The 56,243-nt window shown below is 66.9% G+C and carries 49 protein-coding genes and 4 tRNA genes (1 of these 53 cut by a window edge); 22 read left to right on the top strand and 31 right to left on the bottom strand.

Annotation, left to right across the window (positions count from 1 at the left end):
- From ftsY to ACFONC_RS13230, 4 genes are all read left to right on the top strand, one after another.
- A protein-coding gene (gene ftsY, locus ACFONC_RS13245; RefSeq protein WP_386744834.1) for a signal recognition particle-docking protein FtsY crosses the window boundary here: on the top strand, positions 1-315 show its final stretch. It extends 960 nt beyond the left edge of the window; 315 of the gene's 1,275 nt are visible here — the last part of the coding sequence; its start codon lies beyond the left edge, outside the window; it ends in the stop codon at positions 313-315.
- Between the two features lie 455 nt (positions 316-770).
- Positions 771-2,018: a hypothetical protein gene (locus ACFONC_RS13240; protein WP_386744832.1), complete on the top strand. Its 1,248-nt coding sequence runs from the start codon at positions 771-773 to the stop codon at positions 2,016-2,018.
- Positions 2,015-3,100: an A/G-specific adenine glycosylase gene (gene mutY / locus ACFONC_RS13235; RefSeq protein ID WP_386744831.1), complete on the top strand. Its 1,086-nt coding sequence runs from the start codon at positions 2,015-2,017 to the stop codon at positions 3,098-3,100. Before ACFONC_RS13240 ends, mutY begins: the two co-directional genes overlap by 4 nt.
- Positions 3,097-3,375: an oxidative damage protection protein gene (locus tag ACFONC_RS13230; RefSeq protein ID WP_386744830.1), complete on the top strand. Its 279-nt coding sequence runs from the start codon at positions 3,097-3,099 to the stop codon at positions 3,373-3,375. Before mutY ends, ACFONC_RS13230 begins: the two co-directional genes overlap by 4 nt.
- On the opposite strand, the gene ACFONC_RS13225 is transcribed toward ACFONC_RS13230, so the two are convergent.
- On the bottom strand, positions 3,348-3,791 hold the full coding sequence (locus tag ACFONC_RS13225) for a DUF6491 family protein (RefSeq protein ID WP_386744828.1): 444 nt from the start codon (positions 3,789-3,791) through the stop codon (positions 3,348-3,350). The genes ACFONC_RS13230 and ACFONC_RS13225 overlap by 28 nt on opposite strands.
- A gap of 173 nt (positions 3,792-3,964) precedes the next feature.
- Between ACFONC_RS13225 and ACFONC_RS13220 the strand changes: the two genes are divergently transcribed.
- The 3 genes from ACFONC_RS13220 (at position 3,965) to ACFONC_RS13210 (ending at position 5,717) form a co-directional block, all read left to right on the top strand.
- Positions 3,965-4,040, top strand: a tRNA-Phe gene (locus ACFONC_RS13220).
- 233 nt (positions 4,041-4,273) lie between these two features.
- Positions 4,274-4,705, top strand: a complete 432-nt coding sequence (locus ACFONC_RS13215; RefSeq protein ID WP_386744827.1) for a Panacea domain-containing protein — start codon at positions 4,274-4,276, stop codon at positions 4,703-4,705.
- A gap of 550 nt (positions 4,706-5,255) precedes the next feature.
- Entirely contained in the window at positions 5,256-5,717 is a 462-nt protein-coding gene (locus tag ACFONC_RS13210) for a DUF4236 domain-containing protein (protein ID WP_386744825.1), read from the top strand.
- Between the two features lie 473 nt (positions 5,718-6,190).
- On the opposite strand, the gene ACFONC_RS13205 is transcribed toward ACFONC_RS13210, so the two are convergent.
- On the bottom strand, positions 6,191-6,601 hold the full coding sequence (locus tag ACFONC_RS13205) for a hypothetical protein (RefSeq protein ID WP_386744824.1): 411 nt from the start codon (positions 6,599-6,601) through the stop codon (positions 6,191-6,193).
- Positions 6,594-7,355, bottom strand: coding sequence for a hypothetical protein (locus tag ACFONC_RS13200; protein WP_386744822.1), 762 nt, complete (start codon positions 7,353-7,355; stop codon positions 6,594-6,596). Before ACFONC_RS13200 ends, ACFONC_RS13205 begins: the two co-directional genes overlap by 8 nt.
- A 553-nt stretch (positions 7,356-7,908) precedes the next feature.
- On the opposite strand from ACFONC_RS13200, the gene ACFONC_RS13195 reads away from it, so the two are divergent.
- The 7 genes from ACFONC_RS13195 (at position 7,909) to dxs (ending at position 15,221) form a co-directional block, all read left to right on the top strand.
- Entirely contained in the window at positions 7,909-8,172 is a 264-nt protein-coding gene (locus ACFONC_RS13195) for a hypothetical protein (RefSeq protein ID WP_386744820.1), read from the top strand.
- A 163-nt stretch (positions 8,173-8,335) separates the two neighbouring features.
- Entirely contained in the window at positions 8,336-8,617 is a 282-nt protein-coding gene (locus ACFONC_RS13190) for a hypothetical protein (protein WP_386744818.1), read from the top strand.
- 149 nt (positions 8,618-8,766) lie between these two features.
- Positions 8,767-9,249: an NDR1/HIN1-like protein gene (locus ACFONC_RS13185; protein WP_386744816.1), complete on the top strand. Its 483-nt coding sequence runs from the start codon at positions 8,767-8,769 to the stop codon at positions 9,247-9,249.
- A 63-nt stretch (positions 9,250-9,312) separates the two neighbouring features.
- On the top strand, positions 9,313-11,103 hold the full coding sequence (locus tag ACFONC_RS13180) for an acyl-CoA dehydrogenase C-terminal domain-containing protein (protein WP_386744815.1): 1,791 nt from the start codon (positions 9,313-9,315) through the stop codon (positions 11,101-11,103).
- 114 nt (positions 11,104-11,217) lie between these two features.
- Entirely contained in the window at positions 11,218-11,889 is a 672-nt protein-coding gene (locus ACFONC_RS13175; protein ID WP_386744814.1) for an HNH endonuclease, read from the top strand.
- Between the two features lie 186 nt (positions 11,890-12,075).
- A complete protein-coding gene (locus tag ACFONC_RS13170; RefSeq protein WP_386744812.1) occupies positions 12,076-13,173 on the top strand; it encodes a hypothetical protein in 1,098 nt (365 codons plus the stop codon).
- 131 nt (positions 13,174-13,304) lie between these two features.
- The gene (gene dxs / locus ACFONC_RS13165) at positions 13,305-15,221 is read left to right on the top strand and encodes a 1-deoxy-D-xylulose-5-phosphate synthase (protein WP_386744811.1); all 1,917 of its coding nucleotides are present in this window, start codon (positions 13,305-13,307) and stop codon (positions 15,219-15,221) included.
- Between the two features lie 49 nt (positions 15,222-15,270).
- Here dxs and ACFONC_RS13160 read toward each other — a convergent pair whose 3' ends face one another.
- The 15 genes from ACFONC_RS13160 to ACFONC_RS13090 all read right to left on the bottom strand — a co-directional run bounded on the left by ACFONC_RS13160 (position 15,271) and on the right by ACFONC_RS13090 (position 32,300).
- A complete protein-coding gene (locus ACFONC_RS13160; protein ID WP_386744809.1) occupies positions 15,271-16,332 on the bottom strand; it encodes a TraB/GumN family protein in 1,062 nt (353 codons plus the stop codon).
- A 138-nt stretch (positions 16,333-16,470) separates the two neighbouring features.
- A tRNA-Pro gene (locus tag ACFONC_RS13155) sits at positions 16,471-16,547 on the bottom strand.
- A 49-nt stretch (positions 16,548-16,596) separates the two neighbouring features.
- Positions 16,597-16,953, bottom strand: coding sequence for a MerR family transcriptional regulator (locus ACFONC_RS13150; RefSeq protein ID WP_386744808.1), 357 nt, complete (start codon positions 16,951-16,953; stop codon positions 16,597-16,599).
- A complete protein-coding gene (locus ACFONC_RS13145; protein ID WP_027080542.1) occupies positions 16,946-17,248 on the bottom strand; it encodes an integration host factor subunit alpha in 303 nt (100 codons plus the stop codon). Before ACFONC_RS13145 ends, ACFONC_RS13150 begins: the two co-directional genes overlap by 8 nt.
- Positions 17,249-17,260: 12 nt before the next feature.
- Positions 17,261-19,642: a phenylalanine--tRNA ligase subunit beta gene (pheT, locus tag ACFONC_RS13140; protein ID WP_386744806.1), complete on the bottom strand. Its 2,382-nt coding sequence runs from the start codon at positions 19,640-19,642 to the stop codon at positions 17,261-17,263.
- 127 nt (positions 19,643-19,769) lie between these two features.
- Positions 19,770-20,780, bottom strand: coding sequence for a phenylalanine--tRNA ligase subunit alpha (gene pheS / locus ACFONC_RS13135; protein ID WP_386744805.1), 1,011 nt, complete (start codon positions 20,778-20,780; stop codon positions 19,770-19,772).
- 238 nt (positions 20,781-21,018) lie between these two features.
- Complete coding sequence (rplT, locus tag ACFONC_RS13130) at positions 21,019-21,378, bottom strand: 50S ribosomal protein L20 (RefSeq protein WP_386744803.1); 360 nt, start codon at positions 21,376-21,378, stop codon at positions 21,019-21,021.
- A gap of 13 nt (positions 21,379-21,391) precedes the next feature.
- Positions 21,392-21,589: a 50S ribosomal protein L35 gene (rpmI, locus tag ACFONC_RS13125; RefSeq protein ID WP_024889803.1), complete on the bottom strand. Its 198-nt coding sequence runs from the start codon at positions 21,587-21,589 to the stop codon at positions 21,392-21,394.
- Positions 21,590-21,879: 290 nt separating this feature from the next.
- The gene (gene infC / locus ACFONC_RS13120; protein ID WP_386744802.1) at positions 21,880-22,437 is read right to left on the bottom strand and encodes a translation initiation factor IF-3; all 558 of its coding nucleotides are present in this window, start codon (positions 22,435-22,437) and stop codon (positions 21,880-21,882) included.
- Positions 22,438-22,489: 52 nt separating this feature from the next.
- Positions 22,490-24,397, bottom strand: a complete 1,908-nt coding sequence (gene thrS, locus ACFONC_RS13115; protein WP_386744801.1) for a threonine--tRNA ligase — start codon at positions 24,395-24,397, stop codon at positions 22,490-22,492.
- A gap of 322 nt (positions 24,398-24,719) precedes the next feature.
- Positions 24,720-26,201 carry an amidohydrolase gene (locus tag ACFONC_RS13110; RefSeq protein ID WP_386744799.1) on the bottom strand — a complete coding sequence of 494 codons (1,482 nt, stop codon included), beginning with the start codon at positions 26,199-26,201 and terminating at the stop codon, positions 24,720-24,722.
- Between the two features lie 13 nt (positions 26,202-26,214).
- Positions 26,215-29,376: a TonB-dependent receptor plug domain-containing protein gene (locus ACFONC_RS13105; protein ID WP_386744797.1), complete on the bottom strand. Its 3,162-nt coding sequence runs from the start codon at positions 29,374-29,376 to the stop codon at positions 26,215-26,217.
- Between the two features lie 98 nt (positions 29,377-29,474).
- Positions 29,475-30,440, bottom strand: a complete 966-nt coding sequence (locus ACFONC_RS13100; protein ID WP_386744795.1) for a FecR family protein — start codon at positions 30,438-30,440, stop codon at positions 29,475-29,477.
- A complete protein-coding gene (locus ACFONC_RS13095) occupies positions 30,412-31,017 on the bottom strand; it encodes an RNA polymerase sigma factor (protein WP_386744793.1) in 606 nt (201 codons plus the stop codon). The genes ACFONC_RS13100 and ACFONC_RS13095 overlap by 29 nt, the downstream gene beginning before the upstream one ends.
- Positions 31,014-32,300: a M14 family zinc carboxypeptidase gene (locus ACFONC_RS13090; RefSeq protein WP_386744791.1), complete on the bottom strand. Its 1,287-nt coding sequence runs from the start codon at positions 32,298-32,300 to the stop codon at positions 31,014-31,016. The genes ACFONC_RS13095 and ACFONC_RS13090 overlap by 4 nt, the downstream gene beginning before the upstream one ends.
- A 363-nt stretch (positions 32,301-32,663) precedes the next feature.
- Here ACFONC_RS13090 and ACFONC_RS13085 point away from each other — a divergent pair, with 363 nt between their 5' ends.
- From ACFONC_RS13085 to ACFONC_RS13070, 4 genes are read left to right on the top strand one after another with little or no spacing between them, the layout of a single operon-like run.
- The gene (locus ACFONC_RS13085; protein WP_386744790.1) at positions 32,664-34,793 is read left to right on the top strand and encodes a TonB-dependent siderophore receptor; all 2,130 of its coding nucleotides are present in this window, start codon (positions 32,664-32,666) and stop codon (positions 34,791-34,793) included.
- A gap of 43 nt (positions 34,794-34,836) precedes the next feature.
- Positions 34,837-35,097, top strand: coding sequence for a hypothetical protein (locus ACFONC_RS13080; RefSeq protein WP_386744789.1), 261 nt, complete (start codon positions 34,837-34,839; stop codon positions 35,095-35,097).
- Positions 35,094-35,360 carry a hypothetical protein gene (locus tag ACFONC_RS13075; RefSeq protein WP_386744788.1) on the top strand — a complete coding sequence of 89 codons (267 nt, stop codon included), beginning with the start codon at positions 35,094-35,096 and terminating at the stop codon, positions 35,358-35,360. Before ACFONC_RS13080 ends, ACFONC_RS13075 begins: the two co-directional genes overlap by 4 nt.
- Position 35,361: 1 nt before the next feature.
- Positions 35,362-36,936, top strand: coding sequence for a PepSY-associated TM helix domain-containing protein (locus ACFONC_RS13070; RefSeq protein ID WP_386744786.1), 1,575 nt, complete (start codon positions 35,362-35,364; stop codon positions 36,934-36,936).
- Between the two features lie 188 nt (positions 36,937-37,124).
- Here ACFONC_RS13070 and ACFONC_RS13065 read toward each other — a convergent pair.
- Both ACFONC_RS13065 and uvrB read right to left on the bottom strand, forming a co-directional pair.
- A tRNA-Val gene (locus ACFONC_RS13065) sits at positions 37,125-37,199 on the bottom strand.
- A gap of 200 nt (positions 37,200-37,399) precedes the next feature.
- Entirely contained in the window at positions 37,400-39,433 is a 2,034-nt protein-coding gene (uvrB, locus tag ACFONC_RS13060) for an excinuclease ABC subunit UvrB (protein ID WP_386744784.1), read from the bottom strand.
- 263 nt (positions 39,434-39,696) lie between these two features.
- Here uvrB and ACFONC_RS13055 point away from each other — a divergent pair, with 263 nt between their 5' ends.
- Positions 39,697-40,239, top strand: a complete 543-nt coding sequence (locus ACFONC_RS13055) for a GspH/FimT family pseudopilin (RefSeq protein ID WP_386744782.1) — start codon at positions 39,697-39,699, stop codon at positions 40,237-40,239.
- A gap of 68 nt (positions 40,240-40,307) precedes the next feature.
- Positions 40,308-40,384 (top strand) — tRNA-Asn (locus tag ACFONC_RS13050).
- Positions 40,385-40,643: 259 nt separating this feature from the next.
- On the opposite strand, the gene ACFONC_RS13045 is transcribed toward ACFONC_RS13050, so the two are convergent.
- Genes ACFONC_RS13045 through ACFONC_RS13020 form a run of 6 tightly spaced genes read right to left on the bottom strand, consistent with a single transcriptional unit; the run spans position 40,644 to position 47,273 of the window.
- Complete coding sequence (locus tag ACFONC_RS13045; RefSeq protein WP_386744780.1) at positions 40,644-41,027, bottom strand: type IV pilin protein; 384 nt, start codon at positions 41,025-41,027, stop codon at positions 40,644-40,646.
- A 32-nt stretch (positions 41,028-41,059) separates the two neighbouring features.
- Entirely contained in the window at positions 41,060-44,668 is a 3,609-nt protein-coding gene (locus tag ACFONC_RS13040; protein WP_386744778.1) for a pilus assembly protein, read from the bottom strand.
- A gap of 11 nt (positions 44,669-44,679) precedes the next feature.
- Complete coding sequence (locus tag ACFONC_RS13035) at positions 44,680-45,222, bottom strand: pilus assembly PilX family protein (protein WP_386744777.1); 543 nt, start codon at positions 45,220-45,222, stop codon at positions 44,680-44,682.
- Positions 45,219-46,262, bottom strand: a complete 1,044-nt coding sequence (locus ACFONC_RS13030) for a prepilin-type N-terminal cleavage/methylation domain-containing protein (RefSeq protein WP_386744775.1) — start codon at positions 46,260-46,262, stop codon at positions 45,219-45,221. The genes ACFONC_RS13035 and ACFONC_RS13030 overlap by 4 nt, the downstream gene beginning before the upstream one ends.
- On the bottom strand, positions 46,259-46,708 hold the full coding sequence (gene pilV, locus ACFONC_RS13025) for a type IV pilus modification protein PilV (protein WP_386744773.1): 450 nt from the start codon (positions 46,706-46,708) through the stop codon (positions 46,259-46,261). Before pilV ends, ACFONC_RS13030 begins: the two co-directional genes overlap by 4 nt.
- A gap of 1 nt (position 46,709) precedes the next feature.
- Entirely contained in the window at positions 46,710-47,273 is a 564-nt protein-coding gene (locus ACFONC_RS13020) for a GspH/FimT family pseudopilin (protein WP_386744771.1), read from the bottom strand.
- A 188-nt stretch (positions 47,274-47,461) separates the two neighbouring features.
- Between ACFONC_RS13020 and ACFONC_RS13015 the strand changes: the two genes are divergently transcribed.
- The gene (locus tag ACFONC_RS13015) at positions 47,462-48,472 is read left to right on the top strand and encodes a sensor histidine kinase (RefSeq protein ID WP_386744769.1); all 1,011 of its coding nucleotides are present in this window, start codon (positions 47,462-47,464) and stop codon (positions 48,470-48,472) included.
- A gap of 165 nt (positions 48,473-48,637) precedes the next feature.
- Here the strand turns inward: ACFONC_RS13015 and ppnN are convergent, their stop codons facing one another.
- From ppnN to grxD, 5 genes are all read right to left on the bottom strand, one after another.
- On the bottom strand, positions 48,638-50,041 hold the full coding sequence (ppnN, locus tag ACFONC_RS13010; protein ID WP_386744768.1) for a nucleotide 5'-monophosphate nucleosidase PpnN: 1,404 nt from the start codon (positions 50,039-50,041) through the stop codon (positions 48,638-48,640).
- A gap of 274 nt (positions 50,042-50,315) precedes the next feature.
- Positions 50,316-53,489, bottom strand: coding sequence for a TonB-dependent receptor (locus ACFONC_RS13005; RefSeq protein WP_386744766.1), 3,174 nt, complete (start codon positions 53,487-53,489; stop codon positions 50,316-50,318).
- A 241-nt stretch (positions 53,490-53,730) separates the two neighbouring features.
- On the bottom strand, positions 53,731-54,330 hold the full coding sequence (locus tag ACFONC_RS13000) for a YhgN family NAAT transporter (protein ID WP_386744765.1): 600 nt from the start codon (positions 54,328-54,330) through the stop codon (positions 53,731-53,733).
- A gap of 90 nt (positions 54,331-54,420) precedes the next feature.
- Entirely contained in the window at positions 54,421-55,170 is a 750-nt protein-coding gene (locus ACFONC_RS12995; protein ID WP_386745151.1) for an SDR family NAD(P)-dependent oxidoreductase, read from the bottom strand.
- A gap of 8 nt (positions 55,171-55,178) precedes the next feature.
- Positions 55,179-55,499, bottom strand: coding sequence for a Grx4 family monothiol glutaredoxin (gene grxD, locus ACFONC_RS12990; RefSeq protein WP_386744764.1), 321 nt, complete (start codon positions 55,497-55,499; stop codon positions 55,179-55,181).
- Between the two features lie 136 nt (positions 55,500-55,635).
- Here grxD and ACFONC_RS12985 point away from each other — a divergent pair, with 136 nt between their 5' ends.
- Positions 55,636-56,220, top strand: coding sequence for a superoxide dismutase (locus ACFONC_RS12985; protein WP_386744762.1), 585 nt, complete (start codon positions 55,636-55,638; stop codon positions 56,218-56,220).
- Positions 56,221-56,243: the final 23 nt, after the last annotated feature.

Raw genomic sequence — 56,243 nt, 5'->3', positions numbered from 1 at the left:
CTGGGCAAGATCAAGCGCGTGCTCGGCAAGCTCGACCCGACGGCGCCGCACGAAGTGCTGATGGTGATCGACGGCACCACCGGGCAGAACGCACTGTCGCAGCTGCGCCAGTTCCACGCCGCCGCCGGTGTCACCGGCCTGGTGGTCACCAAGCTCGACGGCAGCGCCAAGGGCGGCGTGGTGTTCGCGCTGGCGCGTGAATTCGGCATCCCGATCCGCTACGCCGGCATCGGCGAACGCCCGGAAGACCTGCGCGTGTTCGACGCCGAAGCCTTCGTCGACGCGCTGCTGCCCGATGAGCTTGGCAACGCCTAGCGTGGCGGCGCCACCGCCACCCTGTGGGAGCGGCTTCAGCCGCGGGCTTTTGACTTCGCGGCGACCTTTTGCAAAAGGCTCGCGGCTCAAGCCGCTCCCACAAACCCTTCAAGCTCTTGATCCTGCCGTTGCCGTTGATCTTGATCTCCGGGTCCCCTCCGTAGCGGCGGAGCCGGCGGACAAGACCCGCAGGGCGCCGCACAGGGATGTGCGGCGTTTTTCGCAGGGGCAGGATGCCCCTTCGAAAAATCCCGCCGGCTCCGCGGACCCGACGCGAAGCGTCGGGCGCGCAGGCGGGGTGTGTTTCTTTGCGCCAGGTTTCTTTGCACAAGCAAAGAAAGGTGGCTCGCGCCGTCACGGCGCGAAAGCTTTTGTCTTTGATCTCCACCGAACAGCAGGCGGGTCAAGACCCGCCCTACGACGGATCCCGCGGCGGCGCGACGACGGGGCGAGAGATGCGTAAGCCCGCCAAACTGCTGCTCGCCACAGCCGCCGTACTCCTGCTGCTCGCCCTCGCCCTGCACCTGCTCCTGCAGCCACAGCGCGTAACCGGCTTCGTGCTCGACACGCTCGGCGACGCACTCGGCCTGGAAATCACCGCAACCGGCAGCAGCGAATACCACCTGCGCGGCGCGCCGGTACTGGTCGTCCGCGACGTGGTCGCACGCGAACCCGGCGCGGACAAGCCACTGCTGCGCGCCGAACGCGTGTACGTCTCGGTGCCGTGGTCGACGGTGCGCAGCCGCGGCGCGCAACTGGACATCATCCGGATAGAACTCGACTCGCCGGTGCTTGACCTGCCGGCCTTGCAGCACTGGCTGGCCTCGCGCCCGCCGGGAGAGTCGCGCATGCCCACCCTCAGCGACGGACTGCAGGTCGTCGACGGGCGCATCGACGGCGACGGCTGGAACGTCGACCGCCTGGCGCTGTCGCTGCCGCGGTTCAATCCGGACCAGCGCGTGCGCGGCCGTGCCGGCGGGCGCGTCACGTCGGGCGATCTTGCGGTGCGCTTCGACCTGGCCATCGCAATGACGCAGCCTGCCAACGACGCCGGTATCGCCATCGTCGGCCCGCTGACTGCGTCTTCCGGCAGCTGGCGCCTGCCGGCCAGGCTGCATCTTTCCGCACCGCTGCACTTCGGCGAAGACGGCACCCGCAGCGAACGCTTGCGCGCGCGCGCTGCCGGCCGCTACGAATCCGGAGATCTACAACTGCCGTTCGCATTCGCCATCACCTCACCGCTGCTGCTGCGCGGCGGCACACTCGCACTGGCTCCCGCGGGCATCGCACTGCGCGGCAACGGCATGGTGCCGAACCTGGACGCCGACGGCGCGCTCGCCTACGGCAAACGCCTGCTGCTCGACCTCGATGGCCGCCTCGCAGATTGGCCCGACGCTTGGCCGGCGCTGCCGCCACCGATAGGTGCATCGGACACGCCGCTGCCGTTCACGCTGCGCTACCTGGGCAGCGCGAATTTGTCCGATGCCGCATCGCTGCAGCTGCGGCGCGACGACACCCGCTTCGACGCACGCTTCCGCCTGCCCGACGTCACGGCCTGGGTTTCGTCCACCGCGGACGGTTCGCCGCTGCCGCCGCTGTCCGGCCACCTGTCCACACCGCGGCTGGAAATCTCCGGCGCGCAGCTCGAAGGCGTCGAGGTCGTGATCGAGGACCCGTCGCTGCCTAGCGGCAAGTCACCATGAAAACCCCTCGCCCCGACGACGCGTTCGCCACCCGGCTGCTAGCATGGTTCGACATCTCCGGCCGCCACGACCTGCCCTGGCAGCACCCGCGCTCGCCCTATCGCGTGTGGCTGTCGGAGATCATGCTGCAGCAGACCCAGGTGCGCGTGGTGGTGCCGTACTTCGAACGCTTCATCGCCGCGCTGCCCGACGTGCCAGCGCTGGCCGCGGCGCCGCTGGACGACGTGCTCGCGCTGTGGTCGGGCCTCGGCTACTACGCCCGCGCACGCAACCTGCATGCCGCCGCGCGCGCCTGCGTCGAACGCCACGACGGCGATCTGCCGCGCGACTTCGACGCCCTGCTCGCCCTGCCCGGCATCGGCCGCAGCACCGCCGGCGCGATCCTGGCGCAGGCCTGGGGCGACCGCTTCGCGATCCTCGACGGCAACGTCAAGCGCGTGCTGTGCCGCCACCACGGCGTCGAAGGCTGGCCCGGCCTGCCGAAAGTGGAAAAGACGCTGTGGGAAATCGCGCAGTCGCAACTGCCGTCGCAACGCCTTGCCGACTACACCCAGGCGCAGATGGATTTCGGCGCCACCCTGTGCACCCGCCACGACCCGGCCTGCGCGCTGTGCCCGCTGCAAGATGATTGCGTCGCGCTGGCGACTGGCCGCGTCGCCACGCTGCCCACGCCCAAGCCCGGCAAACCGCTGCCCGAACGCAGCGCGCACGTACTGCTGCTGCACGACGCGAGCGGCCGCGTGCTGCTGCAGCGACGCGCGGCCACCGGTGTCTGGGCCGCGCTGTGGTCCCTGCCCGAAGCCGATACGCACGAGGACGCGCGCGAATGGTTCGACGCGCACCTGGACGGCGACTACGACCGTGGCGAACCGCTGGACGCGATCGCCCACGGCTTCACCCACTACCGGCTGACGCTGCTGCCACTGCGCTGGCGCGAAGTCGCACCGCGCGCCTTCGTGCGAGACAATGAAGACCTTCGCTGGGTAGCGCGCGACGCCCTCGCCGCACTCGGCATCCCGGCCCCGATCAGGACGCTGCTCGAAGCGCAGCCCGGGCACGACCACGAGGATCCATCGACATGACGCGCACGGTGCATTGCCAGTACGAGAACAAGGAAGCCGAAGGCCTGGATTTCGTGCCCTGGCCCGGCGAACTGGGCAAGCGCGTGTTCGCCAACGTCGGCAAGGCCGGTTGGGCAGCGTGGCTGGCACACCAGACCATGCTGATCAACGAGAACCGGCTCTCGCCGCTGGACCCGAAGCACCGCGCCTTCCTCGAAACCGAGATGGAGAAGTTCCTGTTCGGCGGCGGCGCGGAAAAGCCCGCCGGCTACGTGCCGGACGACTCCACCGGCTGATCGCGCGCGGTCTTCTCGGCCTGCTTGATCGCCTTGACGTCGAGCGGGCGGATCGTCTCGATCCTGCAGGGGAACTGCATCGTCGCCCCTCCGCCCTGCGCGATGACCTTGTCGAATTTCGCGCTGACCCGGTTGGACTGGCTGGTCACGCCGATCATCGGCGCGTACTCGATGTCCGGGCACGGGCCCGTGAGCTCGAGCAGCCAGGCTTCGGAGGGCCTGGTCCATACGGCGACGGCTTCGTCACCCAGCGGCGTCCAGCCGTTGATGCTGCCGAAGTAGCGGAAGCTGGTCACCGGCTCCCCGGCGTGCGCACGATAGGTGGCCAGCTTGTCGGAATCGCTCATGCCGGTGCTGGCGCAGGCCGAAGCCGAGACGGCCAGCAGCAGCGATGCGAGGGCGGTGAAGGCTTTCATGGCGGCTCCTGTCGCGGGTGCGATTGGCATGTGTGGGGCCAATGATGCGCCCCGCTCACTCACGGCCGGGTCAAACGCGCCCCGCCCGTTCAGCGCCGGTGCGGATTGGCTTGCCGCCCGCCCCCGCGCCCCGTATCATTCCGCCCTCGCACGGCCCAGCGCCGAAGCGTTCCGGCCGGGTAGCTCAGTTGGTAGAGCAGGGGATTGAAAATCCCCGTGTCGGGGGTTCGATTCCCTCCCCGGCCACCAGTTCGCATTGCGTGTAACTCCGCGCCCCACTTGAGGTTTCAGCCTGAGCGAGGCGTTTTTCTTTCCGCCTATCGCCGCTGACCGCGAAGGCCGGGGTAGCACCGGGGTAGCACCCAACCCCTTCTCTCCTGTCGGATGCTGGCCGGCGGCAGCGGCCGCTCATGATCGGCTCACGCGTTACTTGTCACGATTGAGTAGGTACACTCGCGGGCGGCAGAGCCCTTGGGGGAGTTATGGCTACTGTGCATGATGTCGCGGCGTTCATCCTCGAGCGCGCAGGCTCAATGTCGACGATGAAGCTTCAGAAGCTTGTGTATTACTCACAAGCTTGGTCTCTCGTGTGGGATGGGGATGTTCTGTTCGATAGCCAGATTCAGGCTTGGGCAAATGGGCCTGTATGTCCCGAGCTTTTCCAAAGCCACCGCGGCGCTTATAGGGTAGCGCGCGAAGACATCTCCGGCGATCCGAATCAGCTTAATCAGGATCAACGCGAAACCGTCGAGGGCGTTCTGTCGGTTTACGGTGACAAAACTCCACAGTGGCTTAGTGATCTCACACACGTAGAGGACCCTTGGAAGCTCGCGCGCGCTGGTGTACCTGAGGGGGCAAACTGCAGCTCTGAAATCTCTCGTGAGTCGATGTTGAACTACTACTCTTCGCTCTAACAAGAGAGAGAATGAGTAAAAGGTCGAAAACACCAAAGTTCCGCGATGCCCCAGCGACTCAGAAGCGGCCGCGGGTTGGGCTAGATCCTGAAGCCTCGCACTCTCAAACTCCATGCTGGCAACTCGGACAAATCGATCTGGATGGCCCTTGGGGCTGGGATGGCGTCGACCGCGCGACGCTTCTCGACGAGATTCATACCAAGCTCTCAAATTTTGAATCGATGACTTGGGCTGAGATTCTTCGTGCTTCCGGCGGCAGGACCACCGGCAACAATAGTCACTCAGTACCAATTGAGGACCTTTGCCTAGACGCGAGACATCGCCTCAACGAGCTACGGAAGAGGGATCTGGATAGCCTGTTTTCTTTGCGGTTTAGTGGTAGAGGCAGACTCTGGGGCGTTAAGCTCGGCCGCGTTCTCCAGATACTCTGGTACGACCCTGGCCACGACGTTTGTCCCACATCCACTTAAGGCCGCCACTGCTCGCCTGGCGACACTGCAACATCACAGAACTGCCAGAGTCGAGACCGAAGGGCATCGCGCTAACTGAGATGAATCCGATGGGCTTTCGCTTCCAACGCCGCCTCAACCTCGGCAAAGGCTTAGGACTCAACGTGAGCAAGTCCGGGATCGGCTCCAGCTTTCGAGGCCGATACGGCTCGATCGGGTCCACGGGCTTGAGCATCCGCTCCGGGATTCCGGGGCTGACTTTTCGCCAAGGCTGGGGCAAGGGCGGTCAAGGCGCGATCGTTGCTTTGGCGGTGATGGCCATAGTGACTGTGACCGCTGTCCTGACGATCATGGTCTTCCGAGCGATCGTCATCTTGGCATGCGCGCTCTGGGCAGGCGCGCGGTGGTGTGCACTCACGGCCAGTGACTACCTGGAATACAGGCGAATGGGGGCGCAGGACTTCACGGAACAGGTGCCACGCCTCCCAAACACGACCGTAGTTGAGCCAGGGGATCGCACCTTAGGCGAGATCATCCGAGGTTCGAAGTCCGGGAACGGCTGAGTGCTGAGCTACGTCGCCGCTCCGTAGGAAAACCCCTACCCCGCAACGGGGAATACGCCGACTGACAGGGCCAGGGGGCCCCAGCAATCTATCCGTGCCCCCGGCAGCACGGTCTATGCATCCGGTAGGGATGCCGCTCAGCAACGGAAATAGGCTGCGACATTGAGCAAGTCGTGAAGCTTGGCCGGGGCACCTTCCAACTTCAGGGTGCCGGCAATGAAAAGCAGGATGATCCTCGTTCAACGCGCGGAAGAAGGCTGGTCAGTCACCTTTCGAGGACCGCCGCTGAGCATACTTTCCACCAAGTCGCAGGCGATGAAGTCTGCCACTGGAATGGCAGCATCACGCCCTCCCCTTCGGCAACCACTAGGCACTAGGCTGGCGGGCAATTGTTCAAATTCTTGCGGGCTGGGGACGCCAAAGGTTCCGAGAAATCTCGACTGAAGTAGCTCGACGAAGTACCTCAGAGGCGATTACTGACTCATCTTACGGGCCAATGAAACCACCCGCTTAGCCTTTCCGACGAAGTCAACCGCTTGCTTCGGTGTGAACTCACCGCCTGAACCGAGCAAATAATCGGCACGCTCACGCGCTTCTTTAACTGCGCTGATCGAATGCCATGCTTTGATCGCATCCGCACCATGCTGCATTGCCTTCTGCTGGTTTGGATGGATATCCACCCAGTAACGGAGGCTATGCAAAACCTTGGCGTGCTTCACGCATCCATGCGCTCCACAATCGCCGGCCGCAATCATTGGGCGGATACAATCTTGTAGAGCATGAAACGCTGCATAGTAAGCGCGACTAATGGCTGCTCTACGGGCCGCGCCAGGATTCAGTTGTTGCTGTTCGGCAAACGCAATAAGCGCGCTTGGGTCAATCATCCCAAGCACCCCCAATCGAGATCGAACAGACCATCTTTCCCTTCGTAAATATTGGATCATTGGATCTGATGAGCTCATCCATGAACGCATCCTCCACATCGAGTGCTACATCTGCTTCCGAATCAATGAGGAAGCGGGCAACCGGAACGGCTTCATCCTCCAGCATCGATTCACCAATGAGGACTGGCGCGGTCGGCCATCCGAGGCTACTCAGCGCGTTCCGAGACGCAGTCAAAAATCCATCGTATTGCAGCTCATCGACCTCTTGGCGCCGGAGCCCGTCGACAACTCTTACATCCTCGTACTCGGCAAGCTCCAGCCCGTGTTGCTCCGCATGAATCGCAGCGACATCGTGTACTGAGTCGAACGCGCCAGACGCTAAGACACAATCCGTGATGAACGTGGCGTCCGCAAGCGTTTCCACATGCTGGATCAAGTCCTTTGCAATCTCCACTGTTTCAGCCTTGCATCGAGTAGTGGAAAGCGAAATCAGGACATTCAACATATCCGTGAACTCGTAATTCTTCGCTTGTAGTTCACTTGCGATTGTTCGCACTTCGTCCACGTCGCCGGCGAGTGCGGCTATCATGCTGCTGACGGACAGATAAGACTCGTACCGCGCCTTCTTCAGGCCGCGCACGCTAAAGCGAATCTGGTCTAGCTCATTGCCTCGCGCATCGACATGCTTTGCGCGAAGGGAGTTGAGACGATCGATTAGAGAGGAGGCGATAGTGGCGGGTACGCCAGCAGCCATGAGCGTTGCCTCGAAAGGGATGGCCCGATGCTTCCGCAGCAGGTACAACAGATAAAAACACCAATTCTGAATAACGCAACGTGAATTTAGTCACATTCCGGACCAGCCTCAGGGGCCGAACCATAAGAAGATTTCTGACCGAGTCCACGCGGCAGGTCGGCATTTTAGTCGCAGAGTGCGCCAAAGTGGCGCGACCCCAGCTTAAAGATGGCCCTTCGGTTGGCGCCTACGCTTCGCCTCCGGCCGAGCGCCTCGGGAGTGTAATGAGTCCGGGTAGGGCAAGCTAGGATCCGTTCTCAACGTCGCTGAGATCGTGTGTCACTGACATGGAGTAGGCATCCGGCCGCTCGGAGCGGTGGCAAAGTGGTTACGCAGCGGCCTGCAAAGCCGCGTACACCGGCCCACTGAGTGCCTACCCTCCCTGTCCGGTTCTCCTCGCGCGAATTGTCGGCGACCGACCCCTTAGGAATTTTTCTCGGCGTTGCCCAAATCTGTCTCACGCGACATCGGCCAGCGTGGGCTCTGATGCAGTACGGATCCTCAAGGCGCACCCATGCCCATCTACACCTTCCGTTCAAACGACACTACCCCCCAAGGGGCAACCCATCCCGTTGCACTAGAGCTGCGTGTGCTCGCGAGCCTCGAGGATGCACAACAAGACGGAGTCGCAGTTCAGTACGACTGGACCACGGCCGATGTCGGAAGCGATGGCGATGGCGAGTACGTCATTCTGAATATCGAGTGGCCGGCAGGGACGGGGTTCGCAGAGGCACGCCAATACATAGACGCGCACTACGTAACTATTCAAACGGTCTAGATGCTGCGACACGGTTGAAACTTACGGTATCGGGGCCGAAAAGGCCGTTTCTCGTTTCCGGCGCTGACACCGTGTCGGATCGGCCGCCACGCCGAGATTCCTCATTCGCCCGTCCGTCACGCATCCCGGTGCACGATCGGCGAAAGTTTCCGGGAGCGGAACCATGGCCGACAAGCAGAAGGTGGACACCGACCGCGAGCCGACGCCCGGCGCGGATCGGGATCGCAAGAGCGAACCCGGGCCGGAAGGCCGGCACGGGGATCCGGCGCGGCGTGGCAACCATGCCGTGGTCACGCCGTCGCCGGACGACAAGCGCAGCGGCCAGGGGCAGGACGCGCACGTGAGCAGCCGCGACCAGCGTCAGGGCCGTCGCACGAAGGAAGCCGTGCGCGACACCGGTGAGTCGGGCTACGCCAACAACGACAAGGTGCCGGACGCCGACTAAGCGGCTTTCGGCTCCCGGCTCCGTCTTGCCGTTGCGCAACACCGGTCCCTGTCAGCCGGCCTCCCACCAATAAGTGCGGCGCACGCCTTCGCCCCGGCCCCATACGCCGTGGTATTTTCAGTGTTCTTCCGTGCAACAGGGGCCCGGGCATGCGTCGGCACTGGTCATCGCTTCTTTTCCTCGCCGCGACGGCGGCGCTGCTGCTCGCCGCCTGCAGCAGCGGCCCGGTGCGGCGCGTGTCCGAGCCGAGCGCCAGCATCCAGCAGCTGACGGTGCGTGCGGACGGCAGCTGGTCGGTGGACCTGCGGCTGCAGAACTACAGCAGCATCCCGATGCGCTTCGAGGCGATCAGCCTTGAGGTGAAGCTCGGCGAGCACGAGGCCGGCACCCTGCAGGGCAACGCCGGCATCTCGATCGGGCCGGAGTCGGCCGACGTGGTCACCCTGGAACACGCGCCCACTTCCGTCGCACGCATCGCCATCGCCGATGCGCTCGGCGGCAACCGCGGCATCGGCTACTCGCTCGAAGGCACGCTGCGGGTCGTGCCGGAAGGCAGTGGCGCGCGCAGCTACGACATCAAGCGCACCAGCGGCCTGAACCCGGTACCCGGGTTGCCCGGCGTGCTGCGCTGAGGCGCGCCGGCGCGAGGCCGGCACCCAACCCTTCTTCTTCCGACTTCGGGACACCGACGCCGCATGAGCACCTACAACGCCCCGCTGCAAGACATCCGCTTCGCCCTCCACGAGGTCCTCGGCGCCGAGGCGCTGTTCGCGCGGCTGGGCTTCAACGAGGCCACGCGCGACATCGTCGATGCGGTGCTCGAGGAATCCGCGCGCTTCACCGAGACGGTGCTCGCACCGCTCAACCGCGTCGGCGACGAGGTCGGCTGCAGCTATGACAAGGCCACCGGCGCTGTCACCACGCCGCCGGGGTTCAAGGAGGCGTACGCGCAGTTCGTGGACGGCGGCTGGTCGGGGCTGGCGTCGCCGGTCGAGTTCGGCGGCCAGGGCATGCCGCACCTGGCGGCGATCCCGCTGAAGGAAATGATCGACGCGGCCAACCTGGCCTGGGGCAACTTCCCGCTGCTCTCGCACGGCGCCACCGAGGCGCTGCTGCACCACGGACAGGCCTGGCAGCAGGAGGTGTTCCTCAAGCCGCTGGTCGACGGCCGCTGGACCGGCACCATGTGCCTGACCGAGCCGCACTGCGGCACCGACCTGGGCCTGCTGCGGACCCGCGCCGTGCCACGGGACGACGGCAGCCATGCGATCAGCGGCACCAAGATCTTCATCACCGCCGGCGAGCACGACTTCACCGACAACATCGTGCACCTGGTGCTAGCGCGCCTGCCCGACGCACCGGCCGGCAGCAAGGGCATCTCGATGTTCATCGTGCCCAAGCTGCGCATGGACCGCGACGGCAACGTCGGCGAACGCAACGGCGTGCGCTGCGGCGCGCTCGAGCACAAGATGGGCATCCACGGCTCGGCGACCTGCGTGATGAATTTCGACGACGCGCAGGGCTGGCTGATCGGCGAACCCAACAAGGGCCTGATGGCGATGTTCACCATGATGAACACCGCGCGCCTGGCCGTCGGCCTGCAGGGCCTGGGCCTGGCGGACCGCGCGTACCAGAACGCACTGCGCTATTCCCGCGAGCGCCTGCAGATGCGCTCGCTCAGCGGCACGAAGTTCCCCGACAAGCCGGCCGATCCGATCATCGTCCACCCCGACGTGCGCCGCATGCTGCTGACGCAGAAGGCGCTGGTGGAAGGCGGCCGCCTGCTCGGCTACCACGCCGCATCGCTGGTGGACGTCATTGCCGCGTCCGGCGATGCGGAGGAACGCACGCAGGCCGATGCCCTGCTCGGCTTCCTCACCCCGATCACCAAGGCCTGCCTCACCGAGTGGGGCGTGGAGTGCACCTACCACGCGCTGCAGTGCTTCGGCGGCCACGGCTACATCGCCGAGCACGGCATGGAGCAGCTCGCGCGCGACGCCCGCATCACCACGCTGTACGAAGGCACCACCGGCATCCAGGCGCTGGACCTGATGGGGCGCAAGACCATGCAGCTGCAGGGCGCGGGGCTGCGGGTGTTCCTCGGCATTGTCGAGGCGTTCTGCAAGGCGTATGAGAACGACGAAGGGCTGCGCGAGTTCGTCGAACCGCTGCGCGCCAGTGCCGGCGAGTGGCAGGCGCTGACGCAGGCGATCGGCAAGCGCGCGATGGCCGACGCCGACGAGATCGGCGCCGCGGCGTACGACTACCTGTTCTATTCGGGCTACATGGCACTGGCCTACTGGTGGGCGCGCAGCGTCGCGGCCGCGGATGCGTCGTCGCAACCGCAGGCATTCAAGGACGCCAAGCGCGAGACCGCGCGCTTCTACTTCACCCGCATCCTGCCGCGCACGTTGGTGCACAAGGCCGCGATCGAGAGCGGTGCCGCGCCGCTGATGGCGATGGACGCCAACCACTTCGACTCGTAGGTCGGGGTCCCGCCCCCGACGGCTCTTGATCTTCGAAGCGTCGGGGGCGGGACCCCGACCTACGGGAGCGGCCCTGCACAAAACGTAAACAAACGGGTATATGCTGATGCCCCGATGGAGACCGACAGAGCGAACCTTCGCCTGATCCGGACCGGGGCCCTCGCGGACCCGGCTACCGCCGCCGCGACCCATTCGACCTCACTGGACCGTCCCGCCCGGCTCGACGCCGTCCGCCTGCTCTCGCTCGACGCACACGGCCGCGTGCTCGACTGGATGAGCTGGCAGGACGCCACCTGCCTTTACGCGCGCGGCGCGGTTGCCTGGACGCTCGGCGACCCCTGCCTGGTCGTGCACGGCGGCACCAGCCGGCTCAGCGGCGAACGCAGCATCCAGCAATTGCATCCGATCATCGCCGCGCGCGGCCACGCCCGGGCGCACGCGCTCGACCCCACGCCGGCACTCACCAATACCGCGCTGTTCGCCCGCGACCAGCACCTGTGCCTGTACTGCGGCCGCGACTGCAGCCGCCAGCAACTCACGCGCGACCATGTCGAACCGCTGTCGCAGGGCGGGCGCGACATCTGGGAGAACGTCGTCTCCGCCTGCTTCCACTGCAACTCGCGCAAGGGCGGGCGCACCCCGCAGCAGGCATCGATGCCGTTGCTCGCGGTGCCCTTCCGGCCGAGCTGGGTGGAGCACCTGATCCTCTCCAACCGCAACATCCTGGCCGACCAGATGGCGTTCCTGAAGAGCCACCTGCCCAGGCGCCGACGCCGCCCCGGTTAACCGGCGACCGGCGACACGGGAATCGATCGCGGGCATTGCGTCCCAGTTTTTTCGGGGCAGCGTCAGGTTTCTGCCGCGGAGACGGCGGCAACTGCCCTTGTCGGCAACAATTTGCCGCAGCACGCGCGTTGACGCGCGCCGCCTGCTTGGCAACACTTGTGGGCTGCGAGAAACCGGATTGAAACAATGTCCCTGACCCTCGGCCTGACCGGCATGGATCCGGCTACCGAAACCGCCCTGAAGGCTGCATTCACCGATGCCAATGCGCGCATCGGCAGCCCCTGGCAGCTGGTGCCGGAGGCCGAAGCCGGGCACGTCATGGTCGACATGGACAGCATGTACGGCCCGATGAGCTGGCTGCGCCTGCATGCCGCGGGCAAGCGGGTGATCGGGCTGACCACCGCGCAGCGCACGCAGACCGACTTCCGCCTGGGCCGCCCGTTCGACAGCCATTCGTTCTCGGTGCTGCTGCGCGACGTTGCCTCGGAGGCCGGCGTCGCCGTTGCGGAGGCCGGCGGGACGCCCATCGCAGCGCCCCCCGCGGCCGAAGCGCCCCCTGTCGCCGAACCAGCGGCTGCGGCGCCCATGGCCGCCCCTGAAGAGCCGGTCGCACCCGCCGTCGCGGAGCCCGAACCGGTTGTGCCCGCTCCGGAACCCGAGCCGATCGTCGCCACCGCAGCGCCCACGCCGCCCCCTGCCCCGCCGCCCGCCGCCGCGCGCGACCCGCGCCTGGGCGACTGGCTCGTGCCCGGCGTCCTGGACCGTCGCGTGCGCTATCGCAGCAGCGACGGCACCGCGCTGCTGATCGACCCGGCGGCGCGCAGCTACCACGGCCCCGCATCGCTCAAGGCGCTGGCCGCCGGCCTTGCAGGCACGGTGCAGCGCACGGATTTCGAGGACATCGACGACGCGGCCTGGACCGGAGAGAGCGCCAAGGCCGGTGCCGCCCAGCCGCTGCAGCGCCTGCAGTGGCTTGACGCGCTGGTCGCCGGCAACGGGGAGCTGCTGCCCGGATACGATCCGGACGGCCAGTACCGACTCAACAAGTGGCCGCAGACCGAGCGCGAGTACCCGCGCCACTTCCGCATCGCCACGGCGATGATGAAAGGCCCGGCCACGCTGGCGGAGATCGCCGCGGCCAGCGGCATGCCCGAGGCCGACGTGGCCGACTTCGTGAACGCAAGCCTGGCGACGGGTTTCGCGGACCTGGTTGCGGACACGCCGCCGGAGCCTGCCGAGCCGGCAAAGTCCACCGGCCTGTTCGGGCGCCTGCGCGGCAAGTAGCCCACCCGCGCCGGCGCGCTTTCCGCGCAATCGCCTGCCCGTTGCCAGCGGTTCCCCGCGCTGGCGGGCATTCCCCCCGCGAAAGGCCCCTTTGCCTTGCCCGTCACGACGGCGAAGGGGAAAATGCCCGGATGATCGACTCCTCGCGCTACCCGCGCCTTTCGCGCATTGAAACCCCGGCCGACCTGCGCAAGTTCGACGAAGCCGAGCTGCCCGCCATCGCCGATGAACTGCGCGCCTACCTGATCGAATCGGTCGGCAAGTCCGGCGGCCACTTCGGCGCCGGCCTCGGCGTGATCGAGCTCACCGTCGCCCTGCACGCGCTGTACGACACGCCCGACGACCGCATCGTCTGGGACGTCGGCCACCAGACCTACCCGCACAAGATCCTCACCGGCCGCCGCGACGCGATCCACACCGTCAAGCACAAGGACGGCGTGGCGCCCTTCCCCAAGCGCGAGGAGAGCGAGTACGACACTTTCGGCGTCGGCCATTCGTCGACCTCGATCTCGGCCGCGCTTGGCATGGCGATCGCCAACGCGCGCGCCGGCAACGAGCGGCGCGTGGTCGCGGTGATCGGCGACGGCGCGATGACCGCGGGCATGGCCTTCGAGGCGCTCAACCACGCCGGCGGCATGGAGCCGGAACCGAACATCCTCGTCGTGCTCAACGACAACCGCATGTCGATCAGCGAGAACGTCGGCGGGCTGACCAAGATGCTCGGGCGCGCCACCGGCAGCCACACCCTCAACGCGCTGCGCGAGGGCGGCAAGAAGCTGCTCGGCGACAAGCGCAAGCCTGCGGCCAAGTTCGTGCGCCGCTGGGAAGAGCACTGGAAGGGCATGTTCGTGCCGTCCACCTTGTTCGAGGAGATGGGCTTCCACTACACCGGCCCGATCGACGGCCACGACGTCAAGGCCGTGGTCGCCGCGCTGAAGATGGTGAAGAAGCTCAAGGGCCCGCAGCTGCTGCACGTGATCACCACCAAGGGCAAGGGCTACGAGCTGGCCGAGGGCGACCAGATCGGTTACCACGCGGTGTCGCCGTTCGACCCGGAGCTGGGCGTGGTCAAGAAACCCGGCGCCGTGAAGAAGGCGACCTATACCGACGTGTTCGGCGACTGGCTGTGCGACATGGCTGCGGCCGATGACAAGCTGATGGGCATCACCCCGGCGATGCGCGAAGGTTCGGGCCTGGTGCGCTTCAGCAAGGAATACCCGGAGCGCTACTTCGACGTCGCCATCGCCGAGCAGCACGCGGTGACGCTCGCCGCGGGCATGGCCTGCGAAGGCGCGAAGCCGGTCGTCGCGATCTACTCCACGTTCCTGCAGCGCGGTTACGACCAGCTCGTGCACGACGTGGCGATCCAGGGCCTCGACGTGCTGTTCGCGATCGACCGCGGCGGCGTGGTCGGCCCCGACGGTGCGACGCACGCCGGCAACCTCGACCTGTCGTACCTGCGCTGCGTGCCGAACATGGTGGTGATGGCGCCGGCCGACGAGAACGAATGCCGGCAGATGCTGTCCACCGGCTTCCGCTTCCAGGGCCCGGCCGCGGTGCGCTACCCGCGCGGCAGCGGCCCCGGCGTCGCGGTGCAGACGGCGCTCGACACGCTGCCGATCGGCAAGGCGCAGCTGCGCCGCAGCGGCACGCGCATCGCGCTGCTGGCATTCGGCGCGATGGTGCCGGCGGCCGAACAGGTCGGAGAAGAGCTCGACCTCACCGTGGTCAACATGCGCTTCGTCAAGCCGCTCGACCGCGAACTCGTCCTTGAGCTTTCGCGCACGCACGGCGGCTTCGTCACGCTGGAAGACAACGTCGTCGCCGGCGGCGCCGGCAGCGGCGTGGCCGAACTGCTCGCCGCGGAAGGCATCGCCTTGCCGATCCTGCACCTCGGCCTGCCCGACGCTTTCCAGCACCACGCCAGCCGCGAGGACCTGCTGGCCGAAGCCGGCCTCGACGCCGCCGGCATCCGCGCCGCGCTGCTCAAGCGCTGGCCGGAGCTGGCCAAGCCGCCGCTGCAACCGGCGCGTACCGTCACCGGCTGAGCGCGGAGTTCCGCGCTGCCGATCGACGGCGATCGGGCCAGGGATTCCGTCAGGGCGCCTCGACTTCGTAGCCCTTGGCGCGCAGCCGTGCGATGTAGCCGGTGCCGGAGACGAGCTGGGTCATGGGCAGGGTCGCGAAGGTGACGGCGTTGTTCGCCAGCGCGTCCTCGGCGGCCTCCATCCAGGCGCTGTCCACGCGTTCGGGCAGGTCGTCCATGCCGAGGCGCCTGGCCAGGCCGGTCTCGGTGATGGCGTTCAGGCAGTCCACGTACTGGTTGTGGAAGGGCAGCGCCCGCAGGGCTTCGATGTCGCCCACCGCCCATGCGTTGGCGCGGGCGCGCATGTTGCCAAGGTCGGTCTCGATCCGCGACATCGTGCGCGAGAAGCACTCGGTGTCGGCCAGCGTGCTGGCGTTGAACTCCTTCAGCACGGACTTCGGATCCTCGATGGCCAGCCTGACCTCGGCCGGCACGACCGGCACGTCGGCGCGCCTGGCCGCCTTTTCGACCACCTTGCCCACGACGTTCTCGATGTCGAGCCCCGACTTGCGCATGGCCGCCTCGTAGAGCTCCTGCGCGGCCAGGATCGGCCGGCGTTTCTCCACCCCGCGGTCGCGGCCAATGTAGCGCGCCTTGAGTACCTGCCAGCGCGCATACAGTTCCGGCGACACCATCTCCCGCAGCTTCCGCTTGCCCGGGTTGTTGCGTGCCCGCAGCAGCGCCGGCACCAGCGCGAGGCCGCGGAAGAAGCCCACGTCCGAATGCACCGCCACCGATGGCGGCGCGATCACCGCCTGCGAGCGGGCGATGGTGTCCTCGACCTCGCGCGACATCCATTCCATGCGCCTGGGCAGCGGCGACAGCGTGCCGAGGATGTAGAGGTCGTGGCCATCCTTCGACACCCGCCACATGCGCGGCCCTGGCAGGGCGCCGGAGACGACGACGGCCTCCATGTCCACGATGTCGTCCAGAGTTGGTGCGGCGGCCGGCGATGTTTCCGGCGTTGCCTGCGCCTCGATCACTCGGGCCTGCGGCTCTTCGGCGGATTGCGCATGCGCCGGTAGTACGACCAGGCATGCCACCAGGGCAACGGTGCGACGACTTGAACGCATGGCGGCTCCCGGGACGCGAAAGCGCGGATTGTAGGAACACCCGCGAGCGGCGGTGTTCGCCAGGCGTTAAGGGTGTTCTTGATGTGCCGTCAAACGAAAACGGCGGCACGGTTTGCACCGTACCGCCGCTTGATTTGATGGTCGGGGTAGCCGGATTCGAACCGACGACCACTTGTCCCCCAGACAAGTGCGCTACCAGGCTGCGCTATACCCCGGAATGGCGTGGATTATACCGGCTTCGCGGGCTGCGCCGCGCCTGCCGGTTCAGCGGCGCAGCAGCTGGAGGATTTCCTCCAGTTCCATCCGCACCTGCTTGACGATCTGGCTGCTCAGCGCCGATTCCTGCTTGGCGCCCTCACCTTCCAGGCGCTGGCGGGCGCCGCCGATGGTGTAGCCCTGCTCGTACAGCAGGCCGCGGATCTGGCGCACCATCAGCACGTCGTGGCGCTGGTAATAGCGGCGGTTGCCGCGGCGCTTGACCGGGCTCAGGCTCGGGAATTCGGTCTCCCAGTAGCGCAGCACGTGCGGCTTGACGTCGCACAGCTCGCTGACTTCGCCGATGGTGAAGTAGCGCTTGGCCGGGATCGGCGGGAGTTCGCGGTTGCTGCCCGGGTCAAGCATGGGCGCCTCCGGCGTAGGCTTCCACGCGCTCCTTGAGCTTCTGGCCGGGGCGGAAGGTGACCACGGTGCGGGCGGAGATCGGGATCTCCTCGCCGGTCTTGGGGTTGCGGCCGGGGCGCTGGTTCTTGCGGCGCAGGTCGAAGTTGCCGAAGCCCGACAGCTTGACCTGGCGACCGGCCTGCAGGCCCTCGCGCAGGGCGTCGAAGAACGCGTCGACGAACTCCTTGGCCTCGCGCTTGTTCAGGCCGACTTCCTCGTACAGCCGCTCGGCCATTTCAGCCTTGGTCAACGCCATTCCCGTTCCCCTTCATCCTCTGATCCGCGCCGCGTGGGTGGATTCGAGTGCGGCCGTGACCGCGGCCACCACCGCATCCACTTCGCGGTCGGTCAGAGTGCGTGAATCCTCCTGCAGAATCAAGCCCATGGCGAGACTCTTGAAACCCGATTCGACCCCCTTGCCGACGTAGCGGTCGAACAGCTGCAGGTCGCGCAACGTCTCGCCCGCGGCGCTGCGAACGGTGTCGGCGAGCGCCTGCCAGGACACCTGCTCCGGGACGACGAACGCGAGATCGCGGCGGACGGACGGGAACTTCGACAGTGCCCTTGCGCGCGGCACGATGCGCTCTTGCAGCGGTGCGAGGTCGACTTCGAACGCGACCACCGGGTGGTCCAGGTCCAGCGCACGCTGCAGGCGTGGATGCAGCTGGCCGATCCAGCCAATCCGGACATCGTCGCGGAACACATCGGCGGAGCGTCCCGGGTGGCCCCATGCCGCCTGCGAGGGACGATATTCGAGCCGGGCGCCGGACAGCGCTGCGACGCTTTCGAGATCGCCCTTCAGGTCGTGGAAGTCGACGGCGCGCCCGGGCTCGCTCCACTGCGCGTCGGCGACATCGCCACTGGCCGCGGCGGCCAGCCGCAGCGTCTCCAGCGGTGCGGGGCGCGCTTCCGGTTCCCGGCTTTCAAACACCTTGCCGATCTCGAACAGTCGCACCCGCGCCTGCTGGCGCGCGGCGTTGCGGGCGAGCGCGTCGACCAGGCCCGGCAGCAGCCGGGTGCGCATCACGCCCAGCTCGGCGCTGAGCGGGTTGGCCAGCGGCACCGCGCCGGCCTGCGCCTGCCAGGCGTCGAGCAGGCGGGTGTCGACGAAGGCGTAGTTGATCGCTTCGAGGTAGTCGCGCGCGGCGAACTGGCGGCGCAGGTCCTGCTCCGGCACCCGGGTCTCGGTCGGCGCGGCCAGGCGCGTGCCGCCGCCGGGCAGCGTGGTCGGGATCGCGTCGTAGCCGTGGATGCGCGCGACTTCTTCGACCAGGTCTTCCTCGATCGCCAGGTCGAAGCGGCGCGTCGGCGCGGTGACGGTCCAGCCGTCGGCATTCGCTTCGACGCCCAGACCCAGCGCACGCAGGATGCGTTCGACTTCGGCGTCGGCGACCTCCAGCCCCAGCACGCGCGCCAGCCGGGCGCGGCGCAGCGGGATCGTCTTCGGCTGCGGCAGGTGTTCGGGCAGTACCGCCTCGGTCGTGGGGCCGGGCGTGCCGCCGGCGATGTCGATGACCAGGCGCGTGGCAACCTCGATCGCGGTACGCGGCAGTTCGGGATCGACGCCGCGTTCGAAGCGGTGGCTGGCGTCGGTGTGCAAGCCGAGCTTGCGACCACGGCCGATGATCGCCGACGGCGCGAAGTGGGCGGCTTCGAGGAACACGTTCTTCGTCGCGTCGGTGACGCGGGTGTCGAAGCCGCCCATGACGCCGGCCAGGGCGACGGCGCGGTCGGCGTCGGTGATGACCAGGAAGCCGGGATCGGCCACCACGTCGCGACCGTCGAGCAACTTCAGCGCCTCGCCCTCACGCGCGAGTCGCACGCCGACCGGGCCCTGCAGCAGGTCGCGGTCGAAGGCATGCATCGGCTGGCCGAGTTCGAGCATCACGTACTGGGTGATGTCGACCAGCAACGACACCGGGCGGATGCCGCTGCGGCGCAGGCGCTCGGCCATCCACGACGGCGTGGCGCGGCTGGCGTCGATGCCCTCGATCACGCGACCGACGTAGCGCGGCGCATCGGCACCCGCGTCCAACCGCACCTCGAGCGCGGCGTCGCCCTGTGCAGGCACCGGCGCGGCGTCGAAGGCGGCGACTTCACTGCCGCAGGCCGCGGCAACGTCGAAGGCAATCCCGCGCACGCTGAAGCAGTCGGCGCGGTTGGGCGTGAGCTTGAGCTCGATGCTGGCGTCGGGCAGGCCGAGGTAGTCGGCCAGCGGCGTACCGGGCTGCGCGTCGTCGGGCAGTTCGAGCAGGCCCGAGGCGTCCACGTCGATGCCCAGTTCCTTCGCCGAGCACAGCATGCCGTTGGACTCGACGCCGCGCAGCTTCGCGGCCTTGATGGTGAGGTCGCCGATCTTCGTGCCGATGGTGGCGAGCGGCGCCACCAGGCCGGCGCGCGCGTTGGGCGCGCCGCAGACGATCTGCAGCATTGCGCCGTCGCCGGCGTCGACCTGGCAGACCTGCAGGCGGTCGGCTTCGGGGTGCTTGTCCGCCGACACGATGCGCGCGACGACGACCCCGTCGAGCCCTTCGCCCAGCGGCGTCAGCTCCTCGACCTCCAGGCCGATCGCGGTCAGCGTCGCGGCGAGTTCATCGCGCGTGGCGTCGGTGGTGACGTGTTGGCGGAGCCAGTTTTCGGAGAATTTCATCTACTTCGAATCCCGAGTTGTTACTCCCTCCCCTTCAAGAGGAGGGTCGGGGGTGGGGATGGGTTTCAATCACGGACCCGAAACCCATCCCCACCCTAGCCCTCCCCTTGAAGGGGAGGGAACTTGATTACGCGAACTGTTTGAGGAACCGCACGTCGTTGTCGAAGAAGCTGCGCAGGTCGTCGACGCCGTAGCGCAGCATCGCCAGGCGTTCCACGCCCATGCCGAAGGCGAAGCCGGTGTAGCGCTCCGGGTCGATGCCGACGTTGCGCAGCACGTTCGGATGCACCATGCCGCAGCCGAGCACTTCCAGCCAGCGCGTCGAGCCGTCCGGCTGCTCCCAGGCGATGTCGACTTCGGCCGACGGTTCGGTGAACGGGAAGTAGCTCGGCCGGAAGCGCATCTCGAAGTCGCGCTCGAAGAACGTGCGCACGAACTCGGACAGCGTGCCCTTGAGGTCGGCGAAGCTAGCGTGCTCGTCGACCAGCAGGCCCTCGCACTGGTGGAACATCGGCGTGTGGGTCTGGTCGGAGTCGCTGCGGTAGACCTTGCCCAGCGCGACCATGCGCAGCGGCGGCTTGCCACCGGCGGCGAGCAGGTCCTGCATGTAGCGCACCTGCACACCCGAAGTGTGGGTGCGCAGCAGGCGGCCGTCGTCGAAGTAGAAGGTGTCGTGCATCGCCCGCGCCGGGTGGTGCGGCGGGAAGTTCAACGCCTCGAAGTTGTGCCAGTCGTCCTCGATCTCCGGGCCGTCGGACAGCTCGTAGCCCAGGCGCCCGAAGATGTCGGCGATGCGCTCGATCGTGCGGCTGACCGGGTGCAGGCCGCCGCGCGCGGCGTCGCGGCCGGGCAGCGTGACGTCGATGGTTTCGGTGGCCAGGCGCGCGTCGAGCGCGGCATCTTCGAGCTCGGCCTTGCGCGCCGAGAGCGCGGCACCGATCGCATCGCGCGCGCGGTTGATCGCCTCGCCCGCCGCCTTGCGCTGGTCGCCGGGCAGCGCGCCCAGCGACTTGAGCTGCGCGGTGATGCTGCCGCTCTTGCCGAGCAGCGCGACGCGCAGGGTTTCCAGCGCTTCGGGCGTGTCGGCCGCGGTGATGTCGGCGATGGCTTTACGGCTGAGTTGGTCGATGTCGCTCATCGAAACGGATTCCCCGGTACCACGTGGCGTCATTCCCGCGGACGCGGGGACCCAGCGACTTTAGCCCATGCAATCCAGGCGTCGTTCGGCAACGCGAAGCCACTGGGTTCCCGCTTGCGCGGGAATGACGGGAACGGACCCATCAAAACGAACATGGGGAAGGACTTGCGCCCTTCCCCATGCGTGTACTTGCACTGTCAGCGGAAGCCGCGATGGCGGCTTCCGCAGGGACAGGTTGTTACGCCGCGAGCGCGCCCTTTGCCTTCTCCGCCAGCGCGGTAAAGCCGGCCGCGTCGTGCACGGCGATGTCCGCCAGCACCTTGCGGTCGAGGGTGATGCCGGCCTTCATCAGGCCGTTCATGAAGCGGCTGTAGCTCAGGCCGTTGGCGCGCGACGCCGCGTTGATGCGGGTGATCCACAGCGAACGGAAATTGCGCTTCTTCTGCTTGCGGCCGATGTAGGCGTACTGCAGCGCCTTCGTGACCGCCTGCTTGGCGACGCGGAAGACCTTGCGGCGGGCGTGGTAGTAGCCCTTGGCCTGCTTGAGGACCTTCTTGTGCCGACGGCGGGCCGTCACACCACGTTTGACTCGTGCCATTGTTCAGCCCTCCTCAGAGATATGGAAGCATGCGATCGAGACGGCCTGCGTCCTCGGCACGAACGTGGTTCGTCTGCCGCAGGTTGCGCTTCCGCTTGGTCGCTTTCTTGGTGAGGATGTGGCTGCGGTTGGCGTGGCCTGCCTTGTACTTGCCGGAAGCAGTCTTCCGGAAGCGCTTGGCCGCGCCCCGATGCGTCTTGATCTTGGGCATTGCGTTGTCCTTGAGGGTTTTCTTCTACTGGCCCGGGCGGTGGCGATGGCACGCTGGGTGCCGCCACGCTTTCCATCCTGCCCCTGCCGGCTTGTAAGTCCTTGATCCAGAAAGGATCCGGACGGGTCCTGTTGTCGCACACACAGCCCGGCGAAAACCGGGCCGCACATTATGCCGGGTCCGGGATTGCCTTGCAAATCATTTGGTTAGGGTAAGAGCCCCTCACCCTTTGCCCTCTCCCGCTTCGCAGGAGAGGGGAACGGTACGTATCGCCAGCCTGCGGCTGGCGATTATTTCTTTTTTGGGGCGATCATCATGACCATCTGCCGGCCTTCCAGGCGCGGGCGCGATTCGATCACGATGTCTTCGCCGAGGTCGGCCTCGATCCGCGCGGCCATCTGGCGGCCGAGTTCCTGGTGGCTCATCTCGCGGCCGCGGAAGCGGATGTTGACCTTGAGCTTGTCGCCCACTTCCAGGAACTCGCGCATCTTGCGCAGCTTGATCTGGTAGTCGCCTTCATCGGTGACCGGGCGGAACTTGATCTCCTTGATCTCGACCTGCTTGGTCTTCTTCTTGGCCTCGTTGGCCTTCTTCTGCTGGTCGAAGCGGAACTTGCCGAAATCCATGATCTTGCAGACCGGCGGATCGGCATTGGGTTGGATCTCGACCAGGTCGAGCCCGGCCTCTTCGGCCATTTCCAGCGCTTCCTCGCGCGAAAGCACGCCGACCATTTCACCGTCCGCGTCGATCACGCGCACTCGCGGGACGCGGATATCCTGGTTGCGGCGGTTTTGCTTGTTGTCGATGCTGATACGTGGATCTCCAAGGAAAGTCGTACCGGGGAGCATGCGCCCCCGGGCCTGCCGGCGCATGACGGGAGCCATGCACCGGGTACCACCATTACGCTGCTGCGTGCCCGTCAGCCAGGCGCGCGGCAAAGTCTGCGACGGACATCGTCCCCAGATCTTCCCCTGACCGCGTGCGCACGGCGACGGCCCCGTTTTCCTTTTCGCGGTCCCCCACCACGAGCAGGTACGGCACGCGCTGCAGCGTATGCTCGCGAATCTTATAGCCGATTTTCTCGTTCCGCAAATCCCCGGCGACCCGGAAGCCTTGATTTGCAAGGGTTTTCCGGACCTCCCCGACCCAGTCGGCCTGGGCATCGGTGATATTCATCACCACCGCCTGCACCGGGGCCAGCCAGGTGGGCAGGCTGCCGGCGTAATGCTCGATCAGGATGCCGATGAAACGCTCCATCGAGCCCACGATGGCGCGGTGCAGCATGACCGGGTGGCGCTTCTGGCTGTGCTCGTCCACGTACTCGGCCCCAAGGCGCCCGGGCATCATGAAATCAACCTGCATCGTGCCCAGCTGCCAGGTGCGGCCGATGGCGTCGCGCAGGTGGTATTCGATCTTGGGGCCGTAGAAGGCGCCCTCGCCCGGCAGTTCGGTCCACTCCACCCCTGCCGCGCGTAGCGCCGCGCGCAGGGCGTCCTCCGCCTTGTCCCAGGTGGCGTCGTCGCCCAGCCGCGGCTCGGGGCGGAGGGCCAGCTTGACCTGCACGTCCTCGAAGCCGAAATCGGCGTAGACCTGCATCGCCTGGACGTGGAACGCCGTGACCTCGGACTCGATCTGGTCCTCGGTGCAGAACACGTGGCCGTCGTCCTGGGTGAAGCCGCGCACGCGCAGGATGCCGTGCAGCGCGCCCGAGGGTTCGTTACGGTGGCAGGAACCGAACTCGCCGTAGCGGATCGGCAGGTCGCGGTAGCTGTGCAGGCCCTGGTTGAACACCTGGACGTGGCCGGGGCAGTTCATCGGCTTCACCGCGTAGGTCCGCTTCTCGGACTCGGTGAAGAACATGTTGTCCTTGTAGTTGTCCCAGTGGCCGGACTTCTTCCACAGCTCGACGTCGAGGATCTGCGGGCAGCGGACCTCGCCGTAGCCGGTGTCGCGGTAGACGCGGCGCATGTACTGCTCGACCACCTGCCAGATGCTCCAGCCCTTCGGGTGCCAGAACACCAGCCCCGGCGCTTCTTCCTGCAGGTGGAACAGGTCCTGGGCCTTGCCGATGCGGCGGTGGTCGCGCTTCTCGGCTTCCTCGATGCGCTGGATGTAGGCCGCCAGCTGTTTCTTGTCCGCCCACGCGGTGCCGTAGATGCGCTGCAGCTGCTCGTTCTTCGAATCGCCGCGCCAGTATGCACCGGAAATGCGGGTCAGCTTGAAGGCCTTGAGGAAGCGCGTGTTCGGCACGTGCGGGCCGCGGCACATGTCGACGTATTCCTGGTGGTGGTACAGGCCCATCTGGGTGACGTCGTCGTCCATGTCCGCGATCAGGCGCAGCTTGTAGTCCTCGCCGCGGGCCTTGAACGTCTCGATGACTTCGGCGCGCGGGGTCATCTTCTTGACCACGTCGTATTCGGTGCCGATCAACTCGGCCATGCGCTGTTCGATCGCGACCAGGTCCTCCGGCGTGAACGGGCGCTCGTGCCAGATGTCGTAGTAGAAGCCTTCGTCGATCACCGGGCCGATCACCATCTTCGCGTCCGGGTACAGCTGCTTGACCGCGTGCCCGACCAGGTGCGCGGCGGAGTGGCGGATGATCTCGACGCCCTCCTCGTCCTTCGGCGTGATGATCTGCAGCGCGGCATCGCGGTCGATGACGTCGCTGGCGTCGACCAGGCGGCCGTCGACCTTGCCGGCCACGGTGGCCTTGGCCAGGCCCGGGCCGATCGACTGGGCGACGTCCATGACGGACACGGGGTGGTCGAATTCGCGGCGGCTGCCGTCTGGGAGGGTGATGTTGATCATGGGACTCGAGGTGTTCGTGTGTGGGTGCGGGGTCAAACCGCGGACGTTGCCTTGCCCGTGCAGGCAATTCGTCCGCGCAACAAAAAAGGCGCCCCGCGGGCGCCTTTCGGTGGCCTCGGGACGGGTTTCAGCGGTGGGCGGTGGTAGTCCCCATGTCGCACGCTCGGCCGGCGTTTCCGCGGGCCACCTCGTCATTCCCGCCGCGGCCCGGTGCCGCAGCGCAACACGGCCAAACTAGGGGCGGGACGGGGCGAAGTCAATGGCCGGCGGCCCTGCCTCCGGGTCCACCGGCGAGCACCGTCGAAGTTCGGCCGGTGCGGCGTCAGTCCTGGTCCGTCGCCCGGTAGTCCAGCGGTGGCGCGGCCCGCTCCAGCAGCGGCCGGTAGCTGAAGTCCGCGCCGCGGCGGCGCTCGAATTCCTCGCGCGCGCCGCGCACCAGCGCCGGGTCTTCGTACAGTCGCGTCGCGGCCAGCGCCAGCGCCCGGGCTGCGACTTCCGCGCCCGCGGCGCCGATCGCGTGCCCCGACGCCGCCACCGCCTGCCAGCTGTGCGCGGCAGTGCCCGGCACCCAGGTCGCGGTACCGATCCCGGCGGTCGGCGCCGCCCAGCTGACGTCGCCGACGTCGGTCGAGGCGAACGACTGGCCATCGGCGCTGTAGCGGCCGATCTCCGCGGCCTTTGCCAGCGGTGGTGGAGAGGCCAGGGTTTCCTGCAGCGCGGTCGCGAAGCGGGTGTCATCGGCGCCGTAACCGACGCCGCCAACCGCGCGCAGGCTGGCGTCGAGTACCCGCCCCAGCGTGTCGTTCGGCAGCACGCTGAACACGCCGCCGCTCTGTTCGAAAGCCACGCGGGTGCCGGTCCCCTGCGCGGCGCCCTCGGCGGCCGCCTGCAATCGCGCGAACACGTCGCGTACCACCTCCGGCTCCGGGTGGCGCACGTAGTAGTAGACCGCGGCGCTGTCGGGAACCACGTTCGGCGCGTCGCCGCCGTCGGTGATCACGTAGTGGATGCGGGTCTGCTGCGGGACGTGCTCGCGCATCATGTTGGCCATGAAGTCGAGCGCCTCCACGCCGTCCAGCGCAGAGCGGCCGCGCTCGGGCGCGATCGCAGCGTGCGAGGCGACGCCGGTGAAGTGGAACGTGCCACTGATGTTGGCCAGCGTCCGCGCCTGCGCCGCGCTGTTGCCGTCGCCGGGATGCCAGTGCAGCACCACGTCGACGTCGTCGAATGCACCGGCGCGCACCAGGTAGACCTTGCCGGAGCCGCCCTCCTCCGCGGGCGTGCCATAGACACGGACCTCGCCGTCGCGGTCGGTCTCGCGCAGCCACTGCGCGATCGCGCGCGCCGCGGCGACGCTGCCGGCGCCGAACAGATTGTGGCCGCAGGCCTGGCCGGCATCCTGGCCGGCGATCGGCGCGCGCCGTGGCACCGCGGCCTGCGACATCCCCGGCAGCGCGTCCATCTCCGCGAGCAGCGCGATCACCGGCCCCTTGCCGTTTCCGGCGCTGGCCACGAATGCGGTCGGCATGCCGGCAATGCCGGCGCGCACCTCGAAGCCGGCCTCCGCCAGTTCGTCCTGCAGCAACCTGCTCGAATGCGTTTCCAGGTAGCCGAGCTCCGGTTGCTCCCAGAGCGCGTGCGCCACTTCCGCCATGCGCGGCGCGTAGGCATCGATCGAAGCGCGCAACACCTCCCGAGCCGCATCCCCGTCCGAGGGCGCGGCGTGCGCCACCGGGACCGCGGCGATGCAGGCTGCAGCGACCAGGGTTGCAACGCCGGAGCGGATCGCGGGCATCATGCGCATGCGCCGGCGCGTGTCACATCTGCACCCGCCACTCGGCGTACAGGAAGCGGCCACGCGGATCGTGGACGCTCTCGTAGAAGCCGCGGTTCTCGTCGGCGAACGGCGGGTCTTCGTCGAGCAGGTTGTTGACGCCCAGGCGCAGGTAGTTCTGGACGCCGCCATCGGCATTGCCGAGACGGATGCCGACGAAGGCGTTGAAGGTCAGCCAGCTGTCGACGCGGTACATGTTCCCGTTCTCGTCCCACGGCGCACTGGTGTCGTAGAAGCCGCTGATGTAGTTGCCGCGCAGGCCGGCATCCATCTGCCGCCCCTTCCAGTACACGCTGGCGACGCCGCGGCCCTTGGGCAGGCCGTTCATTTCGAGGTCCGAAATCGCCGGTGAATCAGCGTCGCGCTGCTGCTCGAATGTGTTCATGCGCGCATAGGCCGCCTTGAAGCTGAAATCGCCGAAGCGCGTGTCGGGTAGCTTGTAGGCCATGCCGAAGTCGATGCCCGACACCTTGCGCCGCGCGATGTTGATATAGGTATCGCGCACGTAGTCCACCGCGCCGACCGCCTCGCGCTGGTCGTCGGGATGGGTCGCGTTCCATTGCGCGAACGCTGCCTCGTCGGCGGGTGTGACCGGCAGCCGCACCACGTCGGGATTGAAGCCCTGTCCACTGGTGCGCAGCCGGAAGTCGAGCTCCAGCTGCTGCTCCTGGCCGTAGGTATCGATCACGTCGTCCTGCTTGATCTCGAAGTAGTCGGCGCTGAGCGAGAAGCCCTTCAGGAACGTCGGCTGGAAAACGAAACCGAAGCTGTGCTGCTTCGCCTCCTCCGGGCCGAGGTTGGCGTTGCCGCCGCGCACCACCTGCCGCGTCTCGTCGCCGAGGTCGGCCGGAGTGCCGGTCACGTCGACGCGGTACGGATCGGGTACGCCGCCGCTGCGCCGCGACACCTCGCCGACGAACACCTGCGCCAGCGTCGGTGCGCGGAAGCCCTCGTTGTAGGAGCCGCGCAGCAGCAGCGACGACACCGGCGACCATGCCAGCGCCACCTTGGGCTTGGTGGCCGTGCCGAAGTCGCTGTAGTGCTCGCTGCGCACCGCCAGCGACAGGTCCAGGCGCTGGAAGCCGGTGATCGCATTGTCCTTGCTGAAGAGCGGCACCGAGACTTCCGCGAACGCCGAGGTGACGTTGCGGCTGCCGCGGGAATCGCTGGTCTGGCTGAGCGCGATCACGTCGTTGCCGTTGGAGAACCCGTCGCGGCGGTCGGAAAAGGTCTCGCGCCGGTACTCGAGGCCGACCGCGGCCTGCACCGGGCCGCCGGAGATCTCGAACAGGTCGCCGGTGGCCTTGGCGTCGACGATACCCAGCGAGGTTTCGCCGGTGCGCCAGTTGTCGATGCGCACCGCGTCGAGCACCGCCTCGCTGTTCGCACCCGGGCCGCCGAACGGGTTGAAGGCGTCGGGCGTGTCCAGCGCCAGCTGCTGGCGCAGCCGGCTTTCGCTGATCATGTTGTGCGCCAGGTCCGTGGTCTTGCCCTCGCCGTACTGCACGGCGCTCTCCCACTGCCAGCTGTCGGCGAAGAAGCCGCGCACGCCGCCGAGCACCTGCCACGCGCGCGAGGTGACGTCCGCGCTGCGCAGCCCCAGTTCGACCGGACGGTAGTTGTTGATCAGCACGTCCGACGGTGCCTGGTCCGGATTCGCGGTGCCAGGGCCGTAGAAGCGCGTGCCGAACGGGTTGTAGTAGTTGCTGGCCGGCACGTAGATGTCGTTGTCGGAATTGGCCGAGATCGGCGAGGCGGCATTGGCGATCACGGACTCGGCGCGGTAGTAGAACGCCTGCGCGAACGCCTCCATGTCGTTGTCGAAGATATGGTTGAAGGCGCCGAAGGCCTGGTAGCGGGTGGTTTCCGGCAGCAGCACGTACTCGGGGGTGAAGTCGTAGCGCAGGTCGCGCGGCAGGCTGCCGCCCCCGACCCCGACTCCCCCGTCGCCGGGCTCGGTATGGAAGCGCCCGAAGCCGCCGGGCGTGAACGAGCCGTCCGGATTCGCCGTGCCGGTGGTGAAGTTGCCGTAGGGGCCGCTGATCGAACGGTTGTCCCAGCGCGTGTCGCTGCTGCCTGCACGCTCGCGCAGGTCGCCGGTCTGGGTGAAATCCTTCGAACTGGCATCCAGCGCATCGCGGTGGTAGTAACCGACGAAACCCATCACGTTGCTGCGCGAATCGTTGAAGTTCTTGCCGCCGAGGAACGTGGCCGAAGTCTCGTCCATGCTGCCGTCATCGGCGGCGCCGTAGCGGATCGTGGCCTCGGCGCCGTCGTAATCCTTGCGCAGGATGGTGTTGACCACGCCGGCCACCGCGTCGGAGCCGTACAGCGCCGATGCGCCGTCGCGCAGCACTTCGATGCGCTGCACCGCGCCGAGCGGGATCTGGTTGATGTTCGACGACAGCCGCGGCACCGCACCGGCGGAGATCGGATGCGGCGCGATGCGGCGGCCGTTGAGCAGCACCAGGGTGTTGCCCGAACCGATGCCGCGCAGGTTGACCGAGGCCGCGTCGCCGCGCGCGTCGTTGGGGCCGGTCGAAGTCTCGCTGTTGTCGAAGCCGCCCGACTGCGGCAGCTGGCCGAGCATGTCGGACACCGTCGACGCGCCGCTGAGGTCGATCTCCTCCTGGCCGAGCGTGGTCACCGGCAGCGCGGTCTCGGTGTCGATGCGGCGGATGAAGCTGCCGGTGACGGTGACCGTATCGAGGTTGCGGACGTCGGCGTCTTCGGTCGTCGTCTCCGCCGGAGGCGATGACTGCGGCTGCGGTTGCGGCGACGCCACCTGCGCCACGGCGCCGGTCGAGGCGATCCGGTTGTCGCGCGGAATGGCGGTGTTGAGGGTGATGGTGTAGCCGTCGGCCTCGGCCACCCGTAGGCCGGTATCGGCCAGCAGCAGGCGCAATGCCGCGCGCGCGTCCATCGTCCCCTTCACCGCCGGCGTGCGCAGGCCGCGCAGTTGCTCGCCCGGGGCCACGATCTGCACACCGGCCTGGCGGGCGTATTCGGGAAGCGCAGCCACGGCGTCGGCGGCCGGGATGTCGAATGCGCGCTGCTGCGCGCCGGCCACGGAAGCCAGCGTCAACGCCGTTCCCGCCAGCGCCAACGTGATGGCCTGTCTCAACGCGTGTACTCGTGGCTGCATGGTCCTGTCTCCCGTGAGGCGATGTCGATCGAAGGAATTGCCGGCAACCGTTCCCGGGCGGCGTCCGGATCCGGCTGACTGCCGGGTGTCGTCCTGGTTCATTGCGGCGGTGCCCGGCGCAGGCGGATCCCGCCGGGTGCCCGTTCGGCCTGCAGGCCCATGCTCAGCGCAACGGCACGCGCGAAGCCTTCCGGGTCGGTCGCCGAGTACAGGCCGACGACCCGCTTCTGCGCCACCAGCGGGTCGTCGATGATGATGCGCAGCTCGCTGTAGCGCGCGAACTGGGCCGCAGCCTCTTCCAGCGTGGCGCCGGAAAACGACAGCATCCCCGCGCGCCATGCGAGGCGCCGTTCCACGTCGGGCACGCGCAGCGGCTGCACCTCGATCTTCCGGCTCGGTGCCGCCGTTGCCAGCGTGTTGGCCGCCAACCGCACCGGCTGCCAGCGCGGCCGCGTGCTGTCGGCCAGTTCGACCACGCCTTCGCGCACCAGCACCTGCACGTCGCGTCCGGAAACGCGATTGACGGTGAAGCTGGTGCCGACCGCGGTGACCCGGGTGCTGTCGGCCTCGACCACGAATGGCCGGCTGCTGTCCTTGGCGACGTCGAACAGCGCCTCGCCTCGCAGCAGGCGCACGCGGCGGATGCCCTCGTCGAAGTCGACTTCGATTTCGGAATTCGAATTCAGGGTCACCGCCGAACCGTCGCGCAACGGCACGCGCAGGATTTCTCCGGTATCGGTGGCGTGGTGTCCGGCACCCAGCAGTTGCAGGGTCGCCACGACGCACAGGCAGGCGGCCATGCCGGCGGCCCAGAGCAGTCGACGCCGCGGGCGCCGCGCGGCGGGCGCGCCGGCGACCGGCCCGGACTGGACCCCCAGCGCCCGGGCACGGTCGAAATGCACGAACACCGCGCGGGCGCGCGCATACGCACCCAGGTGGCGGCGATCCCCGTCCAGCCACGCCTGCAGTTCGGCCTGCTCCGGCTCCGCCAGCGGAGCGCGGTCCTCGCGCGCGACCCAGCCGGCCGCGATGGCGTCAATGTTCGTCCGGTCTTGTCTGGACATGGTCCTTCCATCCCTTTTCGTTCGCGTCCGCCGAGGCCATCGCCGCGGTGTCCGCCTCGCGGGCCAGCGACCGCATCAGCAGCCGCAGCCCCTTGCCAACGTGTTTTTCGACGGTGTTCTCGCTGATCCGCATGCGCCCGGCGATCTCGCGCTGCGACAGGCCCTGCACCTTGCGCAGCACGAAAGCCTCGCGGCACTTGGCCGGAAGCGCGGCGATCAGCGCACCGATGCGGCGCAGCTCCTGGCTAGCCATCGCGTGCCGGTCCGGCGAACGCTCGTCATGGTCGATGTCCAGGCGGTCGATTTCCGCCACCGCTTCGATCGCGACGATGCGCGAGCGCCGCACGTGCTGGAGCACCACCGAGCGCGCGGTGGCGAAAAAATACGCGCGCGGTTCGCGGACGTGGCCAACGTCGGGTAGTTCGACCAGCACCGCATAGGCCTCCTGCACCACGTCGTCGACCTCCAGCCCCGTGCCCAGCCGCCGCGACAGCCAGGCGCGCAGCGCGGGCTCGTGCGGCAACACCTGCGTGGCCAGCCAGCGGGCGCGTTCGTCGGGGCAGGCGGCGTTCGTCACGGCGCTCCCGCAGGTCCGGTGGGAGGCGTCGCGTCCAGCAGAATCCGCATCACGCTGTCGGCGGCGAAGGTCGCCAGTTCGTGCAACTGTTCGCTGCCGGTCTTGTCGCCGACCTCGTAGGTCACCGTCGGCGCGCGGTACTGCCGGAACGCCCAGTTCTTGAACACCGCGCTGTTGCCCGACGGGCTCGCCGATTCGCGGATGCGGCCGGGATAGCGCTGCTGCATGTCGTCGATCCAGCGCCGCAGCACGCCTCCCGGCCTGCGCGACGGCGCTTCCTCGACGGTGTAGAACACGTCGCTCCAGGTGGAGTGGAAATCGATCGCGAAGGCCAGCCGGCGTCCTTTGTCGTCGAGTTCACGCTCGAGCAGGTCACGCACCGCGCGGGTTTCGGACTGGGTGAACGGCCCCCAGTCGCGATTGAGGTCCTGGCCGTTGATGTTGCCGCGCCAGTTGCCCTCGACCACGCCGTCGGGATTGAGCAGCGGCACGACGATGACCAGCGTCCGCTCGCGGAAGTCGCGCGCCAGCGGCGAGTCGGCGGCGAGTTCGTCCACGAAACCCATCAACGCCTGGGTGCCGGTGGTTTCCGGCGGGTGCTGCCGGCCAAGCACCAGCAGCACTTCGCGCGCGTCGGGGTTGCCCAGCGCCAGCATGTGCAGCGGACGATCCCGTTCCGACTCGCCGATCACGCTGCGGCGTGCGACGCCGCGTTCAACCAGCGCATTGCCCCAATCCGCGAACGCCCCGATCCCGATCGGCGGCTGCGCGAACACGTGCAGCGGCTGCGGGCCTGCATCCACCGTGAGCGCGGTGCCCTGCTCGCCTTCGGCGAACTGCTCCGGCGTGGCCGCATGCCAGCGTTTGCCGTCGCGGCTGAGCTTGGGCCAGTAGCGTGCCTTGCCGTCCCGGTAGCGGAACTCGATGCGCAGCGGCCGTTCGGCTTCGGCCGAGACCGTGAATCCGTACCAGGGGCTGGGGTTGATCGGCACGATCTCCGGCGCGATGGTCACCGCGTAATCGCCGGCGCCCAGGCGCCGCACGTCGTTGAGGCGCGCGCTTTCGAGACGATTGCTGAAAGTCACGCCGTCGGCGGCGAAGTGCCAGTCGCGGCGTTGCTGGACATGCGCGGTCGCGGTCGCAGCTTCCGACGGCGTCGCGGGCGCAGGCGCGCGGGTCGCCTCCGGCACCGTGCTGCAGGCCGCCAGCACGGCCGCAAACGGTAGCGCCAGCAGCAGGCGGCGCCATTCGATCCTTCCGGCCCTCTGTTTCCCCATCTGCATCAAGTGTTCCCAGGCGCGGCTGCAGGCCGCCCGTTACACACATGATGCATGGGCGTCATTCTTCCGCCATTCCAGGACATCGGGTCCCCGCATTCGCGGGGATGACGGCGACGATTCGAGGGGCGCGACACGGGCCGCAATCCGCTCCACTCCCATGGCAGCCTCGGGCGGGCGCATGCCGGGGCCGGAGGCGATGGCCGCCGGCGCAGAAAGGCGTTGTCGCGCAGCCGGGCAATAAATTAGAATGATTCTCATCCGCGAGGCTCCTCGCCGACGCAACCAGGGCGCCCGGCCCCGTCCCGGCGCCTTTCTTTCGCGCCTGCGATGCGCCCCGCACGTCCTTCCCCATTGCACGAGCCCCCGATGTCACGCGATCCGCGAACCACCCGCCGCCTTCCCGCAGCGCGCCGCCTGCCGATGCTGGCGCTGCCTGTCGCCCTCCTCGCCTGCGCGTCCCCGGCCCTGGCCGCGGATGCCGACGCGGCCGACGCCACCACGCTCGACACCATCCAGGTCACCGCGCCGATCGCGAAGAACACCGGCACCGCGACCAAGACCGATACCCCGCTGGTGGAAGTGCCGCAGTCGATCTCGATCATCACCGCGCGCGACCTGCAGGACCGCGGCCTGCACGCCGTCGACGAGGCGATGTGGTACGTCGCCGGCGCCCAGGGCGGCGTGTACGGCATGGACACCCGCAGCGAATGGCTGCTGGTGCGCGGCTTCCAGCCGGCGCGCTACCTCGACGGCCTGGCGCTGCCGACCGGCACGTGGAGCGGCCAGACCCGCATCGAGCCCTACGGCATGGAGCGGATCGAGGTGCTCAAGGGCCCGGCGTCGGTCAACTACGGCGCGATGCCGCCTGGTGGCCTGCTCAACTACGTCACCAAGCGCCCGCGCGCCGACATGCCCAACGAGGTCGAGGTGCAGTTCGGCAGCGACGCCCTGAAGCAGGCCGCGTTCGACATCGGCGGCGCGCTCAACGAAAGCGGCAGCGTGCTGTACCGTCTGACCGGCCTGGCACGCAACAGCGACAACTTCGTCGACTACATCCACGACGACCGCTACTACTTCGCCCCGGCCCTGACCTGGAAACCGGACGAGGCCAACGAACTGACCGTGCTGGCACGCTGGCAGAAGGCCGATACCAAGAACGGCGCCGGCTTCCTGCCGTCGGTGGGCACGCTGCTGCCGAATCCCAACGGCCAGATCCCGCCCAGCCTCTACACCGGCGAACCGAACACCAACGACTACGTCAAGACCGTGGCCTCGATCGGCTACGACTTCCGCCACGATTTCGGGGGTGGCACGGTGTTCCGGCAGAACGTCCGCTTCGAGGATTCGAAGGTGGACCCGACGGTGATGGTGGTGCCCTGGGGCTACCTCGGCGACCAGCGCACGCTGTATCGCTACCTGTGGTCGATCAGGGAGGACGCGAAGACCTTCGGCATCGACAACAACCTGCAGTGGCGCTTTGGCGATCGCGTCGAGCACACGGTGCTTGCCGGCCTGGACTACCGGCGCCTGGAAAGCGACTACGGCTACGGCTTCGACTTCTCCGCGACCGGGCTGGACGCCTTCGACCCGGTCTACGGCACGATGCCGGACGCGGCGCCGTCGTTCACCGGCACCACCTTGCAGGAGACGGGCCAGGTCGGCCTGTACGTGCAGGACCAGATCAGGGCCGGCAACTGGCTGGTGACCGTCGGCGGCCGCCAGGACTGGGTCGGCACCGAGACCAACGGCCAACACCAGAGCGATGACCGGTTCTCCGGCCGCGTCGGCGTCACCTACCTGTTCGACAACGGCTTCGCGCCGTATGCCAGCTGGGGGCAGTCGTTCGAGGTGGTCAGCGGCACCGAAGCGCCCGAACGCGGCGGCAAGGCATTCGAGCCGAGCACCGGCGAGCAGGTCGAGGTCGGCGTCAAGTACCAGCCGGCCAGCAGCGACATGCTGCTCACCCTGGCCACCTACAGGATCGCGCAGAACAACGTCAACGTCATCGATCCCGACTACACCTCGTATTCGATCCAGCAGGGCCAGTACGAATCGCGCGGCGTCGAACTCGAGGGGCGCTGGAACATCGCGCGCAACTTCAGCGTTTACGGTGCCTATGCCTACGTCGACTCGGAAGTGACCAGGACCAGTGCCGCCGCGCTGGATACGCTGGGCAAGCAGATCCCGCTGCAGCCGAAGCAGTCGGCGTCGCTTGGCGGCGACTACACCATCACCAGCGGCGCGCTGGCTGGGCTGGGCTTCGGCGCGGGCGTGCGCTACGTCGGCGAGCATTTCGGCGACGTGGCCAACCAGTGGCAAGCGCCGTCGCACACCCTGTTCGACGCCTCCGCCCACTACGACTTCGGCAACTGGCGCCTGCAGCTGAACGTACAGAACCTGACCGACAAGGAATACGTCAGCACCTGCAACTCGGCGGACTGGTGCTATTACGGTTACCCGCGCAGGGTGACCGCGACGGCACGCTTCCAATGGTGAGCATGTCCGTCACGGCCGTGCGTGCGGCCCGGCGGGAGTCGACGTGACGATCGCCGGTGCGATCGCGGCGCTGCTGTCGGCTTTCGCGCTTTACGCGGGTTCGGGGCATTGCCGCTGGCGGTTGCCGCCGGCGCTGCGCCGGTACGGCAAGATCGCCGGTCTCGTGCTGATGCTGGTGTCGCTTGCCGCATGGATCTCCGCGCTCGGCGTCGGCGCCGGGCTGTGCGCGATGCTCGGCTGCTGGATGCTGGCGATGGTGGGGCTGCCGTGGCTGGCCATGCTCGGCACGGAGCCGACGCGATGATGTGGAGCCGCGCAGGCGCCGGCCTCGTGGCCGGGTTCTTCCTGGCCGCCGCGCTGGTCGGGCTGGTGGGCTGGGCGCTGCCAGGGCCATGGCAATCGACGATCGTGCCGGGACTGGTGGCGTTCTTCCCGCTGTGGATCGGCGCAGCCGGTGCCGCGTTTGCGTTCTCCGGCGGACGCCGCGCCTGGGGCTGGCTGGGCGGCCTGGCGCTGGCCGGCTTCGCCTTGCTGTGGGCGCTGCGCGCGCTCGAGTGGGTGCGATGAGATGAAGCTCAGATCCGCGACGCTGCGCACCTTCACCACTGTGCATACCTGGACCGGCCTGGTCGCCGGGTTCGCCTTGTTCGTCGCCTTCTACGCCGGCGCGATCACCGTGTTCCACCACGACCTGCCGGCGTGGCAGTCGCGCGCGGTAGCCGAACAATCGATGCAGCCGCTGGACGAAACGCAGCAGCTGCTCGACGGCGTGCTGCAACGCCATCCCGAGGCGCGCGTGCACATGGGTATGCTGTTCCCCGGACCGGAATGGCCGCAGTCTTCCGCCTACTGGCAGGACGCGTCCGGCACCTGGCTGTACGCCACCATCGACGACCTCGACGGCAACCCGAAACCGCCTCAGGCAGGCCTGCCGGAGCTGCTCAACGAGCTGCACTACTCGCTCGGCCTGCCGGTCGTCGGTACCTGGCTGATGGGCCTGGTCAGCCTGCTCTACGGACTGGCGCTGGTGTCGGGCGTGGTGATCCACCTGCCGAAGCTGCTGCAGAACCTGTTCGCGCTGCGGCCGGGGCGCAACCTCAAGCAGTTCTGGCAGGACGCGCACAACGTCATCGGCGTGCTCAGCCTGCCGATGCACGTGATGTTCGCCATCACCGGCGCGCTGCTGTGCCTGCTGTTCGTGCTGATGACCGCGCTCAACCCGCTGGTGTACGACGGCAAGCTGATGGCGGCCGTACCCGCGGCGATGGATACCGCGCCGGTGCGTGCCGCGGCCGGCGTCGAGACGCCGGCCGGCTCGCTGGCGATGTGGCGTGAGCGTTCGATCGAGGCCGCGCGCGCACAGGGCATCGACGATTTCGAGCCGTCCTACCTCAAGCTGGCAAACGCCGGCGACCGCAATGCGGTGGTCGAAGTCACCGGCGAATCGTCGCGCTCGCTCGGCCCGCTCGGCTCCGTGGCACTCGACGCCAACACCGGCGAGGTGCTCGCCACGCAGCTGCCAGGCCGGCGCGACGCCAACCACGCCACGCTGGCTGCGACCTATGCGCTGCACTTCGGCGAGTACGGCAATGCGCTGGTGCCGTGGCTGTACTTCGTGCTCGGCGTCGGCGGTGCGTTCCTGTTCTATTCGGGCAACCTGCTGTGGATCGAGTCGCGCCGCAAGCGTCGCCAGCAGGCGCAGGGCCGCGCGCAGGTGAACATGGCGCGCGCCACGGTGGGGATCTGCATCGGGTTCTGCGTGGCGGTGTCGGCGGCGTTCGTCGCCGCGCAGGCGTTCGAGGCGCTAGCCCCGGCGCACGTGGATGCCGGCATTCGCTGGACCTGCTTCGTGGCCTGGGCCACGTGCGCGGCGTGGGCGGCGGTGCGCACGCCAGCGCGCGCGGCGCGCGAGCTGCTGTGGCTGGCGGCGGCCGTGACGTTCGCGATTCCCGTCGCACATGGTTTGGCCACCGGCATGTGGCCGTGGACCAGCGCCGTGGCCGGGCACTGGGGGCCGTTCTGGGTGGACGCGGTGGCACTGGCGATGGCCTTCGCCTTCGCCCGCCTGGCCCGCGCCAGCGCCCGCCGCGCGCGCGAAGGCGAGCCAAACAGCGTGTGGGCCGACCCGCTCCCCGCGCCGTAGGTCGGGGCTACGCCCCCGACGGCTTTTCGCGTCGAACCCGGCAACGTCCGCGACATCCGGAGTAGAAGCCGTCGGGGGCGTAGCCCCGACCTACCGGGCTTCTCCGTCGGCTCGCCGTGGTGGAATCTTCGTTCGGCTCTCGAAAACGCGAAACCCCCGCCGGAGCGAGGGTTTCGGGTCACCGAAGGTGGTGGGCGGTACAGGGTTCGAACCTGTGACCCCTACCATGTCAAGGTAGTGCTCTACCGCTGAGCTAACCGCCCGAAGGGCCGTGAATTCTAGCCTGCGGCCCCGCGGTGCACAAGCAGGAATCCCGCCGCAGGTCGGGGCTGCGCCCCCGACGAACGCACCTTCGAAACCACCGCATTGCCAGCGCGACGCCGATCAAGAGCCGCCGGGGCGTAACCCCGACCTGCGCCTCTCCCCCGGGGTTTCGCGGAGGCCCCGGACGGGGCGGCGCCCATCACCCCACCAGGGCCGCGTCCTTGAGCCGCCGGATCTGGTCGCGCACGCGGGCGGCGTCCTCGAACTCCAGGTCGCGGGCGTGCTGGTACATCTGCTGCTCGAGCACCTTCAGCTTCGCCACGGCCTGGGCCGGGTCCAGCTTGGCGTAGTCCTCGCCCTCCTCGGCCACGCGGCGCTGTCCGCCGCGGCCCTTCTTCTCCAGCGCCGGCTCGGGGCGCGCGCCTTCCATGATGTCGACGATGTTCTTGCGCACCGACTGCGGCGTGATCCCGTGCTCGGCGTTGTACTCGACCTGCTTCACGCGGCGGCGGTCGGTCTCGTCGATCGCGCGCTGCATCGAATCGGTGATCCGGTCCGCGTACAGGATCGCCTTGCCGCGCAGGTTGCGCGCGGCGCGGCCGATGGTCTGGATCAGCGAGCCGGTCGAACGCAGGAAGCCTTCCTTGTCGGCGTCGAGGATCGCCACCAGCGACACCTCGGGCATGTCCAGCCCCTCGCGCAGCAGGTTGATGCCGACCAGCACGTCGAACTTGCCCAGGCGCAGGTCGCGGATGATCTCCACGCGCTCGACCGTGTCGATGTCCGAGTGCAGGTAGCGCACGCGCACGTCGTGCTCGCCGAGGTATTCGGTGAGGTTCTCGGCCATGCGCTTGGTCAGCGTGGTGACCAGCACGCGGTCGCCCATGGCCACCCGATCGTGGATCTCGCCGAGCAGATCGTCGACCTGGGTCGCGACCGGGCGGATCTCCACCTCGGGATCGACCAGGCCGGTCGGCCGCACGACGAGTTCGACGACCTGGTCGCCGGACTTTTCCTTCTCGTACTTGCCCGGCGTCGCCGAGACGAAGATCGCGCGCGGCGAACGCCCCTCCCACTCCTCGAAGCGCAGCGGCCGGTTGTCCAGCGCCGACGGCAGGCGGAAGCCGAATTCCACCAGCGTTTCCTTGCGCGAACGATCGCCCTTGTACATCGCGCCGATCTGCGGAACGGTCACGTGCGACTCGTCGACCACCAGCAGCGCGTCGGGCGGCAGATAGTCGAACAGGCACGGCGGCGCTTCGCCGGGCATGCGCCCCGTGAGGTGCCGCGAGTAGTTCTCGATGCCGTTGCAGTAGCCAACCTCGGCCATCATCTCCAGGTCGAACTGCGTACGCTGCGCCAGCCGCTGCGCCTCGACCAGCTTGTTCTGCGCGTAGAACTGCTCCAGCCGCTGCGGCAGCTCCTCCTTGATCGCGTTGATCGCGTCGAGCACCGTGCGGCGCGTGGTGACGTAGTGCGACTTGGGGTAGATCGTGTAGCGCGGCAGCGTGCGCAGGGTCTCGCCGGTGAGCGGGTCGAACAGCGTCAGCTTCTCGATCTCGCCGTCGAACAGTTCCATCCGCAGCGCCTCGGAATCCGACTCGGCCGGGTGCACGTCGATCACCTCGCCACGCACCCGGTAGGTGCCGCGGCGCAGCTCGGTATCGTTGCGGGTGTACTGCATCTCGGTCAGGCGGCGGATCAGCTCGCGCTGGTCGATGCGCTCGCCGCGCACCATGTGCAGCACCATCTTGAAGTACTCGTTCGGGTCGCCGAGGCCGTAGATCGCAGACACCGTGCAGACGATGATCGCGTCGCGCCGCTCCAGCAGCGCCTTGGTCGCCGACAGGCGCATCTGCTCGATGTGCTCGTTGATCGAACTGTCCTTGTCGATGAACGTGTCCGACGACGGGATGTACGCCTCGGGCTGGTAGTAGTCGTAATAGCTGACGAAATACTCCACCGCGTTGTGCGGGAAGAACGCCTTGAACTCGCCGTACAGCTGCGCTGCCAGGGTCTTGTTCGGCGCCATCACCAGGGTCGGTTTCTGCACCGCCTGGATCACATTGGCGATGGTGTAGGTCTTGCCCGAGCCGGTGACGCCGAGCAGCGTCTGCTTCGCCAGCCCGCTCTCGAACCCGTCGACCAGCTTCGCGATCGCCTGCGGCTGGTCGCCGGCGGGCTTGAAGGGGGCGACGAGCTGGAAATCTGCGGGGTGGACGGTGTCGTTCATGGAGTGGGCGCGGGGGGCGGATCGTTCAGTCTATCGAACCGTGAAGATGGGGTCGGGACAGCGCCGGACAACCGTGGGTCGGGACTACGCCCCCGATGGCTTTTGTCGCTGGGGTTCCTTCATCGCGTGGAATTCGAAGATCAAAAGCCGTCGGGGGCGTAACCCCGACCTACGGGTTTTTCCTACCGACGATGGCGGCAAGCCCCGATTTCACGGGCGGAAGGACGTGGGCATCCTGAAACCCCCTTGGCAAGGAGCCGAACATGAACCGCAGGGACGCCGGTTTTTCGCTGATCGAACTGGTCGCAACGCTTTCCGTGCTGGCGACCCTTCTCGCCATCGCCCTCCCCGCCTTCACGACCCTGCTGCAGGGAACCCGTGCCTCGGGCACCTACCACCTGCTCACCACGTCGCTGGCCGCTGCACGATTGCGGGCCATCAAGGACAACGCGCCCGTCACCGTGTGCCCGAGCGCCGATGGCCTGACCTGCCGGACCGATTCGGTGTGGAGCGACGGTTGGATCATCTACCAGGACCCGGGCCGCGATCCGCAGCCGCAGGGCAATGACACGGTCATCCAGCGCTTCGATCGCGTCGGCGGCGATCTGCAGCTCCAGAGCACGTCCGGGCGCACTCGCGTCCGCTTCCTGCCCGCCGGCTGGGCGTACGGCAGCAACCTGAGCATCCGGCTGTGCCGACCCGGCAGCGACGGGTTCCTGGGCAGCGTGATCGTCAACAACGCGGGCAGGCCTAGGACCGAACGGCACCCGGGCGGCGCCCCCTGCCCGTTCCTCGTTGAATCCTGAGTCCCTGCCCACGCGGTGGCTGGAACTTGCTTGACCCCAGCGCCCGACCACCTAAAATAGCCGTCCCCGCCCGAATAGCTCAGCTGGTTAGAGCACTTGACTGTTAATCAGGGGGTCGTTGGTTCGAGTCCAACTTCGGGCGCCAGATTGCTGTACACGGGTGTTCGCCAACATCCGGCATCGGATCAAAAGGTCCGGTAGAAGCAAGCAGATACGAAATCCTGATGCCCGCGAATGTCCTCCGACGTCCGCGGGCATCGTCGTCTGGTGTGAGTAGATTTGCGGCCCGCGATGGTGCGGACCACGATCACTCCACCGCCCGTTGGACTGTCATCGAGCGCCAGACGTGAAGAACCCGCCTTCCGGCGGGTCCGTCATGCTTCTGCGGCTGTGTTCTGTCCTGCCTACCAGCAGCCATCGGTCGTGGGTGATTTCACTCCCGCCTGGTTGATGGTCAAGGTGCCGCAACTGCTGTCCTGCGACGCCTGGCTTCCCTGGGGAGTCGCCGCCAGTGTGTACGTCGCCGCAGCGGGGCCCGCGGAAAAAGCAAACGAGTAGTGGTCACTCAATTCGCTGGTACAGGCCGTTGCCGGCAGCACCGCGCCCGCATACCCCATGTTCGTCGTGTAATAGCGCTCCATGAACTGGGCCTGCTCCATCAGGCATGCCGCACCCGCCGACCGTCTCGTCTTGACGATGTAATCGGTGTACGCGGGATATGCAATGCTCGCCAGGATCGCGATGATTGCAACGACAACCATCAACTCGATCAGGGTGAACCCTCGCATCTGTGTCTTCCTCACGGTTGTGCCTCCGGTCTTCAATCGTTCGGCACGAGTTCGCGCCAGTTCACACGGCCGGGGGAGCCGCCAGGGGGTGACCCAAGCTCTTCACTGTCCGTGTTGCCCGCACCACCATCCTCGATGGAGAAGGCACCCGTTCCGACGGTCACGAGCCCACTGGTCACGTTGACCTCCGTCGGCATGCCGCCAGTGACGCCCACGCTGCCAATGGTTCCCACGTTGCCGTCCGGGTCGGTGACCGTACCGCCGTTACCGAGATAACCGCCTGATTCCGGACTGGTGCCCGTGAACAGGTTGATGGCATTCAGGAAACCGCTGCCCGCAGCGCTTGCGCAATCGCTGCCTGTAGCGGGGATCACCGAAGACAGGAGCATCGCCGTGCCATAGATCGTGGGGGCCGAGATCACCCGTTCCGGAACCTCCAGGTCGATGTACCAGCCCTTCTTGTTCGCGGGCAGCGGCGAGTAGTTTTCGAAACCGCGGGCGATCTCGCCGGAAGCAGTGGTGCCCACGAACGGGATCGTACGTTCCTCCAGGTCGGCGCGGCTTGCGATCGTGGCGTTCTCGTCCCTGATGCCGTAGATGCTCTGCACCTGCTGGGTACCGACGCCGGGCACGTCGCTGCTCAGGATGAAGCGGCCGGTACCGAAACCCACGGAAACGTTCCCCAAGGCGTCGCGACCCACGCCGATGCCACCGGTGATCGGCTGCGGGGTGCCACCACTGTCCGTTGCCTGGAACAGCTTGACGGCGCTCGTCGGCGGCGTGCCGCCACTGAAGTCCCAGCGGTACACGTTGCCCTTCAGGTCGCCGCCGTAGACCACGTCCACCTTGCCATCCGAGTTCAGGTCGGCCATGCCGAGCGACATCAGGCCATTGGGATCGCTTGCGGTACCGGTACCCGCTACCAGTTCGGTGGTAGCAGTGATCGCGCCAGTCGCGCCGAGCTCATAGACGAACAGCGTGGCCGAATGGTTCGGGCTGTCGATGCCGTTGGGAACGAAGGCATAGGTCTTGTCACCGTTGCCCTTGCGGATGCGCACGGCGCCAAGCACGTAGCCCATGTTCGGGGTCGTGGTGGTGTCCTGGGTCGTGTTGTCCCAAAGCACGTCACCGGTGCCCATCGAGTCGGGATCGGTCACGTCGAGCGCGAATACACCGCGGCCGCCGCGGCCCAGCGCCCCTACCAGGATGTTCCTGTTGTTGCCCTGGGTCGCCCGACTGGTCACCTCGATCTGGCCGTCCACGAAATAGCGATGGTCATAGGCCGTAGCGCTCAGGTTGGCCATGGCCGCAAAATCGATACCCTTGGGCACGTAGGAGAACAGCACCTTGCCAGTGTCGGCGTTGATGCCGTGCAGCATGCCGTCATTGGCTCCGATGTAGACGGTCTTGGTGTCCGCCACGTAGGCAGGCGAGGAGTCCACGATGTCGCCAATCGGCCAAGCGCGCCTGCGCAGCGTGCCGCCGGTCTTCCCCTGCTCCTTGCTCTGGTCACCCCTCAGGTAGGCGATGTTGTCTGCCGCCGTCACCTCGTCGGCCAGGCCGGTACGCACCGCGAAATCGGCCGCGCCGTCCATCGTGGTGTTGAACAGCGACTTCGTCCCGCCCTTCATGGTCAGCACCGGGCGCTTGTTGATGGTGGCGAAATCCTTGTTGACATCGGCGTAGACATTGCCGGTATCGGTGACCCCGGGGAAGGTCTTGGACAAGATCCACTTGGGCTGGTTGGACACGCCCGTCAGCGCGGCGTTGAACGGGCTGGCGATCAGGTCGCCAGTCCAGGAGCCGGACGTGAAGCCGGCCACGAACGTCAGTGTGCTGGTATCGGTCTTGGTGGAACTGGAGGCGATGTTGGATCCGGATGCACTGCGCGAATCGATGGTGGCCAGTGCATCGATCAGCGCCGAAGCGAACTGGTCGGTGTTGCTTGCAACCACGAACTTGCCGCGGCCATTGAGGGAGGCATGCCAGAGATCGTCGATGCGCTTGGGCCCTTCCCCGTCCGTCGTCGGATTCACGTTCCATGGTGAGGGCGCCGGGTTGTTTGGATTCAGCGTGCCCTGCAAGCCGATGGACACGCCGAAGGTCACCATGTGCTGCCAGCTGGCCGGATCGGCCGCACTGGTCAGGACGTTGTTCGGCCAGTTGCTTCCGGTCTTCAGGTCCGTGCGCCAGTACTCGTAAGCGACGTCGGCAAGCGTGTTCCAAAAAGTATCCGGATACTGCGGCGCGTTGCCGTCAACGTCGGTGTTCGTGGCAGCATCAGCGTTGCCCACGTCCGTGTAACCGGAATTATTGTTCCAGTAGCCATCGGTGGTCAGGATGGCGTAGTTCTGCCGGCAAGTCAGCGCATCCCCGTTCGAATCCCTCCAGGGGTCGTCCGTCTTGAAGTAGCGCGCGGCACGCTGCAGTGCTCCCTTGAGCGGCGTGTTGCCGCTCGCACCCGCGCTATGTAGCCGGGAGTAGAAATCGGTACGGTTGGCGCCACTGAACAGGCCACCATTGGTATCAACGGGAATCGGATACGCCGGTGTTTCACCATCCGTATCTTCGCTTCCACCTCCTCGATTCCAGATAGTGTCGAAACCAACGCGATAGTTCGCGCCCAGTCGCCCGAATGCTTCCGAAGCGCCCGCCTTGGCCATCTTGTTGCGGGTGCGATGGTACTGGTACCAATTGGCGAAGTTCTGCAACTCCGCCTGCTGCAGCGCACTGGTATTGCCCTTTGGAGTCATGTCAACCCAGCCGGGCACGGTTACTGCGTATGTGAGCGCTCCGGTCGATCTGTTATTCGACGAGTTGGAAATCCTGAACCATACGGCACCATCTCCGTCGGCATTGATTCTGACTACCTTCGGTTCGTCATTCCCCGTATGCCTGTCTTCCCAATCCCAATTACCGCAATTCCAATTATCCTGGAATACATACAGTTGAGCGCGGCCACTTCCATTGACGGTAATCGTCATCTCTACCGCTTCGTTGGCCTCCACCTCGATACATGAGGAAGATTGATCGCCAGAGATGCTGGAAATATTGCCCGTGGCCAAATTCACGACCCCGCTCTGCAACTGTACCGCACCGCCGTTGTAGCTCGTCGATGAGCTGGACGCACCAATGCGGTACTTATCGTAATTGCTGGCCGTCGTGCCAGGATTGGCCACCTTGGGCACATAAAAATACGTCCGCCACGCGTTCCTGCTGTCGGTCAAGTTGATCTTGCTCGCAGTTGGGCTTGTGGTGCTGTTGGAAACCGACGTGAAGTCGGCCTGCTCAAGGCGCGCGTCCAGATCCGTGCTTGCCGTGCGCCAGGGGCGATAAACCGTTGTCGGGTTGTAGTACAGCGAGTTGTTTACGTACGAACGGTCCGTAACCGTGTCTGCAGTCCCGCTGCTGGTGTCTTTGTCCGCCCACATCCACGAACGCTCCATCGACCCCGAATCATCCAGGATCATCAGGATGTTCGGCGGAAGCGCATTTCCACCGGTCAGCAGCGGGTAGTTCGGGAACGAAGTAGCCGCATGTACCGGCAACCCCATCAATGTCGTGAGTGCAACAACACCGGCGATGCCCATGGTCTGCAGATGCGTCGGCCTGCGGGGCTGGAAAGTCTTCTTCATGGTCATGATCGGCTCCATCAGCGCTTGTACAGCGACTGGAGGATCACCTCGGCGCCGTTGGGAGTCCTGGCGTAGGAGGTGATGCGGTAAACATTCTGCGAGGTGCCGCTGATGCAGGGCTTGGACATGTCGATGCAGCTGGACGTGGCACCCAATACCGAAGTGGTGCCGTAATCCTCGATGATGAATCTCGGGTTGAGCGAACTGTTCCCAATCGATATCGCAGTACCGGTCTGGTAACCGCCTTCGCCGTCATCCCAGAAGTCGTTGTTGGACTCCCACCCGGCTTCCTTCGCACAGCGGCCCGCGGCGCACCCCGCGGACGGGAAGGTGACGGTGCCGTCGCGTGCGATCAGCTCCGCCTGGCGCAAGCCAGCTTCCGCCACCTGGAACGACATGCTGCGCGTAGCGATGTTGGCGGCCATGCGCTCCTGCATGATGCCCCCGCGAAGGGACGCGATGCCAAGCAGGGTGAGGATCAGCAGCACCATCATCACGACCAGCAGCGCCGCGCCGTGCTGCCTGTTGCGTGGATTATTGTTGAAAGGACCGGATTTCATTGGATGTCCTGATGGTTCCGGAGCAGGATGTAGTCATCCAGCGAGCGGGTGAGGACCTGGTTGTCGGTTCCCTCGGTATCGTTCTTCGTCAACGCGCCACGCACCGCCTCGAATTCGAGTTGCGCGTGGACGGCCGTAACCTGCTTCCACGCAAGGCCCGATGCAGCAGCCACGTAACTTGGCGCCGCCCCGACCTTGTAGGTAACCTGCATGTCGGTGACGCCTTCGGCGATTTCAGCGGGCGTGCCCGACGTAGCGCCACCATTGGTGACCACCTGCCGGTACAGCGAGGTGCCTCCGCGACCGTTGTTGGCCAGGTACCACCTCACGCCGAATGGCTTGACCACCTGTGCCGGCGAGTTGCTCGGCTCGTTCAGGCAATTGGGGTTCTTGGGCGTTTCCGGAAGAAAGCAGTAACCCGGCGCATTGGTGCCGCCCACCGAAGCGTCGAACGACGCCTGGTCGATCTGGAAGGGTTTCATGAGGTTGCCGGGATTGCCATTGCCGCTGTTGTGCTGGATGGACGTGCCGGACGGAAGCGACGTCGCCTGGAAGATTGCGGCTACTTCGGCATTGCAGACCATGAGGATGTCGTTGACGACCAGGCCTGTCGTACTGTTCACGCCGATGTTGGCGCTCGGCTCCCCGTTGCTGGTGACGCTGATGGAGGCGCCATTGGCCAGGTACAGGGTGAGCTCATCGGAACCATTCGGTCCGGTTCCATCTGCCCCGCTCAGGCCATCGGCCCAGCCCAGGTAGTAGTTGCCGCCTGGCTTCGAGGTGTCCAGCATGTTGACGATGTTGCGGGTACAGGGATTGCCGCCCGCTTCACGAACGTCGCGCGCCAGCATCTCGAACGCGATGCGCTGGTTCTCCTGGATGCGGTTGACCGATGCCGTGGTGCCGTAGACCTTGCGGCTCGACAGGAACAAGCTGCCGGCGGCGGCCACCACCAGCAGGCCGAGAATCATGGCGACCATCAGTTCAATCAGCGTGAATCCACGCTGCGCGGCCTTCGTCGTGGCTGGCGAGTGCGTCATAGCTGGCTCGTGATATTGATGTCGGACGGCCTGGCAGTACCGCCGGTGGCACGCTCATCGCTCCACTGCACGCCCACGCTGCAGGTCATGGTGTCGGCAATGCAGACGACCCTGCCCTTGGCATCCGGCGCCACGGTAGCCTGAAGACCATCCAGCCAGCCCATCATGGTGCCGGGCGTGCCGCTGCCATCGCCTTCGGTATAGATATTGGTGTTGTAGATACTGATGTTGGCGCGGTTGGCCCGGATGATGTCCATCATCGAGTAGATCTGGATGGCTGCCTGGGTGCGGCTTGCGGAGCCACCGGAGTTCTTCAGGGCGACGGTCTGCAGGGCGGCGATGCCCAGCACCCCGATGGCCAGGATCAGCACGGACACCATGACCTCGATCAGACTGACGCCCAGCTGGGATTTGCGTACCACGGACTGCGTGCTCCTGTTGGCCATGTCAGTTGTCTCCCGGCGTGGTGCAGGCAGCGGTGGCTGCACGACGGGCAGTGTTGACCCGTCCGGCGCTTGCGCTGACATCAATGCCGTTGTTGCCGGACATGTTGCTCACGCACAGGCCCAAGGTACCGCTGGCCTTGGTCCCCACCGCCGAAAACCCGATGGGCGTGAACGTGAACCTGTTGCTGCCACCGGCAAGATTCGCACTGGCCTTGACCGTGACCGACGGATGCAAAGTGCCGTCCCGCAGTACCGTATTGACGCCGTCCTTGGTCATCAGGGCAATCCAGTGGCTACCCGGCGACGCGGCGCAGTTGGCGCCATCGTTGCTGGGGCAGACCGTGACGCTTGCGCGGTTGCTGATGGCGCTCGTGCGCGCCGTCTGCAGCAGTGCCACCATTTCGTTCGCCGACGAGACCAGGCGATTACCCCGTATCAGGTTGGCGAAGCTCGGCATGGCGATGACCGCAATGATGGTAAGAACCGCCAACGTGACCATCAACTCGACCAGCGTAAACCCACGCGCGGCGGATAATCCCGCGATTTTTGGGCGGTGTTGCAGCATAGCTCCCCCTGCACTCGGCGATTCGACCCTAACGGATGCTCCCATGCGACGCCATCCACCCCCGACGAGCGGGCGGTTGCCGGAGGCAGGCGGCATTTCCCGGACCCTGGCGACGACCACTCGAAACGGGGAAGCATGATGTGCATATGATCGCCAGGGGAAGACCGTCCACGCTCCGGGATATCGACATGCCTGACCACCGCCCCCTCGAGGCGCTGTTCCGCCCGCCTGCGCTGATCACCGTCGTGCTGGCGGGCGAGGCCCTGGCCCTGATGCTTGCACTGGCGTCGGGACGGCCAGGCGCACGGATGCTCCAGTTCGGACTGGCGTCTCTCGGCATCCAGTGGGTTGCAGTTGGCACGTTGTGCATGCTGTACCTGCTGCGCCGCCCCCTGTCGCGCCTGACAGCGTCCGTGCTCGCCTGGGTCTGCCTCGGACTGCTGTTGGCGATGACCCTGCTGGTGGCTTCGGCGGCATGGGCATTGCTCGACTTGAGCGCGGGGTTGGACCAGGGTGCTCTGTCTTTCATGCTGCGCATGCTGGGCATCGCCTTGGTGGTAGGCCTGCTGGCATTGATGGCGTTCCAGAACTACTCCGAGGCCACGCGGCTTGCGGTTCGCGCCAAGCAGTCTGAGCTGGAGGCACTGCAGGCGCGGGTGCGGCCACACTTCCTGTTCAACACCTTGAACAGCGGCATCGCGCTGGTGCGGCAGCGGCCGGAGCAGGCGGAGGAGTTGCTGTTGGGATTGTCGGACCTGTTCCGCGCGGCGCTGGCGCGGCCGCACGACGTGGCGCTGGGCGAAGAGCTGGCGCTGGTGCGCCGCTACCTGGAGATCGAGGCGGTGCGGTTCGGGCCGCGGCTGCGGGTGACGTGGCGGCTGCCGGAGCCGTTGCCGGAGCTGGCGGTGCCGGCGCTGTCGGTGCAGGCGCTGGTGGAGAACGCGGTGCGGCACGGAATCGAGCGGTCGCCAGAGGGTGGCGGGATCGACATCGAGGTGGCCGTGGAGGGCGACGAGGCCGTGATCGAGGTGCGCAACGCGCTGGGCACGGCGGGGAATGACGATGCACGCGCCGGGCATTCGATCGGTTTGCAGGCGACGCGGGCGCGGGTGCAAGCGAGCACGGGCGGGCGTGGCAGCGTGGAGTCCGGGCGCGAGGGGGAGGCGTTCGTGGCGCGGATGCGGTTGCCGGTGGGGTGATGGGAGCAAACGTGGTTGGGAACCCGTAGGTCGGGGTTACGCCCCCGACGGCTCTTGTTCTTCGGCCATTGATCCAATGCCTCCGGCCGGCACGCCGCCGCAAGACCGTCGGGGGCGTAACCCTGAAAAGCCGTCGGGGGCGTAACCCCGACCTACGGAGTCGAATTACGCGATGACTTCGTAGCAGGGCTTGTAGTCGCCGCTGATCTTCATGCGGCGCTGTTCGACGAAGGCCCGCAGCAGGGCGTCGAGTGATTCCATCATGTCGGTGTCACCGTGGATCTGGAACGGGCCGAATTCCTCGATCCGGCGCATGCCGTCTTCCTTGACGTTGCCGGCGACGATGCCGGAGAAGGCGCGGCGCAGGTCGGCGGCCAGTTCGTGGGGCTTGCGGCCGTGGTGCAGGTCGAGCGCGGCCATGGCTTCGTGGGTGGGCTGGAACGGCTGCTGGAATTCCAGTGGCACGTCGAGCGACCAGTTGAAGTAGAACGAGTCCTTCTGGTCCAGGCGGTACTCGCGCACCTTGCGGATGCCGGCGGCCATCTGCCTGGCGACCTTTTCCGGATCGCCGACGATGATCTCGTAGCGCGCGGTCGCGGCTTCGCCCAGGGTGAGGCGGATGAACTTGTCGATCTGCTCGAAGTACGGCGCCGAGGCCACCGGGCCGGTGAGGATCAGCGGGAACGGCAGCTGCGCGTTCTCCTCGCGCAGCAGGATGCCCAGCAGGTACAGGATCTCCTCGGCGGTGCCGACGCCGCCGGGGAACACGATGATGCCGTGGCCGAGGCGGACGAAGGATTCGAGCCGCTTCTCGATGTCCGGCATGATCACCAGCTGGTTGACGATCGGGTTCGGCGATTCGGCGGCGATGATGCCCGGTTCGGTGATGCCGATGTAGCGCGGGCGGCGCTGGCGCTGCTTGGCGTGGGCGATGGTGGCGCCCTTCATCGGGCCCTTCATCGCGCCGGGGCCGCAGCCGGTGCAGATGTCCAGGCCGCGCAGGCCCAGCTCGTAGCCGACGTCCTTGGTGTACTGGTACTCGTCGCGGTTGATGGAGTGGCCGCCCCAGCAGACGACGAGGTTGGGGTCGGCCGGCTGCAGCACGGAGGCATTGCGCAGCAGGCGGAACACGGCATCGGTGACGCCTGCGGAGGTGCCGAGCTCGTCGGCGTATTCGGGCGCGAGTTCGATCGCGGTGTAGACGAGGTCGCGCACGACGGCGGCGAGCAGTTCGGCGACGCCGCGGATGATCTCGCCGTCGACGAAGGCGATGGCCGGGGCGTTCTTCAGGTCGATGCGCAGGCCGCGGTCCTGCTGGCGCACCTCGATGTCGAAGTCCGGGTACAGCTCCTGCGCGGCGCGCGGATCGTCGGAGGTGCTGCCGGTGGTCAGCACAGCCAGCGTGCAGCGGCGCAACAGGTCGTGCATTCCGCCGCGGGAGGCGTCGCGCAGGCGCGCGACTTCCTCGCGGGAAAGGATGTCGAGGCCGCTGCGCGGGTAGATGCGGGCGTTGACGGTAGGAAGCGAGGTGGTGCGCGGGGACGCGGGGGTGTCTTGGGTCTTGGTCATCCAGTCGTCTGTCTTGTTCTTGTCGTCGGTTGGGACTTTAGCGCAGTGCGGGGCATCGTAGGTCGGGGCTACGCCCCCGACAGCCACACATCGTGGTTGGGCTCGCCCCCCCCCGACGCCCTGAAGATCAAAAGCCGTCGGGATGTAACCCCGACCTACGGCATTTTCGATTTCCGGGCGCCGGTGCGTGAGCCGGAGCGTCGGGGGCATAACCCCGGTCCACAAGAAAACGGCCGGGTTGCCCCGGCCGTTCCGTGTTGCGGCTTGCGGTGGATCAGAACTGGTAGCGCAGGGTCAGCATCGCCGACCAGCGCGACACCACGCGCGAGGGGTACGAGGCATTGGCGTCGTACTCGCTCAGCTCCTCCCACGTCGGGCTGCTCTCGCTGCCCAGGTTGTAGGTGTAGGTGCCATCGGGATTGACCGACGCCAGGCGTGCCAGGTAGCGGGTGTTGTCCGAGAACGTCTCGCCCATCGTCTCGCCCCAATCCTTGTTCAGCAGGTTGAGGAAGTTGTAGATGTCGAGGCGGATCACCGACTTGTGGCCCTTGAAGAAGCCGGGCAGCTCCTGCTGGAAGCTCACGTCGAGCTGGTTGACCCACGAGTAGGTGTCCCCGTTGCGCTCGGCGATGCTGCCGCGGCGCGCAGACAGGTACGAATTGTTCTCGATGAACTCGTGGAACGCCGCGATCTGGCCGGGCGTCGCCGAGCCGTAGCTCACGATCGGGTCGTCGACCAGCGGGATGTACGCCGGATCCTGGAAGATCCCGTCGCCGTTCGTGTCGCCGTTGATGGTCCAGGTGTACGGCAGGCCGGAATGACCGTTGTAGTACGCGGCAACGCTGGTCTTGTAATCACCGAACAGCGCCTTCTCCCAGCCGAGCGTGGCCTTGATCGAGTCGCGGATCTGGCGGCCGGCCGTGGTCGCGATCTCCTGGTTCGGATTGACGCGCGAGACGTACTGGTAGCTGGACCAGGCCTGGGAACTGCCATCGGAAGCCACTTCGTCGGCCTTCGTGAAGGTATAGCTCAGGCTGCCGAACCAGTTGTTGGCCAGCGGCTTGTTCAGGGCGAAGGTGATCGACGAAGCCGAACCCTTGTCGGTATTACCCATCACCGTGGAGTTGGTGGTGAAGTCCGGGTTGGCGCCGCACGTGCGGTTGCTGCTGCTCATGTTGCCCAGGTCGCACCAGAAGTACTGGCGGCCGTCGGCCAGGGTGCCCTGCGCGGGACCGAGGTTCAGCGCCTGGTAGAACACGGCGTCCTTGGCCTTGATCATCTGGTAATCGATCGTGCCGATCAGCCCCCACCAAGGCAGCTCGGTGTCGTAGCCGAGGCTGAACTTGTAGACGCTCGGCAGCTTGAAGTCCGGATCGATCGAGTCGATCTGGTAGCTCGGGCTTCCGCCCGCCGGGATGTTCTGGTTGTACGGATCGGCGCTGAACGGCGCAGTGGCCGGGTCGAACGAGCGGTACGACAGCGAGGTCACGCCGTTGTTCTGGTAGGGGTTGGCCAGCCAGACGAAGGGCGGGATGCTCTGGAACACGCCCGCGCCACCGCGCAGCTGCGAGAACCGCTCGGTGTCGAACGCGTAGTTGAAGGACACTCGCGGCATGATGACCTTGTTGTCCGAACCCAGCTTGTAGTCGTTCGGGAAGCCGAACGCTTCCTCGAAGCCGGGGGTGCGGACCGGGGCCTTGTCGGCCTTCGGAATGTTCACGCGCAGGCCGTAGGTCAGCGACAGCTGGTCGTTGACCTGCCAGGTGTCCTGCAGGAACGGGCTGAACTGGCTGTAGACCAGGGCAGCCGCCGTGTCGGCCTCCGAGTAGCCCGGGGCCGGGCGGCGCAGGTTGTACACGTCGTAGTCGCCCGCGGCGAAATCGGCGAGGCTGGTGAACACGTACGAGCCGTGCAGGTCGCGCCCGTAGAGGTTGTACACGTCATGGCGCAGGTAGTCGAAGCCACCCTTGATGGTGTGGTCGCCGGCGTAGTAGGTGCCGAACGCCGACAGCGTGTAGCGCTCGGTGTTGATCTGGTTCTCGTGGCGGTTGTTGTCTTCGCCGATGAAGATCGAGCCGCCACCGGCGGTTTCGATCTCGACTTCAGGCTGGTTGATCGGGTTGCCGTTGACCTGGTCGAACTTCTGGTGGCTGAGCTTGATCTCGGTCGAGAAGTTGTCGGTCCAGTCGCTGAACAGCTGCAGCGAGGTGTTCTTGGTGATGTTGTCGATGTTGTACCAGTGGCTCGACAGCACCACGTTTTCCGGATACGCGTCGTACGGAGACGGGCGGAATTCCTTGGTCTGCTGGTACGTCAGGCTGGCGCGGTGGTAGTCGTTGATGTTCCAGTCCAGCTTGACCAGGTAGCGCTTGTTCTCGAGGTTGACGCCGGTCGAACCGTAGTTGCCGGGCACCATGCCGAGGGCGGTGGCGGTGGCGATCGCATCCTGGACTTCCTGCGAGCTGACGAAGCCGTTGGACACGCCGTCGGACTGCGACGCGCCACCGAAGTCGGTGATTTCCTGTTCTTCGTACGAGGCGAAGAAGAACAGCTTGTCCTTCACGATCGGGCCGCCGAGGGTGACGCCCATGGTCTCGTCGGTGTCGAACAGGTCGTACTCCTGCCCGTCGCGGCTGCCGACCAGGTCCTTGGAATCCTTGTAGACGTAGTACACCGAGCCGTGGAACTCGTTGGTGCCCGACTTGGTCACCGCATTGATCGTGGCGCCGACGGTATCGGCGGCGACGTCGTAGTCGGAGATCTTGATGTCGTAGGCGGCGATGGTGTCCACGGAGATCGGGCTGCCGGTGTACGGCATGCCGTTGCCGTTCAGGCCGAAGGGGTCGCCCTGCGACAGGCCGTCGACCGAGATGGTGTTGTAGCGGTTGTTGACGCCCGCAACCGAGATCGAACCGCCCGCCTGGTCGATCACCGTGACGCGCGGGTCCATGCGCGCGGCATCGTCGAGCGAACGGCTGCCCGCCGGGAGGATTTCCAGCTGGCGCCCGCTGAGCGAGGTGCCGACGCCCTTGTTGTCGGGGTTGAAGGTATCGAGCATGCGCGACGCGGTGACCGCGACCGTCGCCAGCGTGGTGGTGTCGTCGCTGCCGAGCTGCGCGTTGACCGCGTTGACCTTGTTGAGGTCGAGGAAGATGCCGTCCTCGGTATCGGTGCCGGCGCCGGCCTTGGTGGCGGTGACGGTGTACGGACCGCCAACGCGCAGGCCGCGCGCGTTGTAGCGGCCGTTCTCATCGGTGGTGGCGCGGCTGACCGTGCCCGACTCGACGTGGGTGATCGTCACTTCCGCGCCGGCAACCGGCTGGCCGTCGGCACCGGTGACCTGGCCGCCGATACCGGCGGATGTGCTCTGCGCGAAAGCGGGCGCGGCGGCGAGTGCAGCGATCAGCCCAAGCGACAGCTTGGAAAGTCGAAGACGGGAATGGTTCATGTCTGTTTGGCCTCGATACGATTGACGGTGTTGCGCGGCGTGCGCAAGCCTTTGGGATACGAAACGGGGGTCCCCACACACCCCACACGAGCTCCGCGCCCGCCCTCTGGGGTTAACAACAGATTAACACAATAGACGGGCCGGATGACAGCGAAATGACAACTCCATCACGGGCGTTTCCGGCGATTTCCGCCGTGACTTGAGCAATGTCCGGCAAGTCATTGATCGTGATTTTTCGCCCTCAGGCCGTGGAAGCGATTCCAAGGTAGGCGCCGATGCCGTCGAGGAACATCTGCACCGAAATCGCGACCAGCAGCATGCCCATCAGGCGCTCCACCGCGGTCAGCGCACGGGTGCCGAGCAGCTTGTACAGGAAGGTGGCCGACAGCAGGATCACAGCGGTCGCGCCCCAGGCGATCATCAGCGCCAGGCTCCAGGCGCCAAGGCGATCGGGCTCCTGGCTGCCCATCAGCATCACCGCGGCCATGCCCGACGGCCCGGCGATCATCGGGATCGCGATTGGCACGATGAAGGGCTCTCCGCCGGGCAGAGCGCCCATCAATCCTTCCGCCGGCGGGAAGATCATGCGGATGCCGATCAGGAACAGCACGATGCCGCCGGCGATCGACACCGATTCCTGGCGCAGGTGCATCAGTTCGAGCGCGTACTTGCCGAACCACAGGAACACCAGCAGCACGCCGAGCGCGATGAGCAGTTCGCGGATCATGACGATCCGTTGACGCTTTGGCGTCAGCGGACGCAGCAGGTTGAGCACGACCGGCACGTTGCCGAGCGGGTCGAGGATCAGGAACAGCAGCACGGCGGCGGAGACGATGGTCATTGGCGTGCCCGCAACTTCAAACCGTCATTCCCGCGAAAGCGGGAATGACGGCGACGGAAGGTCGAGATGGCATCGGTCACCGGAGCACGCTCACGCAAGCGGGTTCCACACCCGCCCGCGGTGCTCGGCGCCCACCGCCGACAGCAGCGTCACGCAGTCGTCGGCGTAGCGCACGGGCTCGGCGGCTTCGCGGTCGTCTTCCTCGACGTAGGCCTGGGCGCGCAGCGAGGTGCGCATCGGGCCGGGCTGCAGGCCGCTGACGCGCACGGTGGAGTTGGCCAGTTCGGCGTGCAGCATGCCGACCAGCGCGGCGGTGGCGTGCTGGGCCAGGCCGTAACCACCCCAGTAGGCGCCGCCGACGCGCTCCAGGTCGTCGACCGCGAACACCACCGCGCTGTCCGGCGCCTTGCGCAGCAGCGGCAGGCAGGCCTGGGTGAGCCATGCGCGCGCGGTGAGGTTGACGTGCACGGCGCGCGCGAACCGCGCCGGGTCGCTGCGTTCGAGCGAAGCCAGGCCGTGGAAATCCGCGGCACAGTGCAGCAGCCCGTCCAGGCGGCCGAAGCCCCCTTCGACGCGGCGCGCGAGATCGGCGTGGTCGTCGGGTGATGCGCCTTCGAGGTCGAACGGGTAGTTCACCGGCTCCGGCAGCGCCTCGTCCGATTTGGCGATGGCGTCGTAGACGCGGTTCAACTTCGGCACCTTGCGGCCGAGCAGGACGACGGTCGCGCCCGCGCGCGCGCAGGCGATCGCGGACGCGCGCCCGAGGCCGCCGTGCGCGCCGCTGACCAGGATCACCCGGTCCTGCAGCACGCCGGGCTGCACGCCGCCGGCGGTGGCCACCGTTGCCCTCACGCCTTCTGCACTTCCGCGACCATGCGGGCCAGCTCGCCGGATTCGTACAGTTCCATGGTGATGTCGCAGCCGCCGATCAGCTCGCCGTGGATGAACAGCTGCGGGAAGGTCGGCCAGTTGGAATAGCGCGGCAGGTTGGCGCGGATCTCCGGCTCCTCCAGCACGTTGACGGTGTGCAGCTCGCCGACGCCGGCGGCCTTGAGCGCCTGCACGGTACGGCTGGAAAAGCCGCACATCGGAAACTGCGCCGTGCCCTTCATGAAAAGGACGATGGGGTGGCCTTCGACTTCGGCCTTGATCCGCTCGAGAACGGGCATTGCACTACTCCTGCATGGCACGGCGCCGCGGCAGGAACGCCGCGGCCGTGCGTGGGGTTTCGGAAGGCCGTATTGTAAGCCCACGCACGGTTGCAGGCCCGCCCGCCGCGCGCCGGATGAACCACCCCAGGACACCATGGCCATCGAACTGCCCCCCCTGCCCTACGAGCGCAGCGCGCTGGAACCGCATATTTCCGCGGAGACGGTCGATTTCCACCACGGCAAGCACCAGCGCGCCTACGTGGACAGGCTCAACGAGCTGATCACGGGCACGCCGTTCGCCGAGATGGCGCTGGAAGACATCGTCCGCGGCGCCCAGGGCGCGATGTTCAACAACGCGGCGCAAGCCTGGAACCACGCCTTCTACTGGCAGTGCCTGCGGCCGGCGGCGGGCGGTGGCGGCGGCGAGCCGACCGGGGCGCTGGCCGAGGCGATCGACAAGGCGTTCGGCGGCGTGGAGGCTCTGCGCACGCAGTTCGACGAGCTGGCGCTTCGGACGTTCGGCTCCGGCTGGGTCTGGCTGGTGCAGCGCGCCGAGGGCGGCCTCGCCCTGGCCGCGACCGCGAACGCCGCGACGCCGCTGACCGGCAGCGACAAGCCGCTGCTCGCCTGCGACGTGTGGGAACACGCGTACTACATCGACTATCGCAACGCGCGGGCAAAGTACCTGGAGGCGTTCTGGAACGTCGTCAACTGGGACTTCGCCGCCTCGAACATGTAGAGCCTGCCCCGGACTTGATCCGG

It is taken from the genome of Luteimonas soli, from assembly GCF_042648865.1.
In the GTDB taxonomy this organism is placed as follows: Bacteria; Pseudomonadota; Gammaproteobacteria; order Xanthomonadales; family Xanthomonadaceae; genus Luteimonas; species Luteimonas soli.
This window is presented reverse-complemented; position numbering and strand designations above follow the sequence as displayed.

Excerpts from the sequence above, each read along its gene's own strand:
- ACFONC_RS13240 (WP_386744832.1), top strand. The coding sequence starts at position 771 with ATGCGTAAGCCCGCCAAACTGCTGCTCGCCACAGCCGCCGTACTCCTG.
- mutY (WP_386744831.1), top strand. The coding sequence starts at position 2,015 with ATGAAAACCCCTCGCCCCGACGACGCGTTCGCCACCCGGCTGCTAGCA.
- ACFONC_RS13230 (WP_386744830.1), top strand. The coding sequence starts at position 3,097 with ATGACGCGCACGGTGCATTGCCAGTACGAGAACAAGGAAGCCGAAGGC.
- ACFONC_RS13225 (WP_386744828.1), bottom strand. The coding sequence starts at position 3,791 with ATGAAAGCCTTCACCGCCCTCGCATCGCTGCTGCTGGCCGTCTCGGCT.
- ACFONC_RS13215 (WP_386744827.1), top strand. The coding sequence starts at position 4,274 with ATGGCTACTGTGCATGATGTCGCGGCGTTCATCCTCGAGCGCGCAGGC.
- ACFONC_RS13210 (WP_386744825.1), top strand. The coding sequence starts at position 5,256 with ATGAATCCGATGGGCTTTCGCTTCCAACGCCGCCTCAACCTCGGCAAA.
- ACFONC_RS13205 (WP_386744824.1), bottom strand. The coding sequence starts at position 6,601 with ATGATTGACCCAAGCGCGCTTATTGCGTTTGCCGAACAGCAACAACTG.
- ACFONC_RS13200 (WP_386744822.1), bottom strand. The coding sequence starts at position 7,355 with ATGGCTGCTGGCGTACCCGCCACTATCGCCTCCTCTCTAATCGATCGT.
- ACFONC_RS13195 (WP_386744820.1), top strand. The coding sequence starts at position 7,909 with ATGCCCATCTACACCTTCCGTTCAAACGACACTACCCCCCAAGGGGCA.
- ACFONC_RS13190 (WP_386744818.1), top strand. The coding sequence starts at position 8,336 with ATGGCCGACAAGCAGAAGGTGGACACCGACCGCGAGCCGACGCCCGGC.
- ACFONC_RS13185 (WP_386744816.1), top strand. The coding sequence starts at position 8,767 with ATGCGTCGGCACTGGTCATCGCTTCTTTTCCTCGCCGCGACGGCGGCG.
- ACFONC_RS13180 (WP_386744815.1), top strand. The coding sequence starts at position 9,313 with ATGAGCACCTACAACGCCCCGCTGCAAGACATCCGCTTCGCCCTCCAC.
- ACFONC_RS13175 (WP_386744814.1), top strand. The coding sequence starts at position 11,218 with ATGGAGACCGACAGAGCGAACCTTCGCCTGATCCGGACCGGGGCCCTC.
- ACFONC_RS13170 (WP_386744812.1), top strand. The coding sequence starts at position 12,076 with ATGTCCCTGACCCTCGGCCTGACCGGCATGGATCCGGCTACCGAAACC.
- dxs (WP_386744811.1), top strand. The coding sequence starts at position 13,305 with ATGATCGACTCCTCGCGCTACCCGCGCCTTTCGCGCATTGAAACCCCG.
- ACFONC_RS13160 (WP_386744809.1), bottom strand. The coding sequence starts at position 16,332 with ATGCGTTCAAGTCGTCGCACCGTTGCCCTGGTGGCATGCCTGGTCGTA.
- ACFONC_RS13150 (WP_386744808.1), bottom strand. The coding sequence starts at position 16,953 with ATGCTTGACCCGGGCAGCAACCGCGAACTCCCGCCGATCCCGGCCAAG.
- ACFONC_RS13145 (WP_027080542.1), bottom strand. The coding sequence starts at position 17,248 with ATGGCGTTGACCAAGGCTGAAATGGCCGAGCGGCTGTACGAGGAAGTC.
- pheT (WP_386744806.1), bottom strand. The coding sequence starts at position 19,642 with ATGAAATTCTCCGAAAACTGGCTCCGCCAACACGTCACCACCGACGCC.
- pheS (WP_386744805.1), bottom strand. The coding sequence starts at position 20,780 with ATGAGCGACATCGACCAACTCAGCCGTAAAGCCATCGCCGACATCACC.
- rplT (WP_386744803.1), bottom strand. The coding sequence starts at position 21,378 with ATGGCACGAGTCAAACGTGGTGTGACGGCCCGCCGTCGGCACAAGAAG.
- rpmI (WP_024889803.1), bottom strand. The coding sequence starts at position 21,589 with ATGCCCAAGATCAAGACGCATCGGGGCGCGGCCAAGCGCTTCCGGAAG.
- infC (WP_386744802.1), bottom strand. The coding sequence starts at position 22,437 with ATGCTCCCCGGTACGACTTTCCTTGGAGATCCACGTATCAGCATCGAC.
- thrS (WP_386744801.1), bottom strand. The coding sequence starts at position 24,397 with ATGATCAACATCACCCTCCCAGACGGCAGCCGCCGCGAATTCGACCAC.
- ACFONC_RS13110 (WP_386744799.1), bottom strand. The coding sequence starts at position 26,201 with ATGCGCATGATGCCCGCGATCCGCTCCGGCGTTGCAACCCTGGTCGCT.
- ACFONC_RS13105 (WP_386744797.1), bottom strand. The coding sequence starts at position 29,376 with ATGCAGCCACGAGTACACGCGTTGAGACAGGCCATCACGTTGGCGCTG.
- ACFONC_RS13100 (WP_386744795.1), bottom strand. The coding sequence starts at position 30,440 with ATGTCCAGACAAGACCGGACGAACATTGACGCCATCGCGGCCGGCTGG.
- ACFONC_RS13090 (WP_386744791.1), bottom strand. The coding sequence starts at position 32,300 with ATGCAGATGGGGAAACAGAGGGCCGGAAGGATCGAATGGCGCCGCCTG.
- ACFONC_RS13085 (WP_386744790.1), top strand. The coding sequence starts at position 32,664 with ATGTCACGCGATCCGCGAACCACCCGCCGCCTTCCCGCAGCGCGCCGC.
- ACFONC_RS13075 (WP_386744788.1), top strand. The coding sequence starts at position 35,094 with ATGATGTGGAGCCGCGCAGGCGCCGGCCTCGTGGCCGGGTTCTTCCTG.
- ACFONC_RS13070 (WP_386744786.1), top strand. The coding sequence starts at position 35,362 with ATGAAGCTCAGATCCGCGACGCTGCGCACCTTCACCACTGTGCATACC.
- uvrB (WP_386744784.1), bottom strand. The coding sequence starts at position 39,433 with ATGAACGACACCGTCCACCCCGCAGATTTCCAGCTCGTCGCCCCCTTC.
- ACFONC_RS13055 (WP_386744782.1), top strand. The coding sequence starts at position 39,697 with ATGAACCGCAGGGACGCCGGTTTTTCGCTGATCGAACTGGTCGCAACG.
- ACFONC_RS13045 (WP_386744780.1), bottom strand. The coding sequence starts at position 41,027 with ATGCGAGGGTTCACCCTGATCGAGTTGATGGTTGTCGTTGCAATCATC.
- ACFONC_RS13040 (WP_386744778.1), bottom strand. The coding sequence starts at position 44,668 with ATGACCATGAAGAAGACTTTCCAGCCCCGCAGGCCGACGCATCTGCAG.
- ACFONC_RS13035 (WP_386744777.1), bottom strand. The coding sequence starts at position 45,222 with ATGAAATCCGGTCCTTTCAACAATAATCCACGCAACAGGCAGCACGGC.
- ACFONC_RS13030 (WP_386744775.1), bottom strand. The coding sequence starts at position 46,262 with ATGACGCACTCGCCAGCCACGACGAAGGCCGCGCAGCGTGGATTCACG.
- pilV (WP_386744773.1), bottom strand. The coding sequence starts at position 46,708 with ATGGCCAACAGGAGCACGCAGTCCGTGGTACGCAAATCCCAGCTGGGC.
- ACFONC_RS13020 (WP_386744771.1), bottom strand. The coding sequence starts at position 47,273 with ATGCTGCAACACCGCCCAAAAATCGCGGGATTATCCGCCGCGCGTGGG.
- ACFONC_RS13015 (WP_386744769.1), top strand. The coding sequence starts at position 47,462 with ATGCCTGACCACCGCCCCCTCGAGGCGCTGTTCCGCCCGCCTGCGCTG.
- ppnN (WP_386744768.1), bottom strand. The coding sequence starts at position 50,041 with ATGACCAAGACCCAAGACACCCCCGCGTCCCCGCGCACCACCTCGCTT.
- ACFONC_RS13005 (WP_386744766.1), bottom strand. The coding sequence starts at position 53,489 with ATGAACCATTCCCGTCTTCGACTTTCCAAGCTGTCGCTTGGGCTGATC.
- ACFONC_RS13000 (WP_386744765.1), bottom strand. The coding sequence starts at position 54,330 with ATGACCATCGTCTCCGCCGCCGTGCTGCTGTTCCTGATCCTCGACCCG.
- grxD (WP_386744764.1), bottom strand. The coding sequence starts at position 55,499 with ATGCCCGTTCTCGAGCGGATCAAGGCCGAAGTCGAAGGCCACCCCATC.
- ACFONC_RS12985 (WP_386744762.1), top strand. The coding sequence starts at position 55,636 with ATGGCCATCGAACTGCCCCCCCTGCCCTACGAGCGCAGCGCGCTGGAA.